Here is a 56,124-nt window from a genome sequence, read left to right as displayed (position 1 = left end):
GTGCGATTGCGACGCCGCGGTCACGCGCGGGAAATTCTCGACGCGGTCTGGCAGTCCTTCCCCTATCTCCAAGAGATCTATCTCGATTGGATGAACACGCTAGCGCGTAACCAGGATCCTTACGTTCGCGAACGTGTTGCCTTGGTCGCGGGGCTGCTCGCCGCGCACGACTTCGAATTTTTGCGCAGCCGATTGCTGGTCGGCTGGGCTGTTGACGACGATCCGCGACTGCGCAGGGCGGCCGCCACGGCTCTCCGCCCTCCCGCTCTGAACGAGCAACTGCGCGAGATCGTCTGGCGGATGCTCGACGAGTGGGCCATCTACGACGAGGACGGCACCGACTCCCAGGCCCGTCTTCGGTTGACGGCAGCGACTGCTCTAGGCGCTCCGGTCGGCGGAACTGATCCCGGACGGGCCCTCGACTTGATCAGCCAACGGCTGTTATCGCACGCCACGAACCTCTTCGACTACGAAGTATGGACGGCCACCGCGCTCGCCGTCAGCGAATTGTTCGGCGATGGCGGGTCGCCGACCAGCGACGCGGTGCTCCGGCGCTCGGCGGAATGGGCGGAGACCAAGGAGGCAGGTCCGAGCAACGTCGCGGTTACCGTCCTGCTCGGTCTCGCCGGCAAGTCGCCGGATCGGGCGTCGGCCGACGACCGACGCCTTCCCCCTTTATTGCGTGCCGTCGGCCGATCGACAGACAACCTCGAACACGCGGCCATTCTCTGGCGGCTGGCCCTCGGCCACAGCAGGCTCGCCCCGGCCGCTCTGCGCGGGCTCCGACGACTGACGAAGCACGTCGGCGAGGAAGCCGACGGTGCCCACGAGCTCACCACATTGGTGCTCGCCATTCCCAGCACCGACCGTGAGCTGAGGACACTCCGGTTTGAAAGCCGCCGGTGGGCTGAGGACGAGCACCTGCCCACCTTCACGGCGCTGTACGAGACGTTGTCCCGAAGGAGTAGGTGATGAAGGCTAACCAGGAGTTCAATCCGATCGTCAGTGTCGCCATGCTGCCCGTGTGGGGAACGATGGTTTCGGCGGCCACGGACAGTACGCACACCGCGTCTGTCTTCGTAGCTGTAGCCGACGGCCCCGACGAGGCCGCGACCGGCAGTAGGACCTCTCCGAGGTTGCGAGATCGGATTCGACGGCGCTACTGGCACTACGAGCTCGACCTGACGCACCATCCGGTCGTACTGAGGTTTTCGTTGCCGGCCAAGGAAGAGGCCTTCGCTTTCACCGCCACGGTGACGCTGCTGTGGGCAATACGGAACCCGGTCGAGGTGGCGCTGCTGGGCATCCGCGACCTCAAGCCGGTCATCTGGACCTTCCTGAACCAGGCGCTGCGTGGCGTCAGCCGGCAGTTCGGGATCGAAGAGATCTCCTCGGCCGAGGTAGAGATGCGACTGCATCTTGAGAAGGAGGCCGGTGAGCTGGGCTTCGGTCTGCGGCTTCCAATGGTGGCGGTGAGTCTTCAGCTGGACGAAGACACGGAACGGTATCTCTCGCAGCGTATTCAGACCGGCCGGGAGGGCAATCTCGCCGGCGATCGGCATGGGCTCGCCGAGCGAGTGGCTCAGCACGAGAAGGTGGAGGCGGAATGGCGCAGCCGCCTCGAGCAAGCTCAGGCCGAATGGCGCGGCGAGCTGGCCGTGGTTCTCGGGGATCTCGAACAGGCGCAGGCGGCCCATCAGCGTGAGCTGGAGCGGGCGTTGGCCCAGCATCGGCGTGAATTGGACGCCGCGCAGGCGGAGCACGCACGCACGGTCGAGCGGCTGAACACTGACCACGAGACGTCGCTGAAGGCGCAGCGCCTCGGGTTCTACCGGGACGCCCTCGACGGAGGCAACCACGACGTCATGGTGCTGCAGTTGATCGAGAATCCTGGCGACATCGGCTCGGTGCTGCGGCTCATCGAGGCCGGTAGCGACAAACACTTCACACGCTCCCGCGAAATCCTCGACGAACTGCTGCAGCACCAACTGGCTGGTGCGTCCGACGTCGACGAGCTGACCCAGCACACCATTGGCGAACTGCGCTCGGCGCTCAGTGCCGCGGCTCCCCGCACCTCGAAGGTCATCAAAGAGGGGGTGCACGAACGGGTTCGCACCGAGGAGCGGGAGACTCACGCCGACCGGATCATCGAACAGACGACCACGTGATGCAGGCGAGCCAGGTCAGAACCGCGGCCAAGGTGAGCACGGTACCCACCGTCGCCCGACTCAGCCACCGGAACTTGACGACGGCGATACCGGCCAGATCTCTCGCCTGACGCCAGGCGTCCTGATGCCGCACTTCCAATGGCGGCACCTCGAGCAGTTGATCCGTGGGAGTCCGGGCCAGGCCGGGAAAGGACGACCGGTTCGGCCGGGCCGCGCGATCGAACACACGGGGTGCCTGGCCGGCCGCCAGCAGCAGGACCGAGAGAAAAACGGCCAGCAGGCAGGCGACCCGTAGAGGTTGGAAGCCCTGATGTCCAGCCAGAATGGTGATCATCAGGGCTTGAATGGCGGCCAGCGCGCCCGCCTTGGTGTCGGCGAATCTGATCGACTGGTTGGTCTCGGTAATGGTGTGCAGGGCGAGGACCAAGTCGTGCTGCAACTCGTTTTCCTTGTTCATGCCTCCAGGAAGCACCGAAGGCACATAACCGGTCTGTGTACGAATACGCACGGCTACTCGATGTCACACCGGACCAGCGCGCATGCTGGGCCTCCACAGGTCGTTCACAAACTCAGCGCCCGCCCTGCACGCCTGGTCAATAGGCTGCGGCTCGTGGGTCGGTGGGCACGGGGGTGCGCCGGGTCACTTGCGGGGGCCGGGTTGGATCGGTGGGCGGAGGTGTGGCGTGGAGACCGAGCGGCGTGTGCTGGTGGTCGAGGATGAGCGGACCATCGCTGAGGCGGTGGCGGCTCGGCTTCGGGCTGAAGGATTCACCGTCGAGGTGGCCGGGGACGGGCCGGCGGCGGTTGAGGCCGCCCGGCGCACCCAGCCGGACGCGGTGGTGCTCGATGTGATGCTGCCGGGGTTCGACGGGCTCGAGGTCTGCCGGCGGCTTCAAAACGAGCGGCCGGTTCCGATTCTCATGCTCACCGCCCGGGACGACGAGACCGATCTTCTTGTCGGTTTGGCCGTGGGCGCGGACGACTACATGGTCAAGCCGTTCTCCATGCGCGAACTGGCCGCCCGGGTGCATGCGTTGCTGCGGCGGGCGGCCAAGGTCGCGGTTGTGCCGGCGGGGCCGCCCACGTTGCGGGTCGGGGATCTCGAGATCAATCAGGGCGAGCGCCGGGTTGTGCGAGCCGGGGTCGAGGCTCATCTGACGCCGACCGAGTTCGATCTGCTTGTGCATCTCGCGGCCCATCCCCGTACGGTCCTCCCGCGCGAGAGGCTGCTGGCCGACGTGTGGGGGTGGGCCGACGCCTCCGGCACGCGCACGGTCGACAGCCACATCAAGGGTCTGCGGCGCAAGCTCGGCGCCGACCTGATCCGCACAGTGCACGGCGTGGGTTACGCGCTGGAGGTCGAGCGGTGACCCGCGATCTCGTCGAGATCGCGCGGCGCCGAGCGGCGAGGCGGACGGCGCTGCGTGAGCGCGTCGCACGGGCGTTGGCCTGGTTGCCGCGGCCGCTCGATCCGGTCCGGTCGATCAAGATGAAGATCATCATGGTGTTGCTGGCCGGTGGCGGCAGCGGGCTGATCTGGTTCTACCTGTGGCTGGGATGGTTCCCGTTCTGGACCGGCGTGACCGCGAGCGTCATCGGTGTGACCATCGTCCAGTTCCTGGCTCGCGGCATGACCTCGCCCCTGCGTGAGATGACCCGGGCCGCCCGGGACATGGCTCAGGGCGACTACACGCGGCGGGTCCGGGCCACGTCGGCCGACGAGGTGGGTGAGCTGGCGGCCGCGTTCAACCAGATGTCGGCCGACCTGGCGGCAGCGGATCGGCAGCGGCGTGAGCTCATCGCGAATGTCTCGCACGAATTGCGTACGCCCATCACAGCCCTGCAAGGCCTGCTGGAGAACATCGTCGACGGGGTGGCCGCGGCCGAACCGGCCATGATGCAGACCGCCCTGGCCCAGACCGAGCGCCTGGGCCGGCTGGTCACCGAACTGCTCGACCTGTCCCGCATCGACGCCGGCGTCGCCCCGCTGATCCGGCGCGCCATCGACGTGCCGTCCTTCCTGGACGATGTCGTGCGTGAGGCCGAGGTGAACGCGGCCGGTTCGGGGCGCGACGTCCGGTTCAAGGTGGCCGGCCCGCCGGTCGTGATCACCGGCGACCGGGAGCGGCTGCACCAGGTCTTCGCCAATCTGCTCGACAACGCGGCCCGGCACAGCCCGCCCGGCGGCACGGTCGAGGTGCGGGCCGAGCGCCGTGACGACCATCTGCTCATCGGCGTCTCGGACGAGGGCGAAGGCATCCCGCCGGAAGAGCGCGACCGCGTGTTCGAGCGATTCACCCGGGGCGAGCGGCCCGGTGGCGGCGGCACCGGTCTGGGGCTGGCCATCGCCCGCTGGGTGGTGCAGCTGCACCACGGCACGATCGCCGCCGTCGACCCCGAGCACCCCGGTTGCCTGATCCATGTGACCTTGCCGCTCACAAAGAACTAGCGAACCGACAAAGCAGGGCCGTGAGGGTCACGGCCCTGAAAACCATGCCCTCCGGAGGTGTTCCGATGAGTCTCGCACCGACACCCATACCGCAAACCAAACCGCTCCCGGTCCTGCACGGCCCTTGGCCCTCGACCGCACCCTGGGCGCGCTACTGGCCCGGCCCGGTCCGCCCGGCCTCGGCCCTCACGGTCGCGGCGGTCGCGGGGGCCGCCGTGATCGCCGCGCTGAGCCTGCCCCTGGATCGCCCCGGCGTCGGCTGGCTGGTCACCGCGCTGGCCGGCCTGGCCGCCGTGATCCTGGCCGGTCCGATCTCCACCCAAACCGGCCCGCCGCCCTTGGTCGTACGCCCTCGCTACAGCCCCGGCCCGGAACGGATCGCCTGGGGCACCGCGACCCTCGCGCTGATCGCCGTCGGCACGTTCCGCTCGGCCGGCTGGCTGTTCGTCTTGTGCCTGGTGGTCGCCACCCTCACCGGCGCACTCGCCCTGGCCGGCGGCCGCTCGATGCGCAGCGTCTTCGCCGCGTACACCATGCCGTTCCTCGCCGCCTTCCGTTCGCTGCCGTGGCTGAGCCGAGGCCTGAGCCGCATCAACCGGCCCGACGGGGGCGCCGGTGTGCGCATCGCGGCCACCGCGGGCGTCTCGGTCGTCCTGCTGGCGGCATTCGGCGGGCTGCTCGCCTCGGCCGACTCCCGCTTCGCCACCGCGCTCGAACACCTCGTACCGGATCTGGGAATCGGCACCGTCTTCCGGTGGGTCTTCGTCGGCGGGCCGGCCTCGATGATCGTCGGCGCCGCCGCCTTCCTCCGTTCCGCACCGCCCAATCTGTCCAGGTTGGACGCCACCGAGGGCCGGAAGGTGCACCGCTGGGAGTGGGCCGTGCCGCTCGGCCTGCTGACGCTGCTGTTCGGCGCGTTCGTCCTGGTCCAGGCGACGGGCCAGGAACCCGTACGCGCCTTCGCCGACGAGGCCCGCCAGGGTTTCTGGCAGCTGAGCTTCGTCGTCGGCCTGACCCTGCTCGTGCTGGCCGGCGCCGCCCGCTGGGCCCCGCGCGACAAGCCCGCCGACCGCCTGCTCATCCGGGTGATCCTGGGCGTGCTCACCGGCCTCACCCTGGTCATCGCCGGGACCGCCCTGCACCGCATCACCCTCTACACCGACGAGTACGGCCTGACCCGGCTGCGCCTGCTGGTCTTCTGGTGCGAGCTGTGGTTCGTCTTCGTGCTGCTGCTGATCCTGGTGGCGGGCCGGAACCTGCGGGCGCCCTGGCTGCCCCGGGTGGCGATCGCGGCCGGCGTCCTGGCGCTGATCGGCCTGGCCGTGGCCAACCCCGACGGGGTGATCGCCGAGCACAACCTGCAGCCCCGCGACCGTCCGATCGACCTGGTCTATCTGGGCAACCTCTCGCCGGACGCGGTGCCCGCGCTGATGGATCTGCCCTCCGACCGGCGGGCGTGCGTCCTCCGCGAGATCAAGGACGACCTCACGCCCGGCGACTGGCGCAGCTGGAACCTGGGCAGCGCACGGGCCCGCACGCTGATAAACGCGAGCGGTCAGACCTGGTGCGGACAGTGAGCGGCTGCCAGACTCCCGGGCATGAACGCCGAAGACCCGAGCGCCGCCCCCCGGCGTACGCGAGTGGTCTTGGGCGAGGCAGCGGCCCGCCGCCGTCCCACCGATCGCACCCGATCCGACCTCGCGGAGCAGACGCCGGTCGGTGAGGCGCTGGTCAAGGGTTTGATGCGCGCCCAGCTGGCGCTCGCCCTGCGCCTCGCGCTGGTGGTGGTGACCGCCCTCGGGGCCCTGCCGCTGCTATTCGCGGTGGCCCCGGGCGTGGCCGCCGTCAAGGTCTTCGGCGTCCACCTGCCGTGGGTGCTGCTGGGCGTGCTGTCGTTCCCGTTCCTGATCGGCGTGGGCTGGGCTTACGTGCGCTGGGCGGAACGCAACGAGCAGGACTTCATCGCGCTCATCCGCAGGCCCGAGCAGTGAATCCGTACCTCGTCCCGTCCTTGATCGTCGTCATTCTGGTGACCGTCGGCATCGGCGTGTACGGGCTGCGGTTCGCCCGCACCACCTCGGATTTCCTGGTCGCGTCGCGCTCGGTGAGCCCGTCCTGGAACGCGGCGGCGATCAGCGGCGAATACCTCTCGGCGGCGTCGTTCCTGGGTGTGGCCGGGTTGATCCTGCGCTACGGGGTCGACGTGCTCTGGTATCCGGTCGGGTTCGCTGCCGGCTACCTGGCCTTGCTGCTCTTCGTGGCCGCCCCGCTGCGGCGGTCCGGCGCCTTCACGTTGCCCGATTTCTGTGAGGTACGCCTGGGTTCGCCCCTGCTGCGGCGGCTGGCCAGCGTCTTCGTGGTCTTCATCGGCTGCCTCTACCTGGTGCCGCAACTGCAGGGTGCCGGGCTCACGTTCACCACGGTCACTGGCGGTTCGTACGCGTGGGGAGCCCTGCTGGTCGGCGTGGTGGTCACCGCGAATGTGGCCCTGGGCGGCATGCGGGCGATCACCTTCGTGCAGGCCTTTCAGTACTGGCTCAAGCTGACCGCGCTGGCTGTGCCGGTGATCTTCCTGGCCCTCCAGTGGCAGTCCGACGGCCGCCCGCTCGTCACTCCCGAGGCCGGCGCGACCTTCCCCATCGCCACCACCGTCACGATCGAGCAGGACGCGACGGTCGACGGCGTCCCGGTCGAGGAGGGTCAGCAGCTCAGCTTTGCCGCCGGCGATCCGGTGCCCGTGGTGAGCACGGTCGACGCCAACTTCGGGGCCGACTGGCTGCTGCCCGGCGGCGACGGCACCCTCTTCGCCACGTACTCGCTGATCCTGGCCACTTTCCTGGGCACCATGGGTCTGCCGCATGTGCTCGTGCGCTTCTATACCAATCCCGACGGCGCCTCGGCCCGGCGCACAACTCTGGTAGTGCTCGGCCTGGTTGGCACTTTTTATTTACTTCCCACCCTGTACGGCGTACTTGGCCGCATTTATACGCCGCAGCTCCTGATGACCGGGCGCACCGACGCCGTGGTGCTGTTGCTGCCCGAGGCCGCGCTCGGCGCCGGTCATCTCGGCCGCCTGCTCGGCGCGCTGGTCACCGCGGGGGCGCTGGCCGCCTTCCTCTCCACGTCGTCCGGCCTGCTGACCAGCGTGGCCGGGGTGGTCTTCACCGACGTACTGCGGGTCGGCCGCAGCGGCTCGATCCGGGACTTCCGGCTGGCCACCGTGCTCGCCGCCTCCGTACCGGTGATGCTTTCGCTGTATGTCTCCAACATGGACGTCTCGCGGGTCGTCGGTCTGGCCTTCGCCGTGGCCGCCTCGAGTTTCTGCCCCCTGCTGGTGCTGGGGATCTGGTGGCGGCGGCTGACCGACGTCGGCGCGATCGCCGGCGTGCTGGCCGGTGGCGGCGCCTCGATGGCGGCGGTGCTGATCACCGTGCTCGGCCCGCCGCTGGACGGCTGGCCCGCCGACGCCATCGGGCAGCCCGCCGCCTGGACCGTGCCCCTGGCCTTCCTGGTGATGATCGCCGGGTCGCTGCTGACCAGCCGGCGGGTGCCGCACGACATCGGCGCGACCATGCTCCGGCTGCACGCTCCGGAAAGCCTGCGGGTCTAACACCGCTGGTCAGGACGCACAGCATTGGTTAGGTTCGGTGCCATGACGGTGCCGGCGCCACGCGAGGGGGAACAGGCCGCGGCGATGTCGCTGTACGGCCTGGTCAAGCGATTCGACACCAAGCTCGCGGTGTCCGAGGTGAGCCTCGAGGTGCCGGCCGGCTCGTTCTACGGCCTGCTCGGCCCGAACGGCGCCGGCAAGACGACCACGCTGTCGATGGCCGTCGGCCTGTTACGGCCCGACGCTGGTCGCGCTTTCCTTCTGGGGTACGACGTGTGGGCCGACCCGGCCGCGGCCAAGGCCCGGTTGGGTGTGCTTCCCGACGGCGTACGCCTTTTCGACCGTCTCACCGGCCCCGAGTTGCTGGCCTATCACGGCCTGCTGCGCGGCATGGACGCGGCGACGGTCGACCAGCGCGCCCGGGAACTGCTCGACGTGCTCGAGCTCGGCACCGCCAACCGCACCCTGGTCGTCGACTACTCGGCCGGCATGCGCAAGAAGATCGGCCTGGCCTGCGCCCTGCTGCACGCGCCGCGGGTGCTCGTGCTCGACGAGCCGTTCGAGGCGGTCGACCCCGTCTCGGCCGCCCGCATCCGCGAGATCCTGCAGCGCTACGTGGCCGGCGGCGGCACGGTCATCTTCTCCAGCCACGTCATGGAGGTCGTCGAGCGGCTGTGCTCGCACGTGGCGATCATCTCGGACGGCGTGCTGCGGCTGCACGGCACGCTCGCCTCGGTGCGCGGCGAGCGCTCGCTCGAAGACGTTTTCGTGCAGGTGGTGGGCGGTCGCACGAGCACCGGCTCGGAGCTGGCGTGGCTCTGACCGCCACGCCCCGGCCACCTGTTTCGCCGTGGCCGTTCGTCAAGCTCAAGCTGCGCCTGATCGTGGGCGGGCTGCGGGGCAAACCGGCCCGGATCGTGCTGTTCGTCCTCGGCGCGGTGATGGCCGGGTTCTTCGCGATCGGTGGGTACGCGCTGTTCGCGGTGCCCGGTGTCGTCGACGACGAGCGGGCGGCCGGCATGCTGCTCCAACTGGGTGGCGCGGCCCTGGTGCTGGGCTGGGTGTTCTTTCCGCTGTTGTTCTTCGGCGTGGACGAGTCGATCGACCCGGCCCGGTTCGCGCTGCTGCCCCTGCCGCGCCGCACACTCATCATCGGCCTGTTCGCCGCCGCGCTGGCCGGGCTGCCCGCTCTGTCCACACTGGCCGCCACGGCCGGCATGGTCAGCACGGCGGCCGACCTCGGCGGCTCCGGCGCGGCGATCGCCCAGTTGGTCGGCATCGTCCTCGGACTGCTGACCTGCGTGGCGGTCAGCCGGGCGGTGACCAGCGCCTTCGCCACCGGGCTGCGCTCGCGCCGATCGCGTGACCTGGCCGTGGTGCTGTTCGCCGTGGTGGCCGCGCTGCTCGGGCCGCTGCAACTGGCGCTGCTGGCCGGGGCCGAACGGGCCGACTGGGACGCGTTCGCGGTGCTGGCCGACGTGCTGGGCTGGACGCCGCTGGCCGCGCCGTGGTCGGTGGGCCTCGACGTGGCCGACGGGCGGCTGTGGGCCGTACCGGTGAAGTTTCTGATCGTCGCCGGGACGCTCGTGGGGCTCCTTTGGTGGTGGAGCGCGACGCTGGAACGCGCGATGCTCGGCGCCGCCTCGACCGGAACGGCCGGCCGGGGCGGGGACGTCGGCTCGCCGACCGGTTCGCTGCTCGGCCGGCGGCTGCCCCGCACCCGGTTCGGCGCGCTGGTCGCCCGCGAGATCCGGTACTGGTGGCGCGAGAACCGGCGCCGGGCCGCACTGATCACGTTCACCGTGGCCGGGTTCTTCCTGCCGCTGTCGATCTCGCTTAGCGGCGGCTCGGCCGGGCCGGTGGCCACGTTCATCGGGCTGATCGCGGTGATCGCGCTGGCCAACCAGTTCGGGTACGAGGGCAACGCGTACGCCGCCAACATGATCGCCGGGGTGCCGGGCCGCGTCGAGATCCACTCGCGGGTGGCCGCGCACGCCGTCTTCGTGATCCCGTTGCTGCTGCTCATCGCCGTCGTGGCCGGCCTGCTGGGCGGCCGGCCGGAAAACATTCCGGGCGACCTGGGTCTGATGGTCGCGACGTACGGCGCCGGGCTCGGGCTGGTGCTGCCGGTTTCGGTACGAGGCGCGTTCGCGCTGCCCGAATCGACCAGCCCGTTCGCCATGTCGTCGGGCGGCGGGATGGCCAAGGGCCTGCTCACCCTCGGCGTCATGATCGGCACCCTGGTCGCGACCGTGCCCCTGCAGATCCTGGCCTATTTGCTCGGCGACGTCTGGCTGTGGATCGGGCTGCCGGTGGGCGCGGCCTTCGGCTGTGCGGCCTACCTGATCGGCTCGGGCGTCGCTGGTGACTGGCTCGACCGTCGCATGCCGGAACTGCTGGCCGCGGTCACGCCCGGTCGTTAGCGGCCGGCCGCAGCCCCTCGCGGCGCACGAAGATGCGGCGGCGCTGCGTCGCGACGCCGCTCGGGCCGAGCACGTAACCCTCGAGCCAGAGCCAGCCGTCGTAGGTGACGCGCGGGTCGACCCGGATCAGCCGGAAGGTCAGCGCTCGCGGCCCGGCGAACTGCACGCTGGCCTCGCCGCCGATGTGCAGCACCTCGCCCGGGTTCAGCTGCACATGCTGATGCACGGGACCCTCCCTTCCCGGAACGAAGATAGTTGTTGATCAATGGGCGCGGCCACTGCCGTGCACTATCTGTGCAGAAAGCGAGAATGGCCGGGTGACTATTCACTCCACCGACCCCTTCGCCACCCCGGACGAGGACAAATCGGCCGTGCGGCGGCTGCGCGGGCGGCTGGCCGCCCCGGTCACGCTCTGGACCACGACCGGACCGGCCGGGCTCACCGTCTCGTCCATGCTGGTGGCCGACGGCGACCCGGGCCGGGTGCTGGGGCTGATCGACGACGAGAGCGACTTCTGGGAGGCGCTCGAGACCAGCGGCCGGTTCGCGGTGGTCACGCTCGCGCCGGCCGACCGGCAGCTGGCCGACCGGTTCGCCGGGCTGATGCCGGCGCCGGGCGGGCTGTTCGCGGGCGACGACTGGACCGACACGGACTACGGGCCGATTCCGGCCGGCGCCGACACGTGGGCGGGCTGCCGGCTCGAGTCCCACCGCATCGTGGGCTGGGCACTTCTGGTCGAGGCGGTGATCGAGAAGGTCGAGGCCGGCCCCGCGCCGCGCCCGCTGATCCACTATCGCGGTCGATATAACGTACTGGAGGGGTGAGGCTCCGCCCCCCATCCAACCGCCCCGCCCACCGCCCGAACCGGACCGAAGACTCGCCTCCACTCAGCGCAGTCAGACCACCGCTCGGCGCACGGGCTGACCGGTCGCCCTCGGACACCCTCAGATCTTCGTACGTTGCCGGAAAGTCCGCCCCACCCCGAAGGTGGTGAACCCCGGTGACTACCGAAGTGCCCTCGTCCTCCACCGAGAGGTACCGGGCCGTCCAAGATTCCGAGGAATTCGGCCGGCTGCGTCACGCCGTGCGCAGTTTCGTCTTCCCGATGACGGTCGCGTTCTTCCTCTGGTACGCCCTCTACGTCCTGCTCTCCGCCTACGCGCGCGGTTTCATGAGCGCCAAGATCGTCGGCAACATCAACGTCGCCCTGGTCTTCGGCCTGCTTCAGTTCGTGTCCACGTTCCTGATCGCCTGGTACTACTCGCGCTACGCGGCTCGCAAGATCGACCCGCTGGCCGAGAAGATCCACGCGGACCTGACGGCCGGCGACAAGCCGATCGAGAAGGGGAGCGGGGACTGATGCACAGCCACACCCTCGCGGCCGAGGTCTCCACCTCCACCTCGCGCGGCCTCACCATCACGCTGTTCCTGGTGTTCGTGGCCATCACGCTGGCCATCACCATCTGGGCCAGCCGGCAGACCAAGACGGCCACCGACTTCTACGCCGGCGGCCGGCAGTTCTCCGGCTTCCAGAACGGCATGGCCATCGGCGGCGACTACATGTCGGCCGCGTCCTTCCTGGGCATCGCCGGCCTGATCGCGCTGTATGGCTACGACGGCTTCCTGTACTCCATCGGGTTCCTCGTCGCCTGGCTCGTCGCGCTGCTGCTGGTCGCCGAATACCTGCGCAACTCGGGCCGCTACACCATGGCCGACGTGCTCGCCTTCCGCATGCGGCAGCGCCCGGTGCGTACGGCGGCCAGCGCCTCCACCATCGTCGTCTCGATCTTCTATCTGATCGCGCAGATGGTCGGCGCCGGCGCCCTGGTGTCGCTGCTGCTCGGCATCAAGCCGGACACCACGTTCCTGGGCATGGACGCGGACACCGCCAAGGTGGCCACGATCATCCTGGTCGGCGCCCTGATGATCGTCTACGTCATCGTCGGCGGCATGAAGGGCACGACGTACGTCCAGATCGTCAAGGCCTTCATGCTGATGACCGGCGCCCTGCTGATGACGATCCTGGTGCTCGCCCACTACAAGTTCAACCTGTCGCAGCTGCTCGGCGACGCCGCCCAGCAGTCCGGCAAGGGTGACGCCTTCCTCGAGCCGGGCCTGCGCTACGGCGTCGAGTCGGCCAGCGCCTCGGCCACCTTCTACAGCAAGATGGACCTGCTCTCGCTGGGCATCGCGCTGGTGCTCGGCACGGCCGGCCTGCCGCACATCCTGACCCGGTTCTACACGGTGCCGACCAGCAAGATCGCCCGCAAGAGCGTGCTCTGGGCGATCGGCATCATCGGCACGTTCTACCTGTTCACCCTGGCCCTCGGCTTCGGCGCGGCGGCCCTGGTCGGCAGCGCGAACATCACCGCGCAGGACAAGGCGGGCAACACCGCGGCACCCCAGCTGGCCCAGGCGCTCGGCGTCGACTATCTGGGCGGCGAGACGGGCGGCGCGGTGCTGCTGGCGGTGATCGCGGCGGTCGCGTTCGCCACGATCCTGGCCGTGGTGGCCGGTCTGACCCTGGCCTCCTCGTCCAGCGTGGCGCACGACTTCTACGCCAACGTGATCCGCCGCGGCGAGGCGTCGGAGCGCGACGAGGTGCGGGTCGCCCGCATCTCGGCCCTGGTCATCGGCGCGGTGGCGATCGCCCTGTCGATCTTCGCGCAGAGCCTGAACGTGGCCTTCCTGGTCGCGCTGGCCTTCGCGGTGGCGGCCTCGGCCAACCTGCCGGCGATCCTCTACAGCCTGTTCTGGCGGCGGTTCAACACCTCCGGCGCGCTGTGGTCGATCTACGGCGGCCTGATCGCGGCGGTCGTGCTGGTGTTCTTCTCGCCGGTGGTGTCCGGTTCGGCCACGGCCATGTTCCCCGACCACGACTGGCACTTCTTCCCGCTCTCGAACCCGGGCATCATCTCGATCCCGATCGGCTTCCTGTGCGGGTGGATCGGCACGGTGATCTCGAAGGAGGACGACAGCGCCAAGTACGCCGAGCTCGAGGTCCGGTCGCTGACCGGGCACGGCGCGCACTAAGTCTGCCTTAATTCGACATGCGGGGCCGGCCACCACCGGCCCCGCATTTCACCTGTTGGGGCGTCTCCCTACTTCGTGCCGTGTCGGTTTGATGGCAGGGAGTTGGTGCGCCGGGTACGTAACCTGGTTTCATGTCAGCGCCCACGTCCCCCTACGGGGGTTCCGGTTCCGGTCGAGCCTCAGTCCCGTCTTCGGGCCGGGCGTCGGCCCGTCCTTCTGGTGCCTACCGCGGGAGCGGTGGCGGTGGTGGCTACGGCGGTGGCCCCGGCGGCCCCGGCGGTGGTGGCTACGGCGGTGGCCCGGGTGGTCCCGGCGGCCCCGGCCGCGGTACCTCTTACAAGGGGCGCCGGCCCAAGCCGCGCTGGGGGCGCATCGCCCTGCTGGCCGGCCTGGCCGTCCTGATCATCGCGATCATCGCGGGCATCTCGCTCTACGGCTACGCGTCGGGCCTCGACAAAGACCTCAAGCGCACCGACGCCTTCTCGGGCATCAGCAACGACCGGCCGGCCAAGGCCATCGAGGGCGCGCAGAACATCCTGCTGGTGGGCAGCGACTCCCGCGACCCCGACGCCCAGGACGACGGGGCCGGCAAGTGGCGGGCCGACACGCTGATCCTCATGCACGTGCCGGAAGACCACAAAAGCGCGCAGCTGATCTCGATCCCGCGCGACCTGTGGGTCGTCATCCCGCGCAGCAACGAGGCCGAGTGCGGCGACGGCAGCCGGGCCAAGATCAACGCGGCCTTCGCCTTCGGCGGTCTGCCGCGCGCCGTGCACACGGTCGAGTGCCTGACCGACGTCAAGGTCGACCACGTCATGGCGATCGACTTCGGCGGCTTCAAAGAGGTCACCGACGCGCTCGGCGGCGTCGACCTGCCGGTCGAGAAGACCATCAAGTCGATCCACAAGCCGTACCGCACGTTCACCAAGGGCACCATGCACATGAACGGCGCCGAGGCGCTGGACTGGGTGCGCCAGCGCAAGCAGTTCGCGCGTGGCGACTTCGCCCGCATGCAGCACCAGCAGCAGTTCCTCAAGGCGCTCATGGACAAGGCGGCCAGCAGCGGCACGATCACCAACCCGGCCAAGCTGAACTCGTTCCTCAAGGCGGTCACCGCGGCCGTCACGGTCGACAACGACTTCTCGCTGACCGACATGGCGAAAGAGCTGCGGGGCGTCCGGGGCAGCAACCTGACCTTCATCACCAGCCCCAACAAGGGCAGCGACACCATCGACGGCCAGTCCGTGGTGGTCTCGGACAAGGAGAAGGCGCTGGCGCTGTTCAAGGCGGTGGCGGCCGACGAGATGGACACGTGGATGGCGGCCAACCTGAAGAAGGGGACGGACGCCGCGGCCGGCAACTGACCGCCGTACGCTGGTGGTCGTGTTCGGACCTCAAGTACCCAGCGTGACCCCCGCCGAGGTCGGCGACGACGCCTACCTGCTCGACGTGCGCGAGCCCGAGGAATGGGCGGCGGGGCACGCCCCCGGCGCCCACCACGTGCCGATGATGGAAATTCCGGCCCGGATGGCTGAGGTGCCGGCCGACGTCGACGTAGTCGTCGTCTGCCGGTCCGGCGGCCGTTCGGGCCAAGTCGTGTCGTACCTGCTGGGCAACGGCTGGGACAACGTGCGCAACCTCGACGGTGGCATGCAGTCCTGGGCCGCCTCCGGCCGCGACGTCGTCAACGAGAGCGGCCAGCCGCCCCGAGTCATCTAGGCAGCAAAACCGTGAGTGATTATCGGCCCTTGGTGTTTGCGCACCGTGGTGGCGCTGACGCACTCCCGGAGCACACGCTCGGCGCCTACCTCCGCGCTCTGGAGGAAGGTGCCGACGGGCTCGAGTGCGACGTCCGGCTCACCCGCGACGGCCACCTGGTGTGCGTGCACGACCGGCGGCTCGACCGCACGAGCAACGGCCACGGCAAGGTCAGCGCCAAGACGCTGGCCGAACTCGACTCGCTCGACTTCGGCTCCTGGCATCCCGGCTACCCGGTCGACGAGGAGCCGCTGCCGGCGCTCTCCCGCCTGCTGACGCTCGACCGGCTGCTGCAGGCGGTGTGCGACAGCGGCCGGAACGTGCGCCTGCTCATCGAGACCAAACACCCCACCCGGTACGGGGCCGAGGTCGAACGTCGCCTGGTGCGCACGCTGCAGCGCTTCGGGCTGGCCGACCCCGAGCCGGACCAGCCCGTCCAGGTCACCGTGATGTCGTTCGCGGCTCTGGCCCTGCGCCGGGTGCGGGCCCAGGCGCCGGCCCTGCCCACGGTGTATCTGGTCGAGCTGCTGCCGCCCGGGGTGGGCCGGGGACGACTGCCGTTCGGCGCTCGCATCGCCGGGCCGGGGGTCGCGCTCGTACGGTCGCGGCCGGGGCTGATCCCGGCCATCAGGGCGGCCGGGCATCAGGCGTACGTGTGGACCGTCAACGACAAGGCGGACCTCGACATGGTTCTGGAGCACCAGGTGGACGGCGTCATCACCGACCGCCCGCGCTTCGTGCTCGACCATCTCGCCACCGTTTTGTGAGGTGGGTCACTATCTAGCGGCTGGGAAGCGAGGCAGACTCGCAAGCATGCCGGACCGTCCCGACTACAGCGCGCTGACCCGGGGTCAGATCGCGATCCTCGACCGGATCAACTCCGGCGAGGCGGGGCTGCCCGTGCTCCAGCACATCGTCCGCCTGGCCCAAGAGACGCTGGGCGGCCGCGGCGCCGGCTTCGCCGAGTACGCGCCCGACCACGGCCGCATCATCGCCGCCACCGGCGTCTGCCGCGCCGCCATCGGCCGCCGGGTCGAGCGCGCCGACGGCCGCCTGCGCGACGGCCGCACCCTGCTCATCCCGCTCGACTCGCTCAACGACGAGTTCGCCAAGCAGGTCGAGGGGGGCGACGTCCGGCACATGCTGGGCGCCCGGTGCGAGGTCGGCGAGACGATCGTCGGCTCCCTGCACGTCTACTTCGGCGCCGGCGACGGCGAGCCCGGCCCCGACCACCACGCCGTCCTCGAGCTGCTGGCCGGCCAGGCCGGGCGCCTCTACGCCGCCCGCGAGGGCCTGCCCGTGCACACCAGCGCCGACCAGGCCCGCCGGCAGGACGGCCGCGACCTGTGGGTGGCGGTGACCAGCCACGAGCTGCGCACCCCGGTGACGGTCATCAAGGGGTACGCCGACACGCTGACCAACCACTGGGAATCGCTGGGCGACGCCGGCCGGCAAGAGGCGGTGAACGTCATCGGCACCCGCGCCGGTGAACTGGCCCGCCTGGTCGACCGCCTGCTCTCCGCGGCCACCGAGGACGGCGAGATCGGCGCGTCCCCCATCGGCCCGTTCGACCTGGCCGAGGCGCTGCGAACGGCGGTCGACGAGCTGCCGGCCGAGTTGCGCCGGCGCGTGAAGCTCGACAACCTGCCGGGCGAGATGCCCAAGGCGTACGGCGACCGCGACTCGATCGCGACGATCCTCACCGAGCTGGCCACCAACGCCGAGAAGCACTCCCCGGCCGAGTCGGTGGTCGAGCTCTGCGCCGGGGTGGACGAAGAGACGCTGCGGTTCCGCCTCTCCGACCGCGGAGTGGGCATCCGGCCCGAACACGTCGAGCGCGCCTTCGAGCGGTACTGGCAGGCCGAGGGGGGCGACCGGCGGCATCACCCCGGCGCCGGGCTGGGGCTCTATCTCGTACGCCGGCTGGTCGAACGCCAGCACGGCTGGGTGTCGTTGCGTCCCCGTGAGGGTGGCGGCACCACGGCCGAGGTCCGGTTGCCACGCGCGTAGGACACCGGAGTGTCCCTTTCCGGCCGTCAGCGCCTAGGCTGTCTCGCCGTGAGCAAGCGTCGTAACCAACGCCAGTCCGCACCCAAGCGCGAGAAGGTGCGGGACATCTTCGTGGCCCGCCCGTTCGAGGGCCTGGCCGACGAACCGGAGTGGATCGCGCTGCGCGAGCTGGTGCCCGCGGCCAGCGCGCCCCTCACGCTCCGGCCCGAGATCATCGAGGAGTACGGCGACCGTCCCGTCACGCTGTCGACGGTGCTGCCGATGGCCTGGCCGGCCATGACCCGCCAGGACGGCCGGGTCTTCATCGGCCTGCAGCGCCACGTGCAGTCGGGCGACGTCTCGCGCGACCTCGCCGTGGCCATCCTGAGCGCGCTGCGCACCGAGCCGGGCGACACGGTCTCGGTGCCGGCCCTGCCCGGAGAGGGCCCGCGCCTGCAGGACGTGCTGGTCGACGGCCCGCTCGAGATCACCATGCACGACGGCTTCGAGTACTGGCTCGACGCCGAGCAGGCCGAGGACCCGACCGTGAAGGCGTCGCTCGAACGGGCGAACGCGTCGATCTACCCGACCGTGCGGCTGGCCGCCGGGCGGGCCGCGTACTGGTGCCGGGTCGCCCCGGACAAGGGCCACGTGCGCTGGGTGCTGCCCGAGACCGAGGACCGCGCGCTGGACACGCTGGCCCGCCTGTCCGCCTCGGGCGACCTGCTGCTGGGCGAGCAGACCAAGTTCGCCGGCATGTTCCGGGCCCACGGTCTGCTGGTGCCGGTGTGGGACATCCCGGGCGAGCCGGAGGCGGCCGACTGGGAGGCGCCGCTGGCCGACTTCGCCAAGCGGTACGCCGACACGCTGGCCGAGACCGGCCCGCTCGACGCCGACGCCCGCCGGGCCAAGCAGGGCCTGATCGGCCGCCAACTCACTCTGCGCTGATGGCCTCGCCTTCGCTCGGCGGCATTGCGCCCCTCGAGGTCGGTGTCGAGGCCACCGAAAATGACCTCGGCTTCGCCTAGCCATTTTCGGCGCCCTCGACACCAACGGGCGCAACGCGGGTACGTGCTTGGACAGGAGCAATACCGTGTTGGACGAGCGGTTCGAGTCGACTGAGTTGGACCGTTCCGTCTGGGTGCCGTGGTATTTGCCCCATTGGAGTTCCCGGGCCGCATCCGCGGCTACGTACGAGGTGGGTGGCGGGGAGCTGCGTCTGAGCATCTCCGCCGACCAGCCGCTGTGGGCCGAGGGCGTGCACGAGACGCCGCTGCGGGTCTCGGGCATCCAGAGCGCCAACTTCTCAGGCCCGGCCGGCAGCACGGTCGGCGGTCAGCCTTTCCTGACCGATCAGCAGGTGCGCGAGGAGCAGGGCGAGTTCTGGGGCTACACCCCGCTCTACGGCGACATCGAGATCCGCATGCGGGCCACGATCACGCCGCGCTCGATGGCCGCCTTCTGGCTCTCCGGCATCGAGACCGCCCCCGAACTCTCCGGCGAGATCTGCGTCATGGAGGTCTTCGGCACCGATCCGCAGGCGATCGGGATGGGCCTGCACCGCTTCCGCGACCCGCGTCTCACCGAGGAGTGGGCGACGGTCACCCGGCCGATCGACGTGGCGGCTTTTCACACGTACGGCGTGAGCTGGCGTCCCGATTCACTCGTCTTCACGGTCGACGGCGAGGCGGTCAAGCAGGTCGGCCAGGCTCCGGACTACCCCGTCCAGCTGGAGATCGCCGTCTTCGACTTCCCCGACCGGGCGCACCTGGTCGACGGGGCCACACCCGTTACCGAGCTGGTCGTGTCGCACGTGCGGGGTCGCCCGCCCGCGTGATTCACGCGCCCCCCTCCCCGCGTTGCGCCCGTCGGTGTCGAGGGCGCCGAAAATGGCTAGGCGAAGCCGAGGCCGTTTTCGGTGGCCTCGACACCGACCTCGAGGGGCGCAATGCCGCCGAGCGGAGGCGAGGCCATAGGCAGAGGCGCTCGCTCGATCGGGCAGCTCATGCACCGCGGGCCGCCGCGGCCGCTGCCGAGCTCGCTGCCGCTGATCCGCACGACCTCGATGCCGGCCCGCTCGAGCTGGGCGTTGGTCTCGACGTTGCGCTCGTAGGCGACGCACAGCCGGGGCGCGAGGGCCAGGGTGTTGTTGCCGTCGTCCCACTGCTCACGCTCGGCGGTGACCGGGTCGAGGCCGGTGTCGATGATGCGCAGCCGGTCGATCCGCATCGCCTCGGCGGCGACCTCGAGGAACGGCCGGGGCGCGGAGGCGCGGGGCTCGCCGTCGGCGTCGGCCACCACCGCGTACGCCTGAAGGGTGTGGGCGATGTTGGGATACATGACCACGGCGTCGACGTCGACCATCGTGCACACCGTGTCGAGGTGCATGGTGGCGCGCTCCTGGGCGATCGGCACGGCCAGAATGGTGCGGGCCAGCCCGGCCGCGAAGACCCGCCGGGCCAGCCGTTCGGCCCCGGCCGGGGTGGTGCGCTCGCCCACCCCGATCGCCAGCACCTCGGGCGCCAGCACGAGCACGTCGCCGCCCTCGAGCCTTTCCAGACCGGGGTCGTACAGCAGCTCGGAGCCGGCGAAGCGCGGGTGGTGGCGATAGATGGCCCGGGTCAGCGTCGTCTCACGGCTGCGGGCCGGCATGGCCAGGCTGGTGACGGCGACCCGGTCGCGCACCCAGACCGACGAGTCGCGGGTGAACAGCAGGTTGGGCAGCGGGTCGATGACGAAGTCGAGCTTGTCCATCATCTCGTAGACCAGGCCGCCCGGCCCGGGCTTGAGCTCTTGATGAGCCAGGCCGGTCATCAGCACCTCGGCCAGCCGGCGCGGGTCCTGATCGGCCAGGTAGCGGCCCACGCTGACCCGCAGCGTGTCGCCCAGCCGCCGGTCGGCCAGCACCGTCTCGGTGAGCTCGGCGCGGGCCTCGTCGACGGCGAGCGTCTCGGCCAGCAGCTCGCCCAGGTACAGCACCTCGACGTCGCGCTCGCGCAGGGCGGCCGCGAAGGCGTCGTGCTCCTCCTGGGCGCGACCCACCCACGGGATGGCGTCGAAGAGCAGGCTGTCGTTGTTGCGGGGGGTCAGCCGGGCCAGCTCGGCGCCCGGCCGGTGCAGCAGCACCGTGCGCAGCCGTCCCACTTCACTGTCGACGTAGTGCACCACGAGCCGACCGTAGCCCAACCTCGATCTCCCGGCACGCGTCGTGCACTCCGCGCGATCGGCCGATGACAATCTGCCTAGATCATGAGACACCTGTGCACGAGGGCAGCACGCCGACTAGCTTGGTTCGTGGAAACTGTCGAACAGGGGAACAGGGCCGAGATGCACCATCCGCAAGAAGTAGCGATGCGTGAATGCGGCATTCATCCCTTCTCATTCCACTTTCTTTCCACCGTCGTGTCTTGCTTCCGTAGGGGGTCGAGCACTTACGGTAGTGAAAAGAGAGCCCGAAGGACCTTTTGCCGGAGGTCGCAGTGACTGTCTTCCCAGCCCGCCCTGCTCTACCCGCCACCCCGAACAGTCAGAGGATCGACCGTCGCCTGGGTAGCCCCGCCGCCATCGAGGCCCCGCCCCGCACCGCGACGCCCGCCGAATGGGCTCGCCGCCGCCGCGCCGAGCGGGACGCCCGCCGTCTCGAGGCCGCCGGCGCCCGCGCGCTGACCCGCCTCGACCGCCTCGGACCCAACTGGCACATCGTGGACTGGCCGCGCACCGACGCGCTGGGCTACTACGAGCCTGACCCCGCCGACGACCGCGCCGGATTCCTGGCCATCGGTCCGGGCGGCGTCTACGCGGTGACCGTCGCCGATCACGGCCGCGCCCGGGTGCTCATCGCCGGGGACGTGGTGCAGATCAACGGCAAGCGCCCGCAGTACATCGCCGAGGCGCGTCGCGAGGCCCGCCGGGCCAGCAAGGCGCTGTCGGCCGCCGTCGGCCTGAGCGTGCCGGTGACCCCCGTGCTCACCTTCGTGGGCAACGGCGTGATCAGCGTGCACGGCCTCCCCAAAGAGGTGCTGGTCGCGACGGACAAAGAGCTTGACAGGCTGCTGATCGCGGGTGGCGCACGCATCTCGCCGGCCACCGCGGGCAAGCTTTCGGCCGTGGCCAACCACCCGGCCACCTGGGCAAACGCGCCTTATCGGCCGGCCGGCGACTACCGCTGGCACGCTGACGGACAAACGGCCGCTGACAAGCGGACAGCGCGCCGGTAACGTTCCTTCCGGTTGTAGTCGACGACTTCACCGCCGCGGCAGGCTTGGGGAACCGAGCGATGCCGCGGCGGGTCGCCGATCCGCAAGAGCGAGGAGGAACGGGTGGCTCACGTCGAACTCTCACTCTCGGGAGCGTTCGTGCCGCAGGCGCGCACCCCGTCCGAGGCCGAGTTCGTTCCGAGCCTCGAGAGGTGGACAGCGACCGTCGCGTCGGCCACCGAACCCTGCCTCATCATCGACACCACCACCGCCATCGCCGCCGTGTCGGCCTCCGCGAGTGAACTGCTGGGCCTGGGCAAGCCGCCCGAGGTGCTGGGCCAGCCGCTCGGCTCGGTGCTCCACCTGATCGACTTCACGGCCGTCGCCGCCGAACTCGAGGAGTCGGACGCCGACAAGATCCCGCCGCTGCTGGCGTTGCGCAGCGAGCGTCTGGCCCGCGGCCTGCTGCGGGTCGTGCCCGAGCCCGGCGAGACCCCGCTGACCATCGATGCGATCGCCACCCCGCTGTTCGACAACGAGCGGGTGGCGGGCTCGATGACCTTCTTTTCCGCCGTACGGTACTGAACTGAGCCTCTGGCCTCGCTCCGCTCGGCGGCATTGCGCCCCGGGAGGTCGATGTCGAGGACACCAAAAACGACCTCGGCTGCGCCTAGCCGTTTTTGGCGCCCTCGACATCGACGGGCGCAATGCGTTTCGGGCTCATGTCCGAGCTGTGGCGTTTGACGCACCCCGGGGGCATTGGGCAACCCTGATCTCGAACCGTAGTCTGCCCTCATGCTCGATCTCGACCTGCTGCCCGCGGAGTACGCGGTGTGCCGGCTGCCCGCCGGTTCCCCGGTCCCGGCTTCGCTCAGCGCGGGTCCGGACGACAAGAGTGTGATCTCGCTGAGCTGGGACGCCGACGAGCTGTCGATCATCTGCCCGGTCGACCGGGTGCCCGAGGGCGCCGACGTCGACACGGCGTGGCGGTGCCTGCGGGTGGTGGGCCCGCTCGACCTCGCGCTAACCGGAGTGCTGGCCTCACTGATCGGTCCGCTGGCCGACGCCCGCGTCAACATTGTCACGTTCTCGACGTATTCGACCGACTACCTGCTCGTCCCGACCGTGCGGCTCGCCGTGGCGATCGACACCTTGCGCGCCGCCGGGCACCGGATAGCGTCCTGAGACTTGGTCACATCGGGCGCAGCTGGACATAGCATGTCCGCGTGTCCCCCCGCACAACCGTCGTCCCCCTGGCGTTCGTCGCAGCGGCTCTGCTGACCGCGTGCGGCGCGCCTCCGGAGCCGCTGCCCACCTCACCGCCGTACGTGTCGCCCAGCGCGGCGCCGATCTCGATCGGCCCGTCGATCGACCTGCCGCCTCCGCTGCCGACCGCCACCGCTCCCACGCTGCCGGCCGTCCCGACCACCTATCCGACCCTCCCGGCGTACCCCACGCAGCGCCTGCCGACGCCGAGGGCGACCCTGACGACCACCCCGCCCGAGACGGTGTCGCCCACCCCCACCCCCTCGCACGCGCCCAAGTGCACCGCCAAGCCGACCAAGCCGCAGGTCTTGGCGCTGATCAAGGGGAAGCCCGGGGTCCCCGACAAGCCGCTGCGGGTCTACCAGGGCCCGTACTGCTCGGGAACGTGGTCGTTCGCCACGGTCGAGGTCACCGGGGCCGACGCCGACGACCTGGAGCCGCTGATGGTCGTGGCCACCGGCGTGGACGACACCCTCACGCTGGTCGCGGCCGGGTCGGAAGTCTGCATCGACCGCGTGCAGACCGCCGCCCCGCCCGGCATCCGAGTGCTGGCCTGTGGCTTCTGAGGCGGGCTTAGACTCCTTGGCATGCCGGGAACGCCGCCCACGCGCTTCGTCTACCTCGGTCCGGAGGGCACCTTCACCGAGGCCGCGCTGCGCACCATCCCCGCCGCCGAGCACGGCCTGCGTACGCCCGCGCGCAGCGTGCCCGAGGCGCTCGAGGCCGTCCGCACCGGTGACGCCGACGCGGCGCTGGTCCCGCTCGAGAACTCCGTCGGCGGCGCGGTGCCGGTCACGCTGGACGAACTGGTCACCGGCAGCCCGCTGATCATCACGCGCGAGGTCGTCATCCCGGTCGAGTTCGTGCTGGCCGCGCGCTCCCTCACGCCGCTGGCCGGCCTGCGGTCGATCGCCGCCCACCCGCAGGCGTCGGCCCAGTGCAGGGGCTGGCTGCGGGCCAACGTGCCCGACGCGGTGGTCGTCGACGTGCTGTCCAACGCGGCCGCGGCGATCAGCGCGGCCAAGGGTGAGCAGGACGCGGCTCTGTGCGCCCCGATCGGGGTGTCGCGCAACGGGCTGGCCGTGCTGGCCGACAAGGTGGCCGACCGGGCCGACGCGGTGACCCGCTTCGCGCTGCTCACCCGGCCCGGGCCGCCGGCCGAGCCGACCGGCGACGACGTCACCTCGCTGGCCGTCTCGATCCGGCACGACCAGGTCGGGGCGCTGCTGTCGGTGCTCACCGAGCTGGCCGTGCGCGGGATCAACCTGTCCCGCATCGAGTCCCGGCCGACCGGGGAGCAGCTGGGGACGTACGTGTTCTTCCTCGACTGCACCGGCCACGTGGCCGAGCCGCGCTTCGGCGAGGCCCTGCAGGGTCTGCGCCGGATCTGCGCCGACGTGCGCTTCCTGGGCAGCTACCCCCGCCACCGGCTCACGCCGGAGGCCCCGGTGGCATCCCCCCGGGGCCTCTCCAACACCGACTTCGCCGACTCAGCGAACTGGCTCGCTCGCATACGAGCGGGTGAGTTCTCTTAACTAATTTCCGAAGATGTTGCCCAGGATGCCGCCGTCCTGCTGCTGACCGCCCGCAGCGCCGGCGAAGCCGCCCGGGGGCTCCTCGGAGGGCTGCACGACCACGAAGCCCTGGCCGGAAAAGCTCATCGTGAACCGCTCGCCCGTGGTGCGGCCCAGCAGCGTGCCCATGCCGAGCTGCTCGGCGCGGTGGTAGCCGGTCTGCAGGTTGGCCGACCAGCAGATCGCGGCCTGCGGGTCGACGTAGGTGGGCTGGTCGACCGAGAGCACCACCGGCGTGCCCTTGGTGGTGACGGCGATCCGGCCGTGACCGGAGAAGACGCAGTTGAATAGGCCCGCGTTGGACATCATGCCGGCGCCCTGGACCATCTTGATGTCGTAGTTGAGCGACGAGTCGAAGGCGAGCACGTTGGCGCCGTTGATCGAGAGCGCGTCGCCCGGCTCGAGGTCGATGAGGTGGATGTCGGCCGCGTTCTCGGCCAGGAAGACGTCCCCGTGACCGCGTACGCGCATGAGGGGAACGCCCTCGCCGGTGAGCTTCTGCTTGAGGAACTTGCCGATGCCGCCGGAGCCGAGCGCCTCGAACTGCACCTGCCCCTGGTACGCGACCATCGAGCCGACGCGGGCCATGAACTCGCCGTTCAGTTCGGCCTTGAGCAGCTTGGAGTTCTGCAGCCGGAGACCGGGCTGGGCCGACTCTTTCTCGAGGTTGTCGGCGTTGAAAAGCTCGCTACGCATGGCCTCAGGGTAGGAGGGCGTGACAAACGCGTTGTCAGCCTTTCAGGTTTTTCTCAGCCCCAGCCGAGTTCGTGCAGACGGGCGTCGTCGATGCCGAAATGGTGGGCGATCTCGTGGACCACGGTGATCGCGACCTCGTCGATGACGTCGGTCTCGGTGTCGCACACGCGCAGCGTCGGGTTGCGATAGATGGTGATGCGGTCGGGCAGCACGCCGGCGTAGTCCCAGCCGCGGTCGGTGAGCGCCGTGCCCTCGTACAGGCCGAGCAGGTCCTCGCCGTCCGGCGGCTCGTCCTCGACGACGATCACCACGTTGTCCATGACCTTCAGGAGTTCGGCGGGCACCTCGTCGAGGGCCTCACCGACCAGATCCTCGAAGCGTTCCCGACTCATCTCGACCGGCACAGATGCCATTGTGCCCCGGACGCTCGCGGAGCGGCCGGGGCACGTGGTGACGGTGAATCAGGCGAGCTTGGCGCTCAGGGTGATCTCGGCGCCCGGGGACAGCAGCCGCGAGATCGGGCAGTTCGCCTTGGCGTCCTCGGCGATCTTCTGGAACGTGCCGTCGTCGACACCGGGGACGTCGCCCTGGGTCTCGAGGTCGATGCGGGTGACGCTGAAGCCGGCGTCGGTCTTGTCCAAGTGGACCTTGGCGACGGTCTCGACCGAGGTCGGCGTGAAGCCGGCGTCGGCGAGCGCCTTCGAGAAGGCCATCGAGTAGCAGCCGGCGTGCGCGGCGCCGATCAGCTCCTCCGGGTTGGTCCCCTCGCCCTCTTCGAACCGGGACTTGAACGAGTAGTTCCCCTGGATGCCGCCCTTGCCGGTCTTGATGGAGCCGGAACCCTCGGTGAGGTTCCCCTGCCAGCGAGCGGTAGCACTGCGAATAGGCATGACCAGAACGCTAGTCCATGCGACGGCCGCTGGCCGGTCGACCTGGCACAGGGCACCATGGGTGCCATGCCCGCGCCGCAGCAGCCGCCGACGCCGCTCGAGATCGACATGACCCCGCCCGACGAGGTGGTCGAGTTCGGCGCCCCCGCCGAGCCTCGCCGCTCTCGCTGGAACACGGCGGGCCTCGGCCGCGACCTGCTGGCCGACCGGCGTACGGTGCCGCTCATGGCGGCCGTGGCCGCGCTGGCCGGGCTGGTCTCGGTGCTGTCCGAGTGGCAGGTCACCGCGCTCGACCCGGGATCTCTGGGCAGTATCGACGTGGGCGAGCGGGTGCTCCCCAGCAGCCTCGACGACCTGGGCGCGCTGGGCATCGGCTACGTGCTCGGCCTGTTCCTGGTGGTGCCGGCCGTGGTGCTGACCCTGTTCGGGCCGCCCGGTGGCCGCCGGTACGCCCGGCTGGCCGGCCTGAGCGTCGCGGGCACACAGCTGGGCCTGCTCATCGCCATCGCCAGCGCGCTCAGCTCGCAGAGCTACGTGATCGACCCGATCTATCGCATCGCGCTCGAGGACAACGAGCCCACTCTCTCGTACGGCCGGGGTCTGTGGTGCGCCTTCGCCGCGGTGCTGCTGGCCCTGGCCGCGCTGTATCTGGCCGCCCGGCACTGGGCGGCCGCCCCCGGCACCGACGAGTCCTCCCCGGTCGAGGAGATCGAGCCCGACCCGGTGTGGTCGTGGCGGCGCCCGACCGGTGAGTCCGACCGCCCGGCCGACCAGGCCCTCGACCTCACCGTCGGGCCGTCGCAGCCGTTCACGTCGCTGAGCGACGACCGCGATCGCCCGAACTGACCACGCAAGGCATATCCGGGTGCTGACCGGACACCGCGGTCGGTAGTCTCGACACTCGTGATTGACCTGCGTCTGCTTCGCGAAGACCCCGACCGGTTCCGCGCCAGCCAGCGCCTGCGCGGCGAGTCCACCGAGGTGGTGGATGAGCTGCTGCGCGCCGACGAGGCCCGCCGCTCGGCCACCCAGCGGTCCGAGGCGATCCGGGCCGAGCAGAAGTCGCTGAGCAAGCAGGTGCCCAAGGCCTCCGCCGACGAGCGGCCGACCCTGCTCGCCCGCACCAAAGAGCTCGCCGCCGAGGTCAAGGAGACCGAGGCCGCGACGAAGGCGGCCGACGAGGCGCTGCGGCAGGCCCACCTCGCCGTGCCCAACCTGGTGCAGGACGGCGTGCCGCCGGGCGGCGAGGACGACTTCGTCGTGCTGCGTGAGGTCGGCGACGTGCCGGTCATCGACAACCCGAAGGACCACCTCGAGATCGGCGAGGCGCTGCGGGCGATCGACACCGAGCGCGGCGCCAAAGTGTCGGGCTCGCGGTTCTACTTCCTGACCGGCGTCGGCGCGCTGCTGCAGCTGGGTCTGCTGCAGATGGCGATCGCCCAGGCGGTCGAGCACGGCTTCACCCCGTCGATCACCCCGTCGCTGGTCAAGCCGGAATCGATGGAGGGCACCGGGTTCCTCGGCGCCCACGCCAGCGAGATCTACCGGCTCGAGGCCGACGACCTGTACCTGGTCGGCACGTCCGAGGTCCCCCTGGCGGCGTACCACTCGAACGAGATCATCGACCTCGAAGGTGGTCCGGAACGCTTCGCCGGCTGGTCGAGCTGCTATCGGCGCGAGGCCGGCTCGTACGGCAAGGACGTGCGCGGCATCCTGCGGGTGCACCAGTTCGACAAGGTCGAGATGTTCTCGTTCTGCAGGCCGGAAGAGGCGGCCGACGAGCACCTGCGCCTGCTCGCCATGGAGGAGGAGATGCTGGCCAAGGTCGAGATCCCGTACCGGGTGATCGACGTGGCCGGCGGCGACCTGGGTTCCAGCGCCTCGCGCAAGTTCGACTGCGAGGCCTGGGTGCCGTCGCAGGGCCGCTACCGCGAGGTCACCTCGACGTCGAACTGCACCACTTTCCAGGCGCGGCGGCTCAACATCCGCTACCGCGACGCCGACGGCAAACCGCAGACAGCGGCCACGCTGAACGGCACGCTGGCCACCACCCGCTGGCTGATTCCGATCCTCGAGAACCACCAGCAGCCCGACGGTTCTGTCCGGGTTCCGAAGGCGCTGCAACCGTACGTTGGCGGCCGCGACATTTTGGAGCCCCCGTCCAACCACCCCGCCGCCGCCCAAAGATCGACTAAAGGCTGAGCCTCGTAACTGTCAATACACCCGTCGGCTACCAGAAGTCATAGTCGCTGGTAGCCGCGCGGGTGTACCGTTCTCCTTCCGCCCTCCGCGGGGGTTAGCAAAACCCTCGGAGGTATCAGATGGTCAAGCCTGGTCTCCCCAAGCTCATCGCAACCGACCTCGACGGCACTCTGGTGCGCAGCGACGACACCGTGTCCGCCTATACCCACGAGGTGCTCGGCCGGGTCCGGGCGGCCGGCATCCGCGTCGTCGGCGCCACCGGCCGCGGCCCGCGGCTGACCACCCTCACCCGCAACGACATCCGCGACGCCGACTTCCTGGTCATGGCCCAGGGCGGCTGGGTGCTCGACCAGGCCGAGTCCACCTATCTGCAGCAGTCGCGGCTGCCCGGCGCGATGCTCGAGCGGGTGCTGACCGAGCTCGAGGCCGAGGTCGGCGAGCTGTCGGTCATGGTCGAGGCGCTGGAGCACGACGACTCCCCGCTCTGGGGCGACTACGACCCGACCTGGCGCTACCCGGTGACCGTGGAGCGACGCAGCCGCGCCGAGTGCTGCACGAGCGACGTGATCAAGGCGTTCGCGCGCTCGTTCGCCTACGACGTCGACGAGTTGCTGGCCGTGGCCCGCCGGATCGTCCCGCCCGAGGTGGCTTCGGTCACCCAGGCCGGCCTCAACTACGTCGAGATCTGCCCCGCGAACGTGGACAAAGGCACCGGCCTGGCCGTGGTCGCCCAGGCCGTCGGGGTCGACCCGGCCGACGTGCTGGTCTTCGGCGACATGCCCAACGACCTGCCGATGTTCGCCTGGGCCGGGTGGAGCCGGGTGGCCGTCGGCAACGCGCACGCCGAGCTGCGGGCGGTCGCCGACGAGGTGACGCTGACCAACGACGAGGACGGCGTGGCGGTCTATCTCGACCGGCTACTGTCGAGGTGATGTCCTCGCCCTTTCAGCTCGTCGCCAGCGATATCGACGGCACGCTCATCCGCACCGACGGCACCCTCAGCCCGCGCACCATCGAGGTGCTCGACGCGCTCCCCGTTCCCTTCGTGGTCGTGACCGGCCGGCCGGTGCGCTGGCTCCGGCAGCTCTTCGATCAGATGGCCGCTCCGGTGCCGGCGATCTGCGCCAACGGCGCGGTGATCTACGACGCCGAGCGGGACGAGGTGCTGCGGGCCGATCCGCTCCCGGTCGAGCTGCTGCTCGACGTGGCCAAGCGGCTGCGCGACGCCGTGCCCGACGTCGCGCTGGCGGTCGAGGTCGAGGACGGGCGGGCCTTCTGGTACGAGGAGGCGTGGCCCGTGCGCTGGGAGGGTGACGGCAACGCCGTACGCGTTCTCGCCACCCCGGAAGAGCTGACCTCCACCCCGGCGGTCAAGCTGCTCGCGCGCTCGGCCAACCATGAGCCGGACGAGTTCTACGAGCTGGTGAGCAGCACGCTGGGTGACATCGCCACGGCCACCCACTCTTCGTCGAGCGCCCTGGTCGAGATCAGCGCGGCCGGCGTGACCAAGGCGGCCGGCCTGGCCTGGCACTGCGAGCGCTACGGCATCGACAAGTCACAGGTGATCGCCTTCGGCGACATGCCGAACGACATCCCCATGCTGACCTGGGCCGGACACGGGGTGGCGATGGCCAACGCGCACCCGCCCTCAAGGCGGTGGCCGACGAGGTCGGTCGCAGCAACGACGAGGACGGGGTCGCGGAGTATCTGGCGAAGCTGTACGGGCTCTAGAGGTATTGCCCGGTGCGGCCGCCGTCGCCCGAACCGTCGCGCGGGCCGGGCATGCCGGGCAGCGCGCCCATCGGCAGGGCCGGGCGACCGGCGCCGCCGCCCCGCATCTGCTCGAGCTGCAGCCGGGCCGCCATCTGCTGGGCGACGAGCGCGGCCTGAATGCCGTGGAACAGGCCCTCGAGCCAGCCGACGAGCTGAGCCTGCGCGATGCGCAGCTCGGACTCGCTGGGCGGGGTCTCGCCCTCGAACGGCAGGGACAGGCGCTCGAGCTCTTCGCGCAGCTCGGGGGCCAGGCCGTCCTCCAGCTCGGTGATGGACCGCTGGTGGATCTCGCGGAGCCGGCCCCGGCTCGCCTCGTCGAGCGGCGCCGCCCGGACCTCTTCGAGCAGCTGCTTGATCATGCTGCCGATCCGCATGACCTTGGCCGGCTGCTCGATCAGGTTGCCCGGCTCTTCCGGGTTGACCGTTCCGTCGGCGCCCATGGTTCCGAGCGGACGCCCGTCGGGGCCGACCACGATGACGGAACCGTCGTCCTGCTTCTCGGGGATGCCTTGTTCGTCGGTCATGCGGTCCATCTTCCCGCACAGCCTCCAGTCATCCGCCAGCGCCCATGCCTTGTTTCGCAGTGTCCGGGGTCACTGCCTCAGCTCGGCTACGACGCACTTCACACTGCCGCCGCCCCGCTTGAGCTCGGAGAGGTCGACGTGGACGGGCTGGTAGCCGGCCGCGCGCACCTTCTCGCCCATGGCCGTCGCCTCGGTGTTGAGGATGACGTGGCGGCCGTCGCTGACCAGGTTGAGCCCGAACGCCTCGGCGTCGGCCCGGTCGGCCAGAACGGCGTCCGGGAAGAGCTGGGCCAGCACCCGCTGCGAGGCGGCCGAGAAGGCCTCGGGGTAGTAGGTGACGTGGCGGTCGTCGAGGGCGGCCAGCGCGGTGTCGAGGTGGTAGAAGGCCGGGTCGACCAGGTGGAGCGAGACGACCGGGCGGCCGAGCACCTCTTGCGCCTCGGCGTGGGCGGCCGGGTCGGTGCGGAAGCCGTAACCGGCCAGCACCAGACCGCCGTACGCGCCGGGCAGGTACGCGAAGTCGCCCTCACCCTCGTTGACGTGCTGCGGGCCGGAGAACTTCCAGCCCTGGAGCGTGTAGAACTCGCGGTGGGCGTCGGCCTCGGCGCCCCGCTGGGGATAGAGGAACCGGGCGCCGTAGACCGTGCCGTCGACCGAGAAGGCGCCGTTCGCCGCGTAGACCATGTCGGGCAGGCCCGGCACGGCGTCGAGCACGTGCACGAGGTGGCCGAGGTCGCCGAGCGTGTCCCGCAGGACCTGCCACTGCTTGAGGGCCAGGGCGGCGTCGACCGGCAGGGTCGTGTCCATCCACGGGTTGATGGCGTACTCGACCGTGAAGTGCTGCGGCGGACACATGAGATATGTCCGGTTCCGCGGCCGGCGCTCGATGTGGTTCATGAGCTAGAGCGTAGGTAGGCTGCGATGCACGAAACAGCTAGAAATCTTGTGTGTTAGGGGCGAATCGTTGCAACTGGACGCCGTGGATCAGCGAATCGTTGCGTTGCTGGTGGCCGACGCCCGCTCGTCGTACGCCGAGATCGGGGCCAAGGTCTCACTGTCCGCCCCGGCGGTCAAGCGGAGGGTCGACCGGCTTCGATCGAGCGGGGTGATCAAGGGCTTCACGACGGTCGTCGAGCCGTCCGCCGTGGGCTGGACGACCGAGGCCTTCGTCGAGCTGTTCTGCACCGGGCGCACCACCCCGGCCCAGATCACGGTGGCCACCCGCCGCCATCCCGAGGTCGTCGGGGCCTACACGGTCTCGGGTGAGGCTGACGCGCTCGTACACCTGCGCGCGGCCGATATCGGACACCTCGAGCAGGTGCTGGAAAGGCTGCGCGCCGAGCCGTTCGTGACCTCCACGCGCAGCATGATCGTGCTCTCCCGGTTGGTCGAGACGCCGACACCCGTACCCGCAATGGAGTGACCCCGGGAACCCGGCCACCCGCGACCGCGTCCAACCGGACATGTCGCGTCGATCCTGGCTCCTGGCCACGCTGGCTGTCGTGCCGCTGGCCGCCTGTACCGCGTCCGGCCCCACCGAGCCTCGCCCGGCGGCGGCGCCGGCCCTGAAGCTGGTCGCCTTCGACTCCTGCGCCCAGCTCGAGAAAGAGCTGCGGGCGGCGGCCGAGAAAAGCTATGTCGCTCCTCCCCCGATGCCTGACAACGCCCGCGCCCTGGGGGCCGACTCGGCCCGAGCCTCCGAGATCGGCGGCGAGTTCTCGGGCACCAACGTGCAAGAGGTGGGGATCGACGAACCCGACATCGTGAAGACCGACGGGCGGCGGATCGTCACCGTCTCGGGCGGCGTGCTGCGCGTGGTCGACACCGTTACCCGCACGCAGACCGGCCGCCTCGATCTGGGGCTTCAGGCGTACGGCGAACCGAAGGTGCTGGTGGCCGGCGATCACGCGCTGGTGCTGGCCGACGGCGGCGGCCGCCCCATGCTGCGTGAGGACAGCCGGATCATGCGGCCCTTCAACGGCCGGTCCGAGGTGCTGCTCGTCGACCTGACCGGCGGCACGCCCCGGCTGCTCAGCCGTTATCGCGGCGACGGACGGGTGGTCGACGCGCGGCAGCACGGCAGCGTGGCCCGCGTCGTGATCAGCAGCAGTCCCGACTTCCCGTTCCCGTACGGCCGCGAGCCCGAGCCCGAGAACGTCATGCAGGACGAGCGGAGCTTCGAGCGGGCTCCGTTGGAGTCCTGGCTGCCGGGCTGGGAGGTCACCACGGGCGGCGCCACGGCCAAGGGGCGGCTCGACTGCTCGGCGGTCAGCCGGCCGGAGTCGTTCTCGGGGCTCTCGATGCTGCGGGTGCTGTCGTTCGACCTGAACGCGACCGCGCTCGGCGACGGCGATCCGGTGGCGGTGGTGGCCGACGGTGATGCCGTCTACAGCAGCGCCGACGGGCTCTACATCGCCAACAACCAGGGCTGGCGGTTGACCCGCGCCGACCGGGCCGGGGTGCCGGACACGACCGACATCTACCGGTTCAGCCTGCCGCCGGCCGGCCGGCCGATCTATGTGGCGTCGGGCAAGGTCTCCGGCCGGCTGCTCAACCAGTACTCGATGTCCGAGTGGGACGGTCACCTGCGGGTGGCGACGACCAGCATGACCGACGACGCCTCGGCGGTGCGGGTGCTACGCGAGAAGGACGGCAAGCTGGCCGAGGTGGGCGCGGTCGAGGGCCTGGGCCGGGGTGAGCGCATTTACTCCGTACGGTTCATCGGCCCCCGCGGCTACGTGGTGACCTTCCGCGAGACCGACCCGCTCTACAGCCTCGACCTCGCCGATCCGAGCAAGCCGCGGGTCACGGGCGAACTGAAGATCACGGGCTACTCGGCGCACCTGCAGCCGGTGGGCGAGAACCGGCTCATCGGCATCGGCCAGGAGGCGGACACCCGAGGCGTGCCGACCGGAACGCAGGTCTCGCTGTTCGACGTGACCGACCCGGCCGCGCCCCGGCGCCTCGACCAGCACGTGGTGGCAGGTGGCTCGTCGGAGGCCGAATCCGATCCGCACGCGATCCTGTGGTGGCCGGCGAGCAACCTGCTGGTGCTGCCGGTGGCCGACGCCAAGTCGGACGGCGCGCTGGCCCTGCAGATCACCGGCGACCGGCTCGCACAGACCACCCGGCTGGCCCCCACGGCCAAGGACACCGGGCCGATGCGCCGGGCTCTGGTGGTCGGCGATGTGCTGTGGTCGGTCACCGACGGCGGCCTGCTTGCCTCGAACCTGTCCACCCTCGACCAGGTCGCCTGGGTCGGCCTGAAGTAGCTGGGGCTTGTCCTGTCCGGTCCGCACTCAGCCCCGCGGGCCGGCGGGACAAGCCCCGTCCATCTCTTACAGATACATGCCGGTGCGGTGGTCGTCGGCCGGCTCCTTGGCGGGGGCCGGCTTGTCGCCCTCGCCGAAGAAGCGCTTGCCGCCGAACTCGCCGTGCAGCCGGTCGTCGAGCTCGTCGGCCAGCCCGGTCATCACCTGCACGGCCAGCATCAGGTGGGTGGCCTGGAAGTTGCGGCCGAAGACCGGGATCGACGCCCACACCGTGTCCTGCGCGGCGTAGAGCCGGCCGATCGGCATCCGGTTGGTCAGCTCGGACAGCTTCACGTAAAGCTGCTCGGTCGGCTCGACCTCGGTGAGGATCGGCGAGAACACGTCGACCAGCGGCGGGTTGTCGCGCACCCGCACGAAGACCATGGCCGACCCGGCCCGGATGCCGATGTCGCCGTCGGCGTCCACCTGCAGCTGGTCGACCGTGGTCTTGGACATGGTGGCGACCACCGTGCGCACCCGCTCGTCGAGCGGGACGACCTCGTCGGCCGCGTCGGCCAGCGCCGCCGCCAGCACGCCGTCCTCGGCGATGTCGTCGAGGCTCAGCTCCTCGTCGATGCTCGGCTCGTGCCGGGCCGTGGCCAGCGGCACGGTCTCGATCGGCTCGTCGTTCTCGTCGTGCACCAGGTAGACCAGGAACGCCGGGTGCGGCGCGCCGTAGACGTCGCGCAGCGTGCGCGCCACCACGGTGGCCAGGCGATTCGAATTGTCCTGGGTGGAGCTCAGCCCGAACGAGTCGCCCGAGCCGGCCAGCACGCCCGGCGGCGACCAGCCCAGCGCGACCAGATCGGCGATCGAGGCCCGATCCATCCGGTAGCCCTCGGGCAGGCCCGCGTTGCCGATCGCCAGCGCCTCGACCACGCCGCCCTCGCGCACCCGCATGCTCACCGAATAGACGGCGATGCCGGTGCCCGAGGCCGTGGGGTCGAGCGTCAGATCGACGTGGGCCCCCGGCGCCAGCGTCGGGAGCAGGCCGGCCAGCGCCCGCGCGAACTCCCGCCACGCCTCGCCGACCTTCGCTCGCAAGTCGGCCGTGGTGGGCTCGTCGAGGAGCACACCGTCGGTGGATTCGCCGCCCTCGGCGCTCTGTGCCGTCATGATCGTCACCTCCGCTCCCGCCACCCTATCGAGCGGCGTCCGCCCCCTCTGCCCTCTCTCAGGGGATGGGCGGTTGAGGCCTGTCGCCCGGCGGCGCCCAGGACCCGGCCAGTTCGCTCAACCGGGCAGCGACCTCGGCCGGGTCGGCGCCGCGGCCGACGGCCAATCCGAGCAGGTAGGCGGTCACGGGCGCACCCGGGCGCACCACGCCGTGGGCGACGTCGCGGGCCAGGTCGAGCACCAGCCGGGTCGGGATGTCGGCCGGATCGACGCCGGCCTGCTCGCCGGCGGCGGCGACCCAGGCGTCGAGCTGGTTCATCGGGCCCACTCTTCGGCCGTACGCAGATCGTCGTCGGTGTCGCAGTCGAACCACGGGGGCGGGCCCGGGCGCCGCCACGAGACCTCGGCGACGCGCAGGTGGTTCATCAGCTCACGCACCGAGGCGCCGTCCAGGCTGCCTCGCTCTTCGAGCACGCCGGCCAGCGCCTGGCGCAGGGCGGCCGTGCGCCACACGCCGCACAGCATCTGCCGCCGGCCCTCGGCGTCGCGATAGACCGCGCCCTGCATGGGCGCCGACTCGGCGGTCAGGCGCAGCACGTCGATCGCCTCGCCGGTGAGCAGCGGCAGGTCGGCCGCCAGCAGCGCCGTGTAGGAAACGTCGTCGGGCACCAGCGCCAGCCCCGCCGCGGTGGCCGCCACCGGGCCGCTGCCGGGCGGATCCTCGCGGGTGGAGTGCACCTGGACGGGAAGGTCGGGCGGCACCCGGCCGACGACCACCCGGGGGTCGGCGTCGTGCACCGCGGCGAGCACGCGGGTCAGCATGGACTGCCCGGCCACGGTCAGGGTCGGCTTGTCCGCACCACCCATCCGCCGCGCAGCTCCGCCGGCCAGCACCACCGCCGCATATCCCCCCACGTACGTACCGTATCCCGACCGCGTGTCGAGCGTGACCGCGCGCTCAGTTACCAGTCGTTGATCACTCCATGTCCCTGGGGTGTCACGGCGCCCCTCCGGTAACGAGCCGGACGCCGCCGAGCGGCCTACGCTCGAGGAATGGCGAGGACGATGACCCGGCGGCCGGTCGTGAAGATCAATCTCGAGGCGACCGGTGATCCGCGCCGCCGCCCGGACGACCTCGCGGCCGAGGAACCCCTGGAGATCCGCGTCCGCAAGGCGCCGCTGGCGGTCACCATGCGCACCCCGGGGCAGGACATCGACCTGGCCATGGGTTTCCTGCTCACCGAGGGCATCATCCGCGACGCCGGCGACGTGGCGACCGCCCAGCTCTGCGCCGGCACCGACACCCCGAACACCTACAACGTGGTCGACATCGTGCTCGGGGCCGACGTGCCGCCGCCGGTCACCGACCCGAGCCGCAACTTCTACACCACCAGCTCGTGCGGGGTGTGCGGCAAGGCCAGCATCGACGCCGTCCGCACCCGCTCGCAGTTCGACGTCTCGGGCGACCCGCTCAGCATCCCGGCGAGCACACTCGTCGAGCTGCCCGACCGGTTGCGGGCGGCCCAGCGCACCTTCGACCGCACGGGTGGCCTGCACGCGGCGGGGCTGTTCACCGCCGATGGCGAGCTGCTGGTGCTGCGCGAGGACGTGGGCCGGCACAACGCCGTCGACAAGGTGATCGGGTGGGCGCTGCGCGAGGGCCGGCTGCCGCTGACCGGGCACGTGCTGCTCGTGTCGGGGCGGGCCAGCTTCGAGCTCACGCAGAAGGCCTGGATGGCCGGGTTGCCGCTGCTGGCGGCCGTGTCGGCGCCGAGCACCCTGGCCGCCGAGCTGGCCGACGAGGCCGGGATGACGCTGGTCGGCTTTCTGCGGGGCAAGAGCATGAACGTCTACACGTCGCCGGAACGCGTCACGGTCTGACACCTAGGAGGCCCTTCGCTCGCCGCCGACCGGCGGGACGAAGCTTTCGACGGCGCCGGGGCCGACACCGGCGGCGAGCAGACCGTCGAGGATGCCGGCGAAGCGGTGGTACGGGTCTTGGCGCAACGCCCGGTCGACCGCGACCCGGGCCAGCGGTCCGAGGCCGGCCCGCCACGCCGCGTACCCCAGCAAGGCGGCCGGACCGGGCACGAAGGGCGCCTCGACCCGGCGCGTCACCTCGGTCCACTGCTGGACCCGCCACGGCTCGCCGGAGATGCGGTGCAGCGCGTAGTCGAACGTCGTCCGGCCCACCAGAAGGGCGCCCAGCAGGGCCGTTTCGTCGTAGGTCAGCGACTGGCCGGCGGCGTGCTTCCGTTCCGCCTGACGCACCGCGGCCCGGCCCGCCCGTCCCACCAGCGTGCGGGAAACGCCCTCGCCGAGCCGCAGATTGAGGGCGGCCGTGGCGGCGGCCATCTGCCGGCGTTCCTCGCCCTCGACCGGCGCCACCTGCTTGACCAGGGCCTGCCGGTTGGGCAGGGCGACGTGCCCCTGGAAGACCGCGGCGGCGGCGATCGGGTTGTGCGGCGACGGAACCGGGTGGCCGTCGAGCGCGCAGCAGTCGCGGTCGTCGCAGTGCACGTTGAACCAGCGGCCGCCGGTGACCCGCAGCGCCTCACGCACCCGGACGCCGACCCGGCCGAGGGCGGCGTCGAAGTCGTCGATGGCCGAGCGCGCCGGCCCGGGCGCGCCGTAGCCGATCAAGGCGACTTCCCGCACTCCCTGACGAGCGATCAGGGGTGCGGCCGATTCGATGCTGTGGTCGCCGGGCGGCGGCAAGTCGTGGCGTCCGATGAAGTCGATCGAGCGGCCCGCCAGGCCGATCACCACCAGGCTGTCGGCCGGATGAAAGCCCAGCAGGAACGGCGTGACGGCGATGAGGTCGGCCGGGGTTCGCACCATGAGCGTGCACACGGGAGTCATGCCGTGCAGATTGGCCTTCCGGCGGCCCGTCGCGAGTGCCAAGCGGCCGGCCTGTGGACGACACGCGGGTTATCCACCGGCCGGTTCGACGAAGTCCCAGCTAGGAGCGGAACGGAAGCTCGTGCAGTTCGAGGCCTTCCTGCTGCCACTCGTGCGGCGTGCGGTTCAGGTCGAGGGTCAGTTCGAACGACGAGACGACGTCGTAGCCGGCCGCGTGCAGGCTGCGGATCGCGTCGACGTTGCGGGACTCGGGCGAGATCGTCAGCGCGGTCATGTTCCGGCGGCGGGCCTCGCCGGCCACGTGCCGCAGCAGCTTGCGGCCGACGCCCTTGTGCCGGTGCGAGACCGTGACCACGATCGGCTCGACCTCGCCGGCCCGGCCCCGGATCACCAGCCCGACCATGCCGATCACCCCGTCGTCGGCGTGGTCGGCCACCCACAGCCCGCCCAGATCGAGCCGGGTGAGGTATTCCTCGAAGCCCTCGCCGGCGTCCTGGTCGGGCACGCCGTACATCCGGTTGTGCTGATTGGTCAGCTCGGACCACAGCTGACGGCCCGCGGAGTGGTCACTCGGACGGTACGAACGCACTGTGACAGGGCTCATGCCGACATTTTGACTCCGATTTCGGACAGGCGTAAGCCGAAGCGCAAGATAAGGCGGTGGACCAGGCGTACTTGCGCGCGCACCCGCAGCACCTCCCGACATTTCTCACCCACCAGCGCCTTCGTGAGACGCCGGTGGGTGGCGGGAGTGTGTCGACGGCGAGCCGGCTCACGCTCGACGACGGCACCTCGGTCTTCGCCAAGACGTGGACGGCCGGGGAGGCTCCGGCGGGCTTCTTCACCGCCGAAGCTTCCGGTCTTCGATGGTTACGCGAGGGTGGAGCGCCGGTGCCCGAGGTCATCGCCGCCCTGCCGTCGATGATCGCGACCGAGTGGATCGAACCCGGTGAGCCCACCCGGGAGGGCGCGGAGCAGCTCGGACGTGATCTGGCCGCTTTGCATCGGGCAGGCGCCCCGTCCTTCGGCGCCGACTGGGACGGTTTCATCGGGCCCCTGAGCCTCGACAACACACTGGCCGGCGGCTCGTGGGAGCCCTGGTTCGCCGAGCGCCGACTCCTTCCGTACCTGAAGATTTCGGTCGACCGCGGAGCGCTCACACCGGCCGACGCTCAACTGGTCGAGCGCATTATCAAGACCCTTGCGGTGTACGTCGTGAGCGAGCCGCCGAGCCGGACTCACGGGGACCTGTGGCCCGGGAACGTCCTGTGGGGCGCCGACGGCCGGGCCTGGCTCATCGACCCGGCGGCGCACGGCGGCCACCGCGAGACCGACCTGGCCGAACTGGCCCTGTTCGGCGGCGCACCCTTCCTGTCGACCATCCTGGGCGCCTACAACGAGGTGTATGCCCTGGCCGACGGCTGGGAAGAACGGGTGCCGCTGCACCAGCTGCACCTGTTGCTCGTGCACACGGCGGCGTTCGGGGAGGGCTATCGCGCCTCGGTTCGATCGGCCGCCGAATCCGCCCTGCGGGCCCTGTGATCGAGTCGGCTGTCCACAGGCCGGGTTCGACGGAGGTCATCCCCGGCTCAAGCGGATAGATTCGATCCGTGAGCATGCGTGGTGGGGCCGTCATCCCGCTCGCCGATCGATTCGGGCGAGTGGCCACCGACCTGCGCGTGTCCCTGACCGATCGCTGCAATCTGCGCTGCACCTACTGCATGCCGGAAGAGGGCCTGGCCTGGCTGCCCCGCGAGCAGCAGCTGACCGACGACGAGGTGATCCGGCTCATCCGGGTCTCGGTCGAGCGGCTGGGCATCCAAGAGGTGCGGTTCACCGGCGGCGAGCCTTTGCTGCGGCGAGGGCTGACCAGCATCGTGCAGGCGGCGGCCCGGCTCGAGCCGCGGCCCACGCTGATGCTCACGACGAACGGCATCGGGCTCGAACGGCTGGCCGGGCCGCTGCGCGAGGCCGGGCTCGACCGGGTCAACGTCTCGCTCGACACGCTCGATCCGGAGCGCTTCAAGGCACTCACCCGGCGCGACCGGCTCTCGGACGTGCTACGCGGTCTGGCCGCCGCGGCCTCCGCCGGGCTGACTCCAGTCAAGATCAATACGGTGCTGATGCGCGGCATCAACGACGACGAGGCGCCCGCCCTGCTGCGCTTCGCCCTCGAGCACGGCTATCAACTGCGGTTCATCGAGCAGATGCCCCTCGACGCCCAGCACCAGTGGGACAGGCACACGATGGTCACGGCCGACGAGATCCTGGCCGACCTGGCGCCGTTCTCTCTACAGCCCGATTCGGTTTCACGTGGAACAGCGCCGGCCGAGACGTGGCTGGTTCCCGGCCATGTCGACGCGGCCGGCGAGCCGGCCCGGGTCGGCGTCATCGGCAGCGTGACCAGGCCGTTCTGCGGCGACTGCGACCGCACCCGGCTCACCGCCGACGGTCAGGTGCGCAATTGCCTGTTCGCCACCGAAGAGAGCGACCTGCGGAAGTTGCTCCGCGACGGCGCCGGGGACGACGAGCTGGCCGAGGCGTGGCGGGTCGCCATGAGCGGCAAGCGAGCCGGCCACGGCATCGACGATCCGGCCTTCCTGCAGCCGGCCCGGCCCATGTCCGCCATCGGAGGCTGACCTTGTCGTCCCTGACAGTGCGCTACTTCGCCGGCGCGCGGGCGGCCGCCAACGGCACCCGCAGCGAGGTGGTCGAGGCAGGCACGCTCGACGAGCTGAAGCAGCGGCTGACCGACCGCCACGGCGAGCGGCTCGGGGTGGTGCTGAAGGCGGCCAGCTTCCTGGTCGACGGCCTGACCTGCCACGACCAGTCCGCGCCCCTGCCGGCGAGCGCCACCATCGACGTCCTCCCACCCTTCGCCGGCGGCTGAGATCTCCTCTGGCCGCAGGCGGCGGCTGAGATTCCTGGCCGCAGGCGGCGGCTGACGCCGCCTCCCGGCTCAGGCAGCGACTGACGCTTCCTCTCGGCTCGGAGTGCCGGGCAGACCGACGAGATGCCAGCCTTCGTCGCCGCACTGCGGACGAAGTCGGGGAGATCGCCGGGTTCGTCAGTGTGCTCTCAGGTAGGACCGGGAGACTGACCGGGGAAAAGTGGCTGGGGAGGAACTCTTGGTGGTATTCGTCGGGCTGATCTTTGTGGTCGTCGGCCTGATTCACTTCTATCTGTGGAAGCGGCTCGTCAAGGATCCGCTGCCCGGTAAGCGCGCCCGGCGGATCGGGGCGATTGTCGTCGTGGGGCTGGCCGTGCTGGCTCCGGCCACGCTGATCGGGGTTCGGTCGGGGGCCGTGCCGTGGCTGGCCTGGCCGGGGTACCTGTGGATCGCGCTCATGTTCTATCTGCTGGTCACGCTGGCCGTTCTGGAGATTCCGCGGCTGGCGGTCCGGCTGGTCTGGCGGGCCCAGCGACGTACGGAAAAGGAAACCGCGACCGTCGCCGGCCAGGGCGAGTCCTCGGTGCTGACCGCCGAGCCGCCGCCGCCGACGACCAGCGACGACAAGCCCGGCATCGATCGGCGGCTCGTCCTGGCCCGCGGTGCGGCGATCTTTGCGGGGCTGACGGCGGCCGGCGTCACCGGGTACGGCGTGAAGACGGCGCTGGGCGGCCCGCGCATCGACCGCATTCAGATCCCGCTGGCCAAGCTCCCCCGGGCCATGGACGGCACGCGGCTGGCCGTCGTCTCCGACATCCACCTCGGGCCGTTGACCGGCATGAATCACACCCGGCGCATCGTCGACGTGATCAATTCGGTGCAGGCGGACATCGTGTGCGTCGTCGGTGACCTTGTTGACGGCAGCGTGGCAGAACTCGGGCGGTTCGCGGCGCCGCTGGCCGAGATCCAGTCGCGGCAGGGGGCGTACTTCGTGACCGGGAACCATGAGTACTACTCGGGCTTCCAGGAGTGGGTGGACGAGGTCGCGCGCCTGAACGTGCGGCCACTGCGCAACGAGCGCCTCGAGCTCGGCGGTCTCGACCTGGCCGGCGTCAACGATCTGGGCGGCGCCGAGGAGGGTGACGCACCCGACTTCGCCAAGGCCCTCGGCGACCGGGACACGTCGCGGCCCGTCGTGCTGATGGCCCATCAGCCGCTGGCCGCCCGCGACGCGGCCCCGTTCGGGGTTGATCTTCAAGTTTCCGGACATACGCACGGTGGCCAGATGGCACCCTTCAACCTGCTGGTCAAGCTGGAGCAACCGGTCGTCTCCGGGCTCGGCAAGGTCGACGGCGTGCCGGTGTATGTCACGAACGGCGCCGGTTTCTGGGGACCGCCGGTCCGGGTCGGCGCGCCGCCTCAGGTGAGCGTCATCGAGCTGCGGACGCCCTAGCGAGGAAGAGGCATCAAGATCCGTAAGTTCGTCAAGCGTGGCGATTCGTGCGAGCGATGGAGGGCGTGACAGGATGCAGCGCGTGCCCTCGGATCACGCAGGTTATGCCGCGGACACGTACGTCGCGGATCTCCACATCCACTCGCGCTTCTCGCGTGCGTGCAGCCGTGATCTGACCCTGCCCAACCTGGCTTGGTGGGCCCGCCGCAAGGGCATCGCGTTGCTCGGCACGGGCGACTTCACGCATCCGGCCTGGTTCGACCACCTGCGCGAGAACCTGGTCGACAAAGGCGCCGGGCTGTTCGCGTACGCCGACGAGGCCGAGGTGACCAAGCGCCTGCCGGGCTCGCTGCAGACGAGCCCGGCGGCGGCGTTCATGCTCAGCGTCGAGATCTCGACGATCTACAAGCGCGACGACCGTACGCGCAAGGTGCACCACCTGATCTACATGCCCGACTTCGGGGCGGCCGCCCGGTTCAACACCGCGCTGGGCCGCATCGGCAACCTGACCGCCGACGGACGGCCCATCCTCGGCCTCGACTCACGCGACCTGCTCGAGATCACCCTGGAGTCGGGCGGCTACCTGGTTCCGGCCCACATCTGGACGCCGTGGTTCTCGGCGCTGGGCTCCAAGTCGGGCTTCGACGCGATCGCCGACTGCTACGCCGACCTGGCCGAGCACGTCACCGCCGTCGAGACCGGCCTCTCGTCCGACCCCGAGATGAACTGGCGGGTCTCCAGCCTCGACCGGTACCGCCTGGTGTCGAACTCGGACGCTCACTCGCCGGCCGCGCTGGCCCGCGAGGCGACGCTGTTCACCGGCGAGCCCGACTACGCCGCCGTGCGCGACGGGATCGGCCTGGCCGGGACGCTCGAGTTCTTCCCGGAAGAGGGCAAGTACCACGCCGACGGGCACCGGGCCTGCGGCGTGAACTGGGAGCCGGCCCGCACCCGGGAGCACGCCGGCCGCTGCCCCGAGTGCGGCAAGCCGCTCACCGTGGGCGTGCTGAGCCGCGTCGAGGATCTGGCCGACCGGCCCACCGGGTTCCACCGCGACGACCACGTCGAGCACCTGATCCAGCTGCACGAGATCCTGGGCGAGATCAACGGCGTCGGCCCGAAGTCGAAGACGGTCGAGGCCCAGCTCAACCATCTGGTCGCGACGCTCGGCTCGGAGCTCGACATCCTGCGCAGGGTGCCGGTCGAGGCGATCGGCCAGGCCGGCGGCGACGAACTGCGTGAGGGCATTACCCGGCTACGGCGGGGCGACGTCCGGCGGGTGGCCGGCTACGACGGCGAGTACGGCGTGATCACTCTGTTCGAGCCGGGTGAGCTGCGGAACCGGGCCAGCGCGCCGCAGATGGAGACGCTGTTCGACGTACCGCAGCAGCGAAAGCCCGAGCCGGCACGCCCCAAGCCCGCCAAGTCGGCCAAAGAGCCCAAGAAGTCAACGCCGCCGCCTCCCATAACGACGCCGGCGAGCCCGCACGAGCCGTTCGAGCCGATGCTGGCCGGCATGGAAGAGGTCGGCACCGGCCTGCTCGACCGCCTCGACGCGATGCAGCGGGTGGCCGCGTCGGCCCCCGGCGGACCGCTGCTGATCGTGGCCGGCCCGGGCACCGGCAAGACCCGGACGCTGACCCACCGCATCGCCTATCTCTGCGCCGAACTGGGCGTCTTCCCCGAGCGCTGCCTGGCCATCACGTTCACCCGGCGAGCCGCCGGCGAGCTGCGGGAGCGGCTGGACGCGCTGCTGGGCAAGGACGGCGAGGACATCACCGTCGGCACGTTCCACTCGGTGGGCCTGACCATCCTGAAGGAGAACGCGCGGGCGGCCGGGCTGGGCGCGCACTGGCGGATCGCCGACGAGGGCGAACGGGCTGAGGCCCGGGAGCAGGCGGGCGACGACGATCTCGCGTACGCGAAACTGCTGCGCCAGCAAGACCTGGTCGACCTGGACGAGCTGATCACGATGCCGGTCGCGTTGCTGCGTGACGAGCCGGCACTGGTCGAGAAGTACCGCCGCCGCTGGCAGTGGATCTTCGTGGACGAGTACCAGGACGTCGACGACACCCAGTACGAGCTGCTGCGCCTGCTCAGCCCGGCCGACGGCAACCTGTGCGCGATCGGCGACCCCGACCAGGCGATCTATTCGTTCCGGGGCGCCGACGTGAAGTACTTCCTGCGCTTCAACGAGGACTTCGTCGACGCCCGGCTCGTGCGGCTGACCCGCAACTACCGCTCGTCGGCGCCGATCCTGGCCGCGGCGGTGCAGGCCATCGCCCCGTCCACGCTGGTCAACGGCCGCCGGCTCGACCCGGCCCGGCTCGACCCGGAGGCGCCGCTGGTCGGCCGCTACCCCGCCGCGAGCGCCGCCGACGAGGCCGACTTCGTCGTGCGCACCATCGACGACCTGGTTGGCGGCCTGTCCCACCGCTCGCTCGACTCGGGCCGGGTCGACTCCCGGTCGGTCGCGGCGGGCAACCTGTCCTTCTCGGACGTCGCCGTGCTCTACCGCACGGACGCGCAGTCGGCGGCGATCGTCGAAGCGCTCTCGCGGGCTGGCGTGCCCGTGCAGAAGCGGTCGCACAACCGGCTGCGCGACCGGCCCGGCGTCGAGCCGATCGCCCGCGAGCTGCAGCACGCCGACGGGACAGGCGGTTCGCTGGCGGCCCGGCTCAAGTCGACCGCGCAGGTGCTGGCCCAGCGGTTCGCCGCGCCCACCCTGGACGGCGAGCAGCTGGCCCCCGAGGACATCTGGACCGCGGCCGACCTGCTGCGCCCGCTGGCCCAGCGGGTCGGCGACGATCTGCCGCGGTTCCTGCAAGAGATCGCGACCGGGGCCGAGGTGGACGCGCTCGACCCCCGGGCCGAGGCGGTCAACCTGCTGACCCTGCACGCCGCGAAGGGCCTGGAGTTTCCGGTCGTCTTCCTGGTCGGTGTGGAGGACGGCCTGCTGCCGATGCGCTGGCCCGGCAGTTCCGCCTCGGCCGACGAGCTGGCTGAGGAGCGCCGGTTGTTCTTCGTCGGGCTGACCCGCGCGCAAGACCGGCTGTACGTCACGCACGCGGCCCGCCGCTTCCGGCACGGCAGCGAGCGCGAGCAGAGCCCGAGCCCGTTCCTCGACGTGATCGATTCCGGACTGTTCGAGCGGCTGGGCGACACGGTGCCCGCGCGCCCGAAGGATCGCCAGCTCAGGCTGCTGTAAGCCCGATCAGGGCGCCGGCCAGCAGTGCCGGTCCGAACGGGAGCGGCCGGCCGCGGCGGGTCAGCAGCATCACGACCGCGATCGGCCCGTTGATCAGGTGTGGCACAACCAGTCCCAGGATCACGGCCGGCCAGCCCGCGAAGCCCAGGATCGTGGCGAGCACGGCGGCCAGCTTCACGTCGCCCAGCCCGAGACCGTGACCAGGCAGAAGAGCAATCACCAGGTACGCCGTGAGGACCACCGCCCCGCCCAGGAGAGCCGGTCCCAGGCGTTCCGGTCGCAGGATCGCCAGCGGCGGCACCGAGATGATCGCCAGCGCGCCGACCAGCCGGTCCGGCAGCCTCAGGCAGCGCAGGTCGATCAGGGCGAGCAGCAGACCCGGCACGGCCGCCAGCAGCAGCACGGGCAGCACCGGGGACGGCCCGAGCGCCGCGGCCGGCAGGGTGCTCGCCGCCGCGCCGGTGAGCACCGTCATCGCGTACGCGGGGGAACAGGGACACGACGCACCCACCCGGACCCACGTCGCGAAGCGCCGGCCGCAGGCACAGACGGACCGGGGCGGATCGCCGAACGCGACAGCGAGCCGATATGCGACCCGGGGCAGGAAGGCGGCCGCGGAACCGCCGAAGACGGCCGCGAGAATCACCAGAGGCACGGACACGGATCGGCACCGTAGTGGCCGGACGAGCGGTGTGCGGGTCGTGTTACCGACACCGGCGGCGATTCCGTCCAGGTTTGTGTCGGCCCCGCACGCTACGGTGGCAGCAGCGTCATCCGCTTCCGGAGGAAATCCTCATGTCCCAGAACGGCCCGTACTCCGGCCCGCCGTGGTCGCACGGGAGCTCCGACGAGCCGTACGCCGAGCCGGCCGATCCCTGGGGTGACCAAGGCGCGCCCGTGGCGGATCAGCCCTCCTGGGGCGGTCATCCGCCGTCGATCCCGCTGCAGCCGGTCAGCTACCACTCCGCGCCGATGAGCCCGGTCGCCAACGAGTCCTCCTGGGACAGACAGCCTCCGCCCCCGCCCAAGCGCAACACCGCGATCATCGCCCTGGTCGTGACGCTCGGCCTGCTCATCGTGGCCGGCCTGGGCGCGACGGCCTACCTGCTGAACAAGCGGAACGACGACCGGGGCACACAGGCCTCGCCCACCGAGTCGGCCACCGCTCCCGTCGCCGGCCCGGCTCCGCAGGGCAGCGAGGACGCCCGCTTCTACGTGAAGAAGGGCGACTGCGTGGTCAACGAGGGCACCGACGGCGAGCCCAACATGCGGGCCACGGCCTGCACCACCGGCACGTACGAGGTGCTTGAGCGGATCAAGGGCAAGACCACTGGCGAGAAGGACGCCGAGCGCAAGTGCTCGAAGGTCACCGGCTACACCAAGTGGTTCTTCTACGACAGCCCGCTCGACGACCTCGACTTCGTGCTCTGCCTCAAGGAGCATAAGGCGCTCTAGCCTTGTCTAGCACCAGAGCTAGATTGAACTAGACCTTCCTCGACACCACTCGCGAGGCTTTGCTAGCGCACTCTAGCCATTTCGCTAGACGACCCGATACGGTGCAATGCGTGGATCCGGTGAGGAACCCGTACGCCCCCGGCGCCGGTCAGCGCCCGCCCGAGCTGGCCGGTCGCGACCGTGAGCTCGACGCGTTCGACGTCGTGCTCGAGCGCATCGCGCGCGGCCGCCCCGAGCGCAGCCTCGTCCTCACCGGCCTGCGCGGCGTCGGCAAGACGGTGCTGCTCAACACTTTGCGCTCGGCCGCCATCGGCCGCCTGTGGGGCACCGGCAAGATCGAGGCCCGTCCCGACCAGTCGCTGCGCCGTCCGGTCTCGGCCGCGCTGCACATGGCGATCCGCGAGCTCGCACCCCACCATCGCGACCCCGAGCGGGTCGACGACGTGCTGGCCGTGCTCAAGGCGTTCGCGCTGCGGGCCAACGACAGCTCGGCCAAGCTGCGCGACCGCTGGGCGCCCGGCATCGACGTGCCCCCGGCCCGCGGCCGGGCCGACTCCGGCGACATCGAGATCGACCTGGTCGAGCTGTTCACCGACGCCGCCTCGCTGGCCACCGATGTCGGCACCGGCATCGCGCTGTTCATCGACGAGATGCAAGACCTGGGCCCGGCCGACGTCTCCGCGCTGTGCGCCGCCTGCCATGAGCTGTCCCAGCTGGGTGCGCCGCTCATCGTGGTCGGGGCCGGCCTGCCCCACCTGCCGGCCGTGCTGTCGGCGGCCAAGTCGTACTCCGAGCGCCTCTTCCGCTACCAGCGCATCGACCGGCTCGACCGGGTCGCGGCCGATCTCGCTCTCTGCGCCCCGGCCGCGCGGGAAGAGGTCGAGTACGAGGCGAAGGCGCTCGACCTGCTCTACGAGAAGTCCGGCGGCTATCCGTACTTCGTGCAGGCGTACGGGAAAGCGACCTGGGACCACGCGCCGCAGTCCCCCGTGACCGACGCCGACGTCCGCGTGGCCGCCCCCGAGGCCGAGGCCGAGCTGGCCGTGGGCTTCTTCGGCTCCCGGTTCGAGCGGGCCACCCCGGCCGAGCGCGAGTACATGCGGGCCATGGCCGTGCTCTCCGGCGAAGGCGAGACCGGCAACGACATGGACGCGGCCGTTCCTACCGCCGACATCGCCGTCGCGCTGGGCCGCAAGCCGGCCAGCCTCTCACCGGCCCGCGACGCGCTGATCAAAAAGGGACTCATCTACTCGGGCGAACGCGGCACCGTGGCCTTCACCGTGCCGCATTTCGGCCGGTACCTGCGCACGCAGCCGGTGTGATCCGCGCCGGGCGGGTATAACCAGTTCATGAAGCCCGTACGCACTGCCGCCCGCGCGATGCTCGCGTCGATCTTCGTCATCCAGGGCGTCCGGTCGGTCCTGAAACCGGACGTCACGGCCGACACCGCGAGCCGCGTCACCGACCCGCTGAAGCCGCTGCTGGAAAAGGTGGATCCGCGCATCCCCACCGACGCCGCGACGCTGGTGCGCATCAAGGGGGCGAGCGACGTGGTCGCCGGAGTCGCGCTGGCCACGGGCCACTTCACCCGGCCCGCCGCGCTCGTGCTGGCGGCCAACCTGGTGCCGACGACGGTGGCCGGTCACCCGTTCTGGGACCGTTCGCGCCCCGACAGCAAGGCGCAGCAGACCCAGTTCCTGAAGAATCTGGGCCTGCTCGGCGGTCTGCTGCTAGCGGCGGTCGACACCGAGGGCCGGCCGGGCCTGGGTTACCGCGCGAGTCACGCCGTCGACCGCTCGCAGCACTCGATCAAGCGCTCGCAGCGCTCGGTCAAGCGGGCCGTGCGGATGGCCAAGCGCGAGGCCAGGATCGCCGCGATGAGCGCGGCCACCGCGCGCAAATTGCCCGGCTAACAACCTACTCGCGATCTTTGCGTTAAAGCGGACGAGGGGCCGCGGCTCTGGCCTGCGCCTTCTAGGCTCGCTTCCGCTCGGCTGCGGCCCGGTCCCGCCATGACGCCGCTCTCCCGGCTTCGTGGTGGGCATGGCTTCGCCGTGCCCGGAGGACGAGAGCGACGGGGGTCGCGCCATGCCGGCGTTGGGGCAGTACGTGCGGACTTCCAGGTCCGTTGTGGTCGGGCTGGGGGGATTGGCCGCGCTCTGGGCGGTCGGCTGGTCTCTTCGGGTGTACGGGTCCGAGGCGCTGGCCGCCGTCGGGGCACAGCCGTCCGACCGGCCGCCGATCACCGACGTTCTGCTCACTCCGGCCGCGTCCCTGCCCCTCACGGTGGCGGCCTGGCTGCTCGCCCTGGCCGGCCTGGCCGCGCTCGTGCTGGCCGCGTTCGCCCTGGCCGGCCCGGTGGCCCGTCGCTACGGCCGTACGCGGGGCCCGGTCGCGCTGGCGGCCGCCGCCCTGGCACTGGTGGCCGAACCGGTCCGCGCGACGCTCGGCGCGGGCCACCTCGACGTGCTGCTGTTCGGCCTGATCGTCGCCGACGTGGTGGCGCTGCGCCGCGCGGCCTGGGCCCGCCGGCGAGCGGCCTGGTGGCCCGACCCGGCCGCGGCTCGCCCGCAGGGCCTGCGCCGGGCCTGGTCGACCGGGGCCTGGGGCGGCGCCGGCATCGGCGTCGCGACCGCGCTGGCGGTCGGGCCCGCCCTGTTCATCCTCTATCTGCTCGTCACCCGGCAGTGGCGCCCGGCCATGATCGCGCTCGGCACGGCGACGACACTGACCCTCGGCGGCCTGCTCGTCGAGCCGCGCGGCTTTGCGCTTTCGATCGACCACGCCGGATCGATCGGCGACCCGGCCAACCAGTCGCTGGCCGGTTTGCTGGCCCGCCTCTACGACTCGTCGAGCACGCCGGTGCTGGTCTGGCTCTCGTTCGCTGCCCTGCTGCTCGCGGTCGGTCTGATCCGGGCCCGGGGCGCGCACGCCGACGGCGACGAGATCACGGCGTTCACGCTGGTCGGGCTGACCGGGGCAGCGATCGCGCCGGTGACGACGGGGCACGGGCTGGTGTGGGTGCTGCCGGCCGTCCTGATCCTCGCCGACGCGGCGGCCCGGTCACGGATCGGGCGGCGGCCCCGGCCGCGTCGCTTCACCGGAGCGGGCTATGCGGCGGCGGCACTCGGCACCTACCTGATCTTCGTGTCGCCTCTGCAGTGGACGGTGGGCTGGAACGCGTACGGGCTGGCCGTGATTGTTCTGATGAACGCCCTGCCGTGGCGGCCGGCCGTGGCGCCGGCACGAACCCCCGTACGCCGACCGGCCGTGCCGGCCCGGGTGCCGGCCATTCCCGGGCCTAGGGGCAGTTGACCCATTCCTCGGTGCCGTCGGTGAAGACCTGCCGCTTCCAGATCGGCAGCCGGGCCTTGGCCTCGTCGACCAGCCGGGCGCAGGCCGCGAATGCCGCCGCCCGGTGGGCCGTGCTGACCGAGGCGACCAGGGCGACATCGCCGATGGCCAGCGTGCCGACCCGGTGCGAGACGGCCACGGCGTAGACGTCGGGGTCGGCCGCGATCTCGGCGGCCACCTCGCGCAGCACGGCGGCCGCGCTCGGGTGGCCCTCGTACTCGAGCAGGGTGACGCCGCGGCCGTCGTCGTGGTCGCGCACCACGCCCTGGAACGACACGACGGCGCCGGCCCGCGGGTCGGCCACCGCCTTCTCGTGGGCGGCCAGGTCGAGCGGGGCGTCCAGCACCTCGGCGACGGCAACGACGTTCACGGGCGCTCCCCGATCACGAGAGGGACGACATTCACCGGGGCTTCGCCGTTCACGGGCGCTCCCCGATCACGAGAAGGGCTTCGCCGCTCACGGGCGCTCCCCGATCACGAGAAGGGCTTCGCCGTTCATGGGCGCTCCCCGATCACTAGTGGCAGCGGCAGGAACGGGACCAGGTCGCCGGGCGCCGCCTCGGTGCCCGGGCGGACGACGATGAAGCCGTGCGCGTTCGACAAGCCGCGCAGCATCGCCGAGCCGACGTGGCCGACCGGCGTGGCCGACCGTCCATCGTGGTCGAGCCGGGCCAGCGCGAGATGCGTGTCGTCGCCGCGCCCGCGCACCTTCGCCGCCGCCTCGACCGTGGGCAGTGCCGGAGCCGGACGGCCCTGCAACCCGGCCAGCAGCGGGGCGACCAGCGTGATCAGCGCGATGACGGCCGACTGCGGGTTACCCGGCAGCCCGGCCAGAAATCGCGGGCGCCCGTCGGAGCCGGGCACCCGGGCCAGCAGCATCGGGTAGCCGGGCCGCACGGCCACGGTGTTGACGATGTACTCGGCGCCGAGCTCGGCCAGCGTCGGGTGCAGGTGGTCGACCGGGCCGTGCATCGTGCCGCCGGTCGTGCAGACCAGCTCGGCCCCGGCCAGGGCACCACGGACGGCCGCCAGGTGAGCTTCGAGCGTGTCTTGCACCGGGCCGGTCACCGAGCCCGGCTCGACAATCGCCCCGTACCGCCGAAGCCAGCCCGGCACCTGGGGGCCGAGCGAGTCGCGGACCCGGCCGGCGCCGGGCGTTCCGGCGGTGAGCAGCTCGTCGCCGAAGACCAGCAGACCGGCGCGCGGCCGGCGGTACACGTTGAGTGATTCGTAGCCACAGGTGGCGGCGACACCGATCACGGCCGGGTCGACCGCCGTACCGGCCGGCAACAGCTCTTCGTCCTTGCTCGCCTCTTCGCCCGGCAGGCGCCATTCCGGCACGTACCCCTGGCGGGGCTCACCGCGGACCCGGCCGTCATCGTCGCGTGTGGACGCCTCGATGCGGACCAGCGCCTCGGCGCCGGTCGGAACCATCGCCCCGGTGGCGATCTCGACGCAGGTGCCGTCCTCGGTCAGCGGCGCGGCCACGCCGCCGGCCAGCACCCGGCCCACGGGCCGCCACGGCTGCGGACCGCGCACGGCCCAGCCGTCGATGCTCGAGGTGGGAAAGGCCGGCAGATCGGTCAGCGCCCGCAGCGGCTCGGCCAGCGTGCGGCCGTCGGCGTCGGGCAGCGCGACCGGCTCGGCCGGGCCGGCCGCCGCACGGCCCGCCTCGTAGGCCAGCCGGCGTGCCTCTTCCCACTCGATGCTCACCGGCCGAGCCTATCCAGCCGAACCCGATGAGGGATGGTCGCCGCCGTGTATCTGGTCGACCGTGTGCTTCAGCAGCGGCCCGAGCACGGCCAGGCCGTCCTTGGCCCCGCCGGTCGAGCCGGGCAGGTTGACGATCAACGTGCGCCCGGCCACGCCGGCCAGCCCCCGGGAGAGCGCCGCGGCGGGCACCTTGTCGCGGCTGTAGGCCCGGATCGCCTCGGCGATGCCCGGGATCTCGAAGTCGAGCAGGCTCCGGGTCGCCTCGGGCGTACGGTCGGTCGGTGTGACACCAGTGCCGCCGCTGGTCAGCACCACGTCGACCCCGTCGGCCACGGCCAGGCGCAGGGCGTCGGCGACCGGTTCACCGTCCGGCACGACCACCGGGTCGCCGACCGTGCAGCCCAGCTCGCGCAGGCCGGCCACCAGACGGGGACCGCTGGTATCGGCGTAAACACCGGCGGCAGCCCGGTTGCTGGCCACGATCACTCGGGCCGAGATCGTCACGGCCGGTCCTCCGGTCGTACCCAATCGCCGGTCTTGCCGCCCTCTTTGCGGAGCACCCGCACGGATTCGATGCTCGCCGCCGGGTCGACCGCCTTGATCATGTCAATCATCGTGAGGCCGGCCGTCGCGACCGCGGTCAGCGCCTCCATCTCGACGCCGGTGCGGTCGGCGGTCTTGGTGGTTGCTGTGATCTCGATCGCGTTTCCGGTCAGTTCGAGATCGACTACGACACCGTGCAACCCGATCGGATGACAAAGCGGAATCAGATCGGGGGTCCGCTTCGCGCCCATGATCCCGGCCAGACGGGCCACGGCGAGCGCATCGCCCTTGGGAAGGTTGTCGCCGCGCAGAAGCGCGATCACCTCAGCCGTGGTCACCACTCGGCCCGCGGCAACGGCTCTGCGAGCAGTCACTTCCTTGGCCGAGACATCGACCATGCGGGCCGCGCCGGCCTCGTCGACATGGGTAAGCAGGGATTCGTCGGGCATACCGGGAGTTTATAGAAGTCCCTTTGTCAACGACGAATTTTAAGGATCTCTTGGCTGGTCAGGTGGGGTGCGGAAAAGGGGCTAATATCTGCGGTCGGGGAAACTTCGCAGGAATTCCGCAGCGTTAGGTAAACGACACTGTCCGCCATGCGGACACCGACGGCCAAAACGACTTTGACCATTGCGCAGAGTTTTCGCGCCAGGACTGCGGGTAATCAATTTTCGAATGGTTATCGCGTTCTGCGCAAAACGGCACCAATCCCTATGAAACTCGCTTCTCCGCATATACCGTTTCTTTTCGTCGCGACACGACCTGATTCGGGGGCCACGAGCCCGGTGCAGCGAGGAGAGAGCCATGAGCGGCCAGGAATGGGAATGAGCGCATAGGTGCGCGAATGGGCCTCGGATGAATAGGCTTGAGCCCGAAGCTACGACTTCGATGCGCTCGGTGACGGGAATCCGCATGGCCTCCACAAGCTCCAACGACGACGCGACCGATCGGCGGCTACGGCTGTTCGTCGGTCTCGTCGTCGTTCTGGCGCTCGGGGCGGCCGGCACGGTGGTGGCCTTCGCCGCGCCTCAACTGACCACCCCGCCCGACTTCCTGACCATCGGCCTGATCCTCCTCGCGATCATGGTGGCCGGCTGGCTCCGGGTCCGCTTCCGCGTGCTGTCCAACCAGGACGTCTACACCTGGGTCGACGTGCCGGTGGTGATCGGCTTCGTTCTGGTGCCGGCGCCCTGGGTGATCCTCTGCTGGGCCCTGGCCACCACCATCCGCCGCCTCGCCATGCGCCGAGGGCTGCTCAAAGACACGTGGCAGGTGGCCAAGGACACACTGGCCGGCTCGGCCGCCGCCGGGGTCTTCCTGGCGTTGAACGTCGAACCGAGCACCAGCCACCCGCCGTTCGCCATCGGCGCCGTCGTCCTCGCCCTCATCGCGATCGCCGTGGTCGACCAAGCCGCCTTCGTGCCGGTGATCGCCATCTCGTCGCACAAGCCCCTGGGCCAGGTCGCGCGCAAGAACCTCGACGTCAAACTCGTCGGGCAGGTCTTCCGGCTGATCGCGACCCTGATCGCGCTGGCCCTGCTGTCCTACGAGGCCAACGTCTTCCTGCTGCTCCTGCTCCCGATGATCGTGGCCTGCCTGCAGCTCTGGCAGACCGGCAGCATGCGCACCCGGGAAGAGCGCGAATCGTGGCAGCGGCTGGCCGAGGCGACGGACGCCCTCAACGCGGTCGACCTCACCCAGGTGCTGCACTCGGCGGTCTCCCGGGCCGCCGTCATCTTCTCCGCCGGCGAGGCCGAGATCGACCTGACCTCGGCCGGCACCGACCGCGTGGTCACCGGGTCGGCCGGCCATATCCGGTACGACGGACCGGCCCGCCCGGACGAGCCGAAGCAGACCGACGACGAGCTGGCCACCGACCTGGTCGCGCACGACGGCACGCTGCGCGTGGGCATGCTGCGGCTGCGCTTCGGCGGCGCCATCAAGCTCACCGAGTTCGAGCAGTACAAGTTGAAGACGTTCGCGTCGGCGCTCTGCACGGCCATCCGCAATGCTTCCGCGTACGCGGAACTCGAACGCATCAACGCCCAGAACGCCCACGACGCGGCCCACGACGCGCTCACCGGCCTGGCCAACCGGCGCCAGCTGTACGAGCGGGCCGGGCGCCAATTCGACGGCAAGGCCACCGACGGGGTGGTCGCCCTGCTGCTGATCGACCTCAACCACTTCAAAGAGATCAACGACACGCTCGGGCATGCCGCGGGCGACACGGTGCTGCGCAAGGTCGCCCGCCGCCTGAGCGAGAGCGCGGCCCCCGGCGACATGGTGGCCCGGCTCGGCGGTGACGAGTTCGCGGTGCTGCTGACCGACCTGCCCACCCCGGCCATGGCCGGGCACCGGGCCGACGCCATGCTCTCCTCGCTCGACGAGGCCATCGAGGTCGAAGGCATGCGGATCACCGTCGAGGCGGCCGGCGGCATCGCGCTGGCCCCCGGCAGCGGCGGCGTCAACGAGCTCATGCGGCGGGCCGACATCGCGATGTACCAGGCCAAACGGGCCGGCGTGCAGACCGCCACCTACGCCCACTCGCAGGACACGGCCGACGTCAGCCGCCTGATGCTCGGCGGCGAACTGCAGCGGGCGGTGGCCGAGCGGGAGTTCGTGGTCGACTTCCAGCCGATCGTGGACCTCGGCAGTGGCGAGGTGGCCGCGGCCGAGGCGCTGGCCCGATGGCATCACCCCGAGCACGGCGCCCTCACGCCGATGGAGTTCCTGCAGACGGTGGAACGCTCCGGCCGCTTGCCGGCGTTCGCGGACGCGGTGCTCGAGCAGGCGCTGGAAGCCTCCGACCTGTGGCGCGAGGCCGGCTTCGACCTGCCGGTGGCGGTGAACGTGTCGCCGCGCAGCCTGCTCGACCCGAGCTTCCCCGAGACGGTGCTGGCCCGCCTCAACCGGCACGCGGTGCCGGCCGACCGCCTTATCTTCGAGCTGGCCGAGACGCTGACGCTCAGCCAGCTCGACGTCGTGGGGCGCGCGCTGAACGAACTGAGCGAGGCCGGCGTACGGCTGGCTTTGGACGACTTCGGCACCGGGGTGACGCCACTGTCGGTGCTGTCGCACATCCCGGTCCACCAGCTGAAGATTGACCGCGAGTTCGTCGGCTCGGTGCAGACCTCGTCCGAGGCGGCGGCGGTGATCCGCTCGACGGTCGACCTGGCCCGCAGCCTGCACCTGACGGTGATCGCCGAGGGCGTCGAGAGCGAGCCGCAGAGGCACGCGCTGTGGAGCCTGGGCTGCGTGGCCGGGCAGGGACACCTGTTCGCCCGCCCGATGTCGGCCGCGCGCCTGCTGGCAACGTTGCAACGCGGCACGGCCGGCCGCCCCGGGGCCCTGGCCTCATCGCTGCACGACGGTGGCGCAGTCGTCCGCATGTCGCGGCGCCGGTCCGGCGGCTCGGGCAGATCCGCTCTGCCACACTTGCCCGCGTGACAGAACCAGGGCCGCCGGCGAGCAAACCCGCAGCTGAACCACCCGCCGCCCCCGAACCGGACGCAGGGCAACCGACCACCAAGCCCAAGGTCCCCCCAGCCGGCGACCCTTCCCCCAGTACGCCGAAAACCACTGCCCAGCCCGCCTCACCCACAGCGGAGGCCCCCTCCACACCCCCACCCGCCCCGCCGTCCCCCACACCCGCCAGCCCGGCGACGCCG

The 56,124-nt window shown here is 70.9% G+C and carries 57 protein-coding genes and 1 pseudogene (1 of these 58 only partly in view); 40 read left to right on the top strand and 18 right to left on the bottom strand.

The genetic code is table 11. The features are described from left to right. Together OWR29_RS25220 and OWR29_RS25215 are read left to right on the top strand one after the other, a co-directional pair. A protein-coding gene (locus OWR29_RS25220) for a hypothetical protein (protein ID WP_267565701.1) crosses the window boundary here: on the top strand, positions 1 to 972 show its 3' portion. 1,206 nt of this gene lie to the left of the window's left edge; the window shows 972 of its 2,178 coding nt (coding positions 1,207-2,178); the start codon falls outside the window, past its left edge; its stop codon occupies positions 970 to 972. Beyond that, on the top strand, positions 972 to 2,168 hold the full coding sequence (locus tag OWR29_RS25215) for a hypothetical protein (protein WP_267565700.1): 1,197 nt from the start codon (positions 972 to 974) through the stop codon (positions 2,166 to 2,168). Before OWR29_RS25220 ends, OWR29_RS25215 begins: the two co-directional genes overlap by 1 nt. On the opposite strand, the gene OWR29_RS25210 is transcribed toward OWR29_RS25215, so the two are convergent. Then, entirely contained in the window at positions 2,146 to 2,625 is a 480-nt protein-coding gene (locus OWR29_RS25210; protein ID WP_267565699.1) for a Pycsar system effector family protein, read from the bottom strand. The genes OWR29_RS25215 and OWR29_RS25210 overlap by 23 nt on opposite strands. Positions 2,626 to 2,851: 226 nt before the next feature. Here OWR29_RS25210 and OWR29_RS25205 point away from each other — a divergent pair, with 226 nt between their 5' ends. From OWR29_RS25205 to OWR29_RS25175, 7 genes are all read left to right on the top strand, one after another. After that, positions 2,852 to 3,538 carry a response regulator transcription factor gene (locus OWR29_RS25205; RefSeq protein WP_267565698.1) on the top strand — a complete coding sequence of 229 codons (687 nt, stop codon included), beginning with the start codon at positions 2,852 to 2,854 and terminating at the stop codon, positions 3,536 to 3,538. Positions 3,539 to 3,657: 119 nt separating this feature from the next. After that, positions 3,658 to 4,617, top strand: a complete 960-nt coding sequence (locus tag OWR29_RS25200) for a HAMP domain-containing sensor histidine kinase (RefSeq protein ID WP_267566063.1) — start codon at positions 3,658 to 3,660, stop codon at positions 4,615 to 4,617. Between the two features lie 65 nt (positions 4,618 to 4,682). Next, a complete protein-coding gene (locus tag OWR29_RS25195) occupies positions 4,683 to 6,194 on the top strand; it encodes a DUF4153 domain-containing protein (RefSeq protein ID WP_267565697.1) in 1,512 nt (503 codons plus the stop codon). Between the two features lie 21 nt (positions 6,195 to 6,215). Next, positions 6,216 to 6,608, top strand: coding sequence for a DUF485 domain-containing protein (locus OWR29_RS25190; protein WP_267565696.1), 393 nt, complete (start codon positions 6,216 to 6,218; stop codon positions 6,606 to 6,608). Then, positions 6,605 to 8,227, top strand: a complete 1,623-nt coding sequence (locus OWR29_RS25185; protein WP_267565695.1) for a sodium/solute symporter — start codon at positions 6,605 to 6,607, stop codon at positions 8,225 to 8,227. Before OWR29_RS25190 ends, OWR29_RS25185 begins: the two co-directional genes overlap by 4 nt. A 42-nt stretch (positions 8,228 to 8,269) precedes the next feature. Further along, positions 8,270 to 9,049, top strand: coding sequence for an ABC transporter ATP-binding protein (locus OWR29_RS25180; protein ID WP_267565694.1), 780 nt, complete (start codon positions 8,270 to 8,272; stop codon positions 9,047 to 9,049). Next, a complete protein-coding gene (locus tag OWR29_RS25175) occupies positions 9,040 to 10,650 on the top strand; it encodes an ABC transporter permease (protein WP_267565693.1) in 1,611 nt (536 codons plus the stop codon). Before OWR29_RS25180 ends, OWR29_RS25175 begins: the two co-directional genes overlap by 10 nt. Here the strand turns inward: OWR29_RS25175 and OWR29_RS25170 are convergent. Beyond that, the gene (locus OWR29_RS25170) at positions 10,634 to 10,876 is read right to left on the bottom strand and encodes a hypothetical protein (protein ID WP_267565692.1); all 243 of its coding nucleotides are present in this window, start codon (positions 10,874 to 10,876) and stop codon (positions 10,634 to 10,636) included. The genes OWR29_RS25175 and OWR29_RS25170 overlap by 17 nt on opposite strands. Before the next feature lie 91 nt (positions 10,877 to 10,967). On the opposite strand from OWR29_RS25170, the gene OWR29_RS25165 reads away from it, so the two are divergent. From OWR29_RS25165 to OWR29_RS25125, 9 genes are all read left to right on the top strand, one after another. Beyond that, positions 10,968 to 11,474, top strand: a complete 507-nt coding sequence (locus OWR29_RS25165; protein ID WP_267565691.1) for a flavin reductase family protein — start codon at positions 10,968 to 10,970, stop codon at positions 11,472 to 11,474. A gap of 176 nt (positions 11,475 to 11,650) precedes the next feature. Beyond that, a complete protein-coding gene (locus OWR29_RS25160; RefSeq protein WP_267565690.1) occupies positions 11,651 to 12,010 on the top strand; it encodes a DUF485 domain-containing protein in 360 nt (119 codons plus the stop codon). Beyond that, the gene (locus tag OWR29_RS25155) at positions 12,010 to 13,683 is read left to right on the top strand and encodes a monocarboxylic acid transporter (protein ID WP_267565689.1); all 1,674 of its coding nucleotides are present in this window, start codon (positions 12,010 to 12,012) and stop codon (positions 13,681 to 13,683) included. The genes OWR29_RS25160 and OWR29_RS25155 overlap by 1 nt, the downstream gene beginning before the upstream one ends. A gap of 131 nt (positions 13,684 to 13,814) precedes the next feature. Further along, the gene (locus tag OWR29_RS25150; RefSeq protein WP_267565688.1) at positions 13,815 to 15,047 is read left to right on the top strand and encodes an LCP family protein; all 1,233 of its coding nucleotides are present in this window, start codon (positions 13,815 to 13,817) and stop codon (positions 15,045 to 15,047) included. 19 nt (positions 15,048 to 15,066) lie between these two features. After that, the gene (locus OWR29_RS25145; protein ID WP_267565687.1) at positions 15,067 to 15,402 is read left to right on the top strand and encodes a rhodanese-like domain-containing protein; all 336 of its coding nucleotides are present in this window, start codon (positions 15,067 to 15,069) and stop codon (positions 15,400 to 15,402) included. 11 nt (positions 15,403 to 15,413) lie between these two features. Continuing rightward, positions 15,414 to 16,208, top strand: a complete 795-nt coding sequence (locus OWR29_RS25140) for a glycerophosphodiester phosphodiesterase (protein WP_267565686.1) — start codon at positions 15,414 to 15,416, stop codon at positions 16,206 to 16,208. Positions 16,209 to 16,254: 46 nt separating this feature from the next. Continuing rightward, positions 16,255 to 17,451 (top strand): sensor histidine kinase, encoded by a 1,197-nt coding sequence (locus tag OWR29_RS25135; protein ID WP_267565685.1) that lies wholly within the window; start codon positions 16,255 to 16,257, stop codon positions 17,449 to 17,451. A 48-nt stretch (positions 17,452 to 17,499) separates the two neighbouring features. Continuing rightward, positions 17,500 to 18,378, top strand: a complete 879-nt coding sequence (locus OWR29_RS25130) for a DUF5926 family protein (protein ID WP_267565684.1) — start codon at positions 17,500 to 17,502, stop codon at positions 18,376 to 18,378. Between the two features lie 145 nt (positions 18,379 to 18,523). Continuing rightward, positions 18,524 to 19,267, top strand: coding sequence for a glycoside hydrolase family 16 protein (locus OWR29_RS25125; RefSeq protein WP_267565683.1), 744 nt, complete (start codon positions 18,524 to 18,526; stop codon positions 19,265 to 19,267). A gap of 56 nt (positions 19,268 to 19,323) precedes the next feature. On the opposite strand, the gene OWR29_RS25120 is transcribed toward OWR29_RS25125, so the two are convergent. Further along, a complete protein-coding gene (locus OWR29_RS25120) occupies positions 19,324 to 20,598 on the bottom strand; it encodes an arginine deiminase (protein ID WP_267565682.1) in 1,275 nt (424 codons plus the stop codon). Positions 20,599 to 20,909: 311 nt separating this feature from the next. Between OWR29_RS25120 and OWR29_RS25115 the strand changes: the two genes are divergently transcribed. The 5 genes from OWR29_RS25115 (at position 20,910) to pheA (ending at position 24,427) form a co-directional block, all read left to right on the top strand. Continuing rightward, positions 20,910 to 21,647, top strand: coding sequence for a hypothetical protein (locus OWR29_RS25115; protein ID WP_438872653.1), 738 nt, complete (start codon positions 20,910 to 20,912; stop codon positions 21,645 to 21,647). A 102-nt stretch (positions 21,648 to 21,749) separates the two neighbouring features. Then, the gene (locus OWR29_RS25110; RefSeq protein ID WP_267565681.1) at positions 21,750 to 22,211 is read left to right on the top strand and encodes a PAS domain-containing protein; all 462 of its coding nucleotides are present in this window, start codon (positions 21,750 to 21,752) and stop codon (positions 22,209 to 22,211) included. A 210-nt stretch (positions 22,212 to 22,421) separates the two neighbouring features. Beyond that, positions 22,422 to 22,811: an ACT domain-containing protein gene (locus OWR29_RS25105; protein WP_267565680.1), complete on the top strand. Its 390-nt coding sequence runs from the start codon at positions 22,422 to 22,424 to the stop codon at positions 22,809 to 22,811. A gap of 41 nt (positions 22,812 to 22,852) precedes the next feature. Continuing rightward, positions 22,853 to 23,458: a hypothetical protein gene (locus OWR29_RS25100; protein WP_267565679.1), complete on the top strand. Its 606-nt coding sequence runs from the start codon at positions 22,853 to 22,855 to the stop codon at positions 23,456 to 23,458. A 21-nt stretch (positions 23,459 to 23,479) separates the two neighbouring features. After that, the gene (gene pheA / locus OWR29_RS25095; protein ID WP_267565678.1) at positions 23,480 to 24,427 is read left to right on the top strand and encodes a prephenate dehydratase; all 948 of its coding nucleotides are present in this window, start codon (positions 23,480 to 23,482) and stop codon (positions 24,425 to 24,427) included. Here the strand turns inward: pheA and OWR29_RS25090 are convergent, their stop codons facing one another. The 3 genes from OWR29_RS25090 to OWR29_RS25080 are packed head-to-tail and all read right to left on the bottom strand — an operon-like array spanning position 24,428 to position 26,052. After that, a complete protein-coding gene (locus OWR29_RS25090) occupies positions 24,428 to 25,162 on the bottom strand; it encodes an AIM24 family protein (protein ID WP_267565677.1) in 735 nt (244 codons plus the stop codon). It abuts the gene before it with no gap. A gap of 53 nt (positions 25,163 to 25,215) precedes the next feature. Then, entirely contained in the window at positions 25,216 to 25,575 is a 360-nt protein-coding gene (locus tag OWR29_RS25085; RefSeq protein ID WP_267565676.1) for a metallopeptidase family protein, read from the bottom strand. A 48-nt stretch (positions 25,576 to 25,623) separates the two neighbouring features. Continuing rightward, positions 25,624 to 26,052 (bottom strand): OsmC family protein, encoded by a 429-nt coding sequence (locus tag OWR29_RS25080; protein WP_267565675.1) that lies wholly within the window; start codon positions 26,050 to 26,052, stop codon positions 25,624 to 25,626. A gap of 66 nt (positions 26,053 to 26,118) precedes the next feature. Between OWR29_RS25080 and OWR29_RS25075 the strand changes: the two genes are divergently transcribed. The 4 genes and pseudogenes from OWR29_RS25075 to OWR29_RS25060 form a co-directional block, all read left to right on the top strand. After that, positions 26,119 to 26,898 (top strand): hypothetical protein, encoded by a 780-nt coding sequence (locus tag OWR29_RS25075; RefSeq protein WP_267565674.1) that lies wholly within the window; start codon positions 26,119 to 26,121, stop codon positions 26,896 to 26,898. A 57-nt stretch (positions 26,899 to 26,955) separates the two neighbouring features. Beyond that, positions 26,956 to 28,254, top strand: a complete 1,299-nt coding sequence (gene serS / locus OWR29_RS25070; RefSeq protein ID WP_267565673.1) for a serine--tRNA ligase — start codon at positions 26,956 to 26,958, stop codon at positions 28,252 to 28,254. A 119-nt stretch (positions 28,255 to 28,373) separates the two neighbouring features. Then, complete coding sequence (locus OWR29_RS25065) at positions 28,374 to 29,186, top strand: HAD family hydrolase (RefSeq protein WP_267565672.1); 813 nt, start codon at positions 28,374 to 28,376, stop codon at positions 29,184 to 29,186. Next, positions 29,186 to 29,869: pseudogene (locus tag OWR29_RS25060) on the top strand (HAD-IIB family hydrolase); the annotation flags it as partial. The gene OWR29_RS25065 and the pseudogene OWR29_RS25060, both read left to right, overlap by 1 nt. 112 nt (positions 29,870 to 29,981) lie before the next feature. Here OWR29_RS25060 and OWR29_RS25055 read toward each other — a convergent pair. Continuing rightward, positions 29,982 to 30,551 (bottom strand): bacterial proteasome activator family protein, encoded by a 570-nt coding sequence (locus OWR29_RS25055; RefSeq protein WP_267565671.1) that lies wholly within the window; start codon positions 30,549 to 30,551, stop codon positions 29,982 to 29,984. Between the two features lie 69 nt (positions 30,552 to 30,620). Continuing rightward, a complete protein-coding gene (gene ddaH / locus OWR29_RS25050; RefSeq protein ID WP_267565670.1) occupies positions 30,621 to 31,448 on the bottom strand; it encodes a dimethylargininase in 828 nt (275 codons plus the stop codon). Positions 31,449 to 31,515: 67 nt separating this feature from the next. On the opposite strand from ddaH, the gene OWR29_RS25045 reads away from it, so the two are divergent. Together OWR29_RS25045 and OWR29_RS25040 are read left to right on the top strand one after the other, a co-directional pair. Next, a complete protein-coding gene (locus OWR29_RS25045; RefSeq protein ID WP_267565669.1) occupies positions 31,516 to 31,974 on the top strand; it encodes an Lrp/AsnC family transcriptional regulator in 459 nt (152 codons plus the stop codon). Between the two features lie 40 nt (positions 31,975 to 32,014). Then, positions 32,015 to 33,823, top strand: a complete 1,809-nt coding sequence (locus OWR29_RS25040) for a beta-propeller domain-containing protein (RefSeq protein WP_267565668.1) — start codon at positions 32,015 to 32,017, stop codon at positions 33,821 to 33,823. A 66-nt stretch (positions 33,824 to 33,889) separates the two neighbouring features. Here the strand turns inward: OWR29_RS25040 and OWR29_RS25035 are convergent, their stop codons facing one another. The 3 genes from OWR29_RS25035 to mobA are packed head-to-tail and all read right to left on the bottom strand — an operon-like array spanning position 33,890 to position 35,893. Continuing rightward, positions 33,890 to 34,978 (bottom strand): T3SS (YopN, CesT) and YbjN peptide-binding chaperone 1, encoded by a 1,089-nt coding sequence (locus OWR29_RS25035; protein ID WP_267565667.1) that lies wholly within the window; start codon positions 34,976 to 34,978, stop codon positions 33,890 to 33,892. 58 nt (positions 34,979 to 35,036) lie between these two features. After that, entirely contained in the window at positions 35,037 to 35,297 is a 261-nt protein-coding gene (locus OWR29_RS25030; protein WP_267565666.1) for a DUF6457 domain-containing protein, read from the bottom strand. After that, positions 35,294 to 35,893: a molybdenum cofactor guanylyltransferase gene (mobA, locus tag OWR29_RS25025; protein ID WP_267565665.1), complete on the bottom strand. Its 600-nt coding sequence runs from the start codon at positions 35,891 to 35,893 to the stop codon at positions 35,294 to 35,296. The genes OWR29_RS25030 and mobA overlap by 4 nt, the downstream gene beginning before the upstream one ends. Positions 35,894 to 36,031: 138 nt before the next feature. On the opposite strand from mobA, the gene fdhD reads away from it, so the two are divergent. Beyond that, the gene (fdhD, locus tag OWR29_RS25020) at positions 36,032 to 36,859 is read left to right on the top strand and encodes a formate dehydrogenase accessory sulfurtransferase FdhD (protein WP_267565664.1); all 828 of its coding nucleotides are present in this window, start codon (positions 36,032 to 36,034) and stop codon (positions 36,857 to 36,859) included. A 3-nt stretch (positions 36,860 to 36,862) separates the two neighbouring features. Here the strand turns inward: fdhD and OWR29_RS25015 are convergent, their stop codons facing one another. Both OWR29_RS25015 and OWR29_RS25010 read right to left on the bottom strand, forming a co-directional pair. After that, entirely contained in the window at positions 36,863 to 37,840 is a 978-nt protein-coding gene (locus OWR29_RS25015; RefSeq protein ID WP_267565663.1) for a DUF4192 domain-containing protein, read from the bottom strand. 100 nt (positions 37,841 to 37,940) lie between these two features. Then, a complete protein-coding gene (locus OWR29_RS25010; RefSeq protein WP_267565662.1) occupies positions 37,941 to 38,444 on the bottom strand; it encodes a GNAT family N-acetyltransferase in 504 nt (167 codons plus the stop codon). Positions 38,445 to 38,500: 56 nt separating this feature from the next. Here OWR29_RS25010 and OWR29_RS25005 point away from each other — a divergent pair, with 56 nt between their 5' ends. The 5 genes from OWR29_RS25005 to OWR29_RS24985 all read left to right on the top strand — a co-directional run bounded on the left by OWR29_RS25005 (position 38,501) and on the right by OWR29_RS24985 (position 45,391). Continuing rightward, positions 38,501 to 39,382 carry a fructosamine kinase family protein gene (locus tag OWR29_RS25005; RefSeq protein ID WP_267565660.1) on the top strand — a complete coding sequence of 294 codons (882 nt, stop codon included), beginning with the start codon at positions 38,501 to 38,503 and terminating at the stop codon, positions 39,380 to 39,382. Positions 39,383 to 39,456: 74 nt separating this feature from the next. Further along, complete coding sequence (gene moaA / locus OWR29_RS25000) at positions 39,457 to 40,479, top strand: GTP 3',8-cyclase MoaA (protein ID WP_267566061.1); 1,023 nt, start codon at positions 39,457 to 39,459, stop codon at positions 40,477 to 40,479. Further along, positions 40,476 to 40,730, top strand: coding sequence for a MoaD/ThiS family protein (locus tag OWR29_RS24995; protein WP_438872659.1), 255 nt, complete (start codon positions 40,476 to 40,478; stop codon positions 40,728 to 40,730). Before moaA ends, OWR29_RS24995 begins: the two co-directional genes overlap by 4 nt. Before the next feature lie 238 nt (positions 40,731 to 40,968). Continuing rightward, the gene (locus OWR29_RS24990) at positions 40,969 to 42,183 is read left to right on the top strand and encodes a metallophosphoesterase (protein WP_438872652.1); all 1,215 of its coding nucleotides are present in this window, start codon (positions 40,969 to 40,971) and stop codon (positions 42,181 to 42,183) included. A 73-nt stretch (positions 42,184 to 42,256) separates the two neighbouring features. After that, positions 42,257 to 45,391 carry a UvrD-helicase domain-containing protein gene (locus OWR29_RS24985; protein WP_267565658.1) on the top strand — a complete coding sequence of 1,045 codons (3,135 nt, stop codon included), beginning with the start codon at positions 42,257 to 42,259 and terminating at the stop codon, positions 45,389 to 45,391. Here OWR29_RS24985 and OWR29_RS24980 read toward each other — a convergent pair. Next, complete coding sequence (locus tag OWR29_RS24980; RefSeq protein WP_267565656.1) at positions 45,378 to 46,052, bottom strand: prepilin peptidase; 675 nt, start codon at positions 46,050 to 46,052, stop codon at positions 45,378 to 45,380. The two genes, OWR29_RS24985 and OWR29_RS24980, sit on opposite strands and share 14 nt — an antisense overlap. Positions 46,053 to 46,186: 134 nt before the next feature. Between OWR29_RS24980 and OWR29_RS24975 the strand changes: the two genes are divergently transcribed. The 4 genes from OWR29_RS24975 to OWR29_RS24960 all read left to right on the top strand — a co-directional run bounded on the left by OWR29_RS24975 (position 46,187) and on the right by OWR29_RS24960 (position 50,161). Continuing rightward, positions 46,187 to 46,846, top strand: a complete 660-nt coding sequence (locus tag OWR29_RS24975; protein ID WP_267565655.1) for an LppU/SCO3897 family protein — start codon at positions 46,187 to 46,189, stop codon at positions 46,844 to 46,846. Between the two features lie 110 nt (positions 46,847 to 46,956). Then, on the top strand, positions 46,957 to 48,168 hold the full coding sequence (locus OWR29_RS24970; protein ID WP_267565654.1) for an ATP-binding protein: 1,212 nt from the start codon (positions 46,957 to 46,959) through the stop codon (positions 48,166 to 48,168). 27 nt (positions 48,169 to 48,195) lie between these two features. Beyond that, positions 48,196 to 48,759, top strand: coding sequence for a DoxX family protein (locus OWR29_RS24965; protein WP_267565652.1), 564 nt, complete (start codon positions 48,196 to 48,198; stop codon positions 48,757 to 48,759). Between the two features lie 196 nt (positions 48,760 to 48,955). Next, positions 48,956 to 50,161 carry a glycosyltransferase family 87 protein gene (locus tag OWR29_RS24960; RefSeq protein WP_267565650.1) on the top strand — a complete coding sequence of 402 codons (1,206 nt, stop codon included), beginning with the start codon at positions 48,956 to 48,958 and terminating at the stop codon, positions 50,159 to 50,161. Here OWR29_RS24960 and OWR29_RS24955 read toward each other — a convergent pair. The 4 genes from OWR29_RS24955 to moaC form a co-directional block, all read right to left on the bottom strand. Next, positions 50,148 to 50,570: a molybdenum cofactor biosynthesis protein MoaE gene (locus tag OWR29_RS24955; RefSeq protein WP_267565649.1), complete on the bottom strand. Its 423-nt coding sequence runs from the start codon at positions 50,568 to 50,570 to the stop codon at positions 50,148 to 50,150. The genes OWR29_RS24960 and OWR29_RS24955 overlap by 14 nt on opposite strands. A gap of 125 nt (positions 50,571 to 50,695) precedes the next feature. After that, complete coding sequence (locus tag OWR29_RS24950; protein WP_267565648.1) at positions 50,696 to 51,913, bottom strand: molybdopterin molybdotransferase MoeA; 1,218 nt, start codon at positions 51,911 to 51,913, stop codon at positions 50,696 to 50,698. A 9-nt stretch (positions 51,914 to 51,922) separates the two neighbouring features. Further along, positions 51,923 to 52,441: a MogA/MoaB family molybdenum cofactor biosynthesis protein gene (locus OWR29_RS24945; RefSeq protein ID WP_267565647.1), complete on the bottom strand. Its 519-nt coding sequence runs from the start codon at positions 52,439 to 52,441 to the stop codon at positions 51,923 to 51,925. Then, a complete protein-coding gene (moaC, locus tag OWR29_RS24940) occupies positions 52,414 to 52,905 on the bottom strand; it encodes a cyclic pyranopterin monophosphate synthase MoaC (RefSeq protein ID WP_267565646.1) in 492 nt (163 codons plus the stop codon). The genes OWR29_RS24945 and moaC overlap by 28 nt, the downstream gene beginning before the upstream one ends. A gap of 463 nt (positions 52,906 to 53,368) precedes the next feature. Here moaC and OWR29_RS24935 point away from each other — a divergent pair, with 463 nt between their 5' ends. Then, positions 53,369 to 55,903 (top strand): putative bifunctional diguanylate cyclase/phosphodiesterase, encoded by a 2,535-nt coding sequence (locus OWR29_RS24935; RefSeq protein WP_438872658.1) that lies wholly within the window; start codon positions 53,369 to 53,371, stop codon positions 55,901 to 55,903. Positions 55,904 to 56,124 lie beyond the last annotated feature (221 nt).

Origin of the sequence: Paractinoplanes pyxinae (assembly GCF_026626335.1) — a bacterium.
Lineage (GTDB): Bacteria > Actinomycetota > Actinomycetes > Mycobacteriales > Micromonosporaceae > Actinoplanes > Actinoplanes pyxinae.
Note: the sequence above shows the minus strand (reverse complement) of the source record. Positions and strands in the feature narration are given on the sequence as shown.

What these genes read in the sequence shown, in the direction of transcription:
- OWR29_RS25105 (WP_267565680.1), top strand. Translation starts at nt 22,422, where the DNA reads ATGCTCGATCTCGACCTGCTGCCCGCGGAGTACGCGGTGTGCCGGCTG.
- OWR29_RS25190 (WP_267565696.1), top strand. Translation starts at nt 6,216, where the DNA reads ATGAACGCCGAAGACCCGAGCGCCGCCCCCCGGCGTACGCGAGTGGTC.
- OWR29_RS25040 (WP_267565668.1), top strand. Translation starts at nt 32,015, where the DNA reads ATGTCGCGTCGATCCTGGCTCCTGGCCACGCTGGCTGTCGTGCCGCTG.
- OWR29_RS25085 (WP_267565676.1), bottom strand. Translation starts at nt 25,575, where the DNA reads ATGGCATCTGTGCCGGTCGAGATGAGTCGGGAACGCTTCGAGGATCTG.
- OWR29_RS24935 (WP_438872658.1), top strand. Translation starts at nt 53,369, where the DNA reads ATGGCCTCCACAAGCTCCAACGACGACGCGACCGATCGGCGGCTACGG.
- OWR29_RS25180 (WP_267565694.1), top strand. Translation starts at nt 8,270, where the DNA reads ATGACGGTGCCGGCGCCACGCGAGGGGGAACAGGCCGCGGCGATGTCG.
- OWR29_RS25065 (WP_267565672.1), top strand. Translation starts at nt 28,374, where the DNA reads ATGGTCAAGCCTGGTCTCCCCAAGCTCATCGCAACCGACCTCGACGGC.
- OWR29_RS25080 (WP_267565675.1), bottom strand. Translation starts at nt 26,052, where the DNA reads ATGCCTATTCGCAGTGCTACCGCTCGCTGGCAGGGGAACCTCACCGAG.
- OWR29_RS25215 (WP_267565700.1), top strand. Translation starts at nt 972, where the DNA reads ATGAAGGCTAACCAGGAGTTCAATCCGATCGTCAGTGTCGCCATGCTG.
- OWR29_RS25010 (WP_267565662.1), bottom strand. Translation starts at nt 38,444, where the DNA reads ATGAGCCCTGTCACAGTGCGTTCGTACCGTCCGAGTGACCACTCCGCG.
- pheA (WP_267565678.1), top strand. Translation starts at nt 23,480, where the DNA reads ATGCCGGGAACGCCGCCCACGCGCTTCGTCTACCTCGGTCCGGAGGGC.
- OWR29_RS25015 (WP_267565663.1), bottom strand. Translation starts at nt 37,840, where the DNA reads ATGACTCCCGTGTGCACGCTCATGGTGCGAACCCCGGCCGACCTCATC.
- moaA (WP_267566061.1), top strand. Translation starts at nt 39,457, where the DNA reads ATGCGTGGTGGGGCCGTCATCCCGCTCGCCGATCGATTCGGGCGAGTG.
- ddaH (WP_267565670.1), bottom strand. Translation starts at nt 31,448, where the DNA reads ATGAACCACATCGAGCGCCGGCCGCGGAACCGGACATATCTCATGTGT.
- OWR29_RS24965 (WP_267565652.1), top strand. Translation starts at nt 48,196, where the DNA reads ATGAAGCCCGTACGCACTGCCGCCCGCGCGATGCTCGCGTCGATCTTC.
- OWR29_RS25135 (WP_267565685.1), top strand. Translation starts at nt 16,255, where the DNA reads ATGCCGGACCGTCCCGACTACAGCGCGCTGACCCGGGGTCAGATCGCG.
- OWR29_RS25030 (WP_267565666.1), bottom strand. Translation starts at nt 35,297, where the DNA reads ATGAACCAGCTCGACGCCTGGGTCGCCGCCGCCGGCGAGCAGGCCGGC.
- OWR29_RS25075 (WP_267565674.1), top strand. Translation starts at nt 26,119, where the DNA reads ATGCCCGCGCCGCAGCAGCCGCCGACGCCGCTCGAGATCGACATGACC.
- OWR29_RS25155 (WP_267565689.1), top strand. Translation starts at nt 12,010, where the DNA reads ATGCACAGCCACACCCTCGCGGCCGAGGTCTCCACCTCCACCTCGCGC.
- OWR29_RS25200 (WP_267566063.1), top strand. Translation starts at nt 3,658, where the DNA reads ATGAAGATCATCATGGTGTTGCTGGCCGGTGGCGGCAGCGGGCTGATC.
- OWR29_RS24975 (WP_267565655.1), top strand. Translation starts at nt 46,187, where the DNA reads ATGTCCCAGAACGGCCCGTACTCCGGCCCGCCGTGGTCGCACGGGAGC.
- OWR29_RS25035 (WP_267565667.1), bottom strand. Translation starts at nt 34,978, where the DNA reads ATGACGGCACAGAGCGCCGAGGGCGGCGAATCCACCGACGGTGTGCTC.
- OWR29_RS25195 (WP_267565697.1), top strand. Translation starts at nt 4,683, where the DNA reads ATGAGTCTCGCACCGACACCCATACCGCAAACCAAACCGCTCCCGGTC.
- moaC (WP_267565646.1), bottom strand. Translation starts at nt 52,905, where the DNA reads ATGCCCGACGAATCCCTGCTTACCCATGTCGACGAGGCCGGCGCGGCC.
- OWR29_RS25090 (WP_267565677.1), bottom strand. Translation starts at nt 25,162, where the DNA reads ATGCGTAGCGAGCTTTTCAACGCCGACAACCTCGAGAAAGAGTCGGCC.
- fdhD (WP_267565664.1), top strand. Translation starts at nt 36,032, where the DNA reads ATGGCGAGGACGATGACCCGGCGGCCGGTCGTGAAGATCAATCTCGAG.
- OWR29_RS25210 (WP_267565699.1), bottom strand. Translation starts at nt 2,625, where the DNA reads ATGAACAAGGAAAACGAGTTGCAGCACGACTTGGTCCTCGCCCTGCAC.
- OWR29_RS24985 (WP_267565658.1), top strand. Translation starts at nt 42,257, where the DNA reads ATGCAGCGCGTGCCCTCGGATCACGCAGGTTATGCCGCGGACACGTAC.
- OWR29_RS25055 (WP_267565671.1), bottom strand. Translation starts at nt 30,551, where the DNA reads ATGACCGACGAACAAGGCATCCCCGAGAAGCAGGACGACGGTTCCGTC.
- OWR29_RS25150 (WP_267565688.1), top strand. Translation starts at nt 13,815, where the DNA reads ATGTCAGCGCCCACGTCCCCCTACGGGGGTTCCGGTTCCGGTCGAGCC.